Raw genomic sequence first — 57671 nt, 5'->3', positions numbered from 1 at the left:
TATACTGATGTATACGGAATTAGCCAAGTCAAAGGGACATATGATAATTATTTCTTATTCTCCATGTTAGCTTGTACACTAAAAACATATAAAAGTTCTCTACCGGAATTACAACCCATTATCAAAAATATAAAAGAAGATGATAATCCAGTCATTTGTTTATTAAAGTTCAATTAGAATTAAATAAAGGTTGTATATGATATATATATTATTATTTCCACTTCTATTATTAAATCTAAAACAATGAAAAAAGTATTTATAACAGGAATAAACATACTATTAGCCGTTTTTCTTATGGCTTGCGCTTCATCGGATAGTAAACGTCTGGAGCAAGCACTCTTGTTTGCCGGGGATAACCGGGGCGAACTGGAAAAGGTATTAAGCCATTATGAGAATAATCCGGAAAAACTGGAAGCTGCCCGTTTCCTGATCCGTAATATGCCCCGATGGTACGGATATGAAGGATGGCAACTGGATTCTATCAAACCGGTATTGATACAAAAAGATAAAGGAGAAGCCGTTCCTAAAGAGGTGATAGTAAAATGGCAACGGGTTTCTTTCTATTCACTGCCGAAAGTATATGACGCCAAAGTGATCACGGCTGATTACCTGATCGAGAATATCGACCTAGCCTTCGATGTATGGAAAAGGTATCCATGGAACCGGAATCTGGGATTCGATGATTTTTGCGAACTGATCCTTCCTTACCGGATCGGAGACGAACCGTTGTCATCCTGGCGGAAGCTGTACCATGATTATTATACGGCCATACTCGACTCGGCTTATCAGGGGAATGATGTGATTGAAGCCTGTAAAGCCGTCGATAAAGATCTGAAAAGAGTTTATTACCGTTGGAATACGGATTTTAGCATACCTCATCAAAGTGCGGACTTCCTGTTCTATCATCGTGTCGGTTTCTGTAGGGAGGCTTGCGATGTCACACTTTATGCCATGCGTGCCTGCGGTATTCCTGTCGCCAGTGAATATTTTGTTTATTCTCCTGAATACCAACATCCTCACTTCTGGACAGTGCTACGCGATACGACCGGAAAGTTCATCCAGTTCGGTTTCAATGAGTTTGAAGCATCCCGCATAAATCCGGGTACCGACGGTAGAAAAAGAGGGAAAGTCTACCGCTACTGCTTCGGAGCACAGGATGAACTGTTTTCCGGAATTACAAAAGATAATAAAGTGCCGGCCTTATTCAGGGATCGCTTTATCAAAGATGTGACAGCCAATTATTTCGGTGAGAATAAAGTATCCGTCTCCGTGCAGTCTGCATACGAAGATTATATCTATCTGGGCGTTTTCAGTCCGGGCGGATGGATTCCGGTCGATATCGCACACAACAACAAGGGAAATGTGACTTTCCGGAATCTGGAACCTGATGTTATTTACCAGCCTTTGATCTCGGACGGGCAAAACCACCGGGCGGCAGGTTTTCCGTTTATTTATAAGAATGAAACAGTTCATTTGCTAAAGCCGGATACGACTTCCATGAAAAAAGTTGTACTGAAAAGAAAAATGTCGCTTATGCCAACTATTGCCGAATTTCTTTATCGGGCCATTATCGGATCGAAAATAGAAGTGAGCACAGAGCTTTCTTTTACCCGACCGGATCTGGTATATCAGTTCAATGATACATTGAATTATAATTATTACGAACTGACTCCACCGGATATTAACAAGAAATACAGATACATAAAATATATCGCTCCATCAGGAAAACAAATGGAACTTAGTGAGCTTTCTGTTTTCAAAGATTCCTTATGCAAAGAACAGATTCCATAAAACGAATGAATGATATAGAACCTGTACGGGCATTGGATCATATAACAGACGGAGACATACTCAGCTATTTTCAGGCAAGAGATACTTCTTGTTTTATCACATATGATCTGGGAAAAATGACAACGATTGGAAAAGTCGTTTTCTCACCACGAAATGATGACAATTATGTCTGGCCGGGAGATGAATACGAGCTCTTCTATCAGGACGGAGTAAACGGGTGGAAATCGCTCGGGTTCAAACGGCTACCGGCTGGGAACTGAAATATCGTGCCCCGGACAATGCGTTGTTATGGCTGCGCGACCGGACCAAAGGACGGGAGGAACAGGTGTTTATTTATAAAGAGGGGAAACAGTATTTTACGGTTGATTTATGAAATACAGACAATATATAAGTTACTCACTGCTAGCCATCAGCGGAGTTTTTCTGCTGTGCACCGTTTTTGCCACAGACACAGGGTTGGCTAACGGGCTGGTCACAGGGAAAGTTCTTTGGTTTCATCTGGCGATGTTGTTGTTGGCAACATGTAGTCTCGTGGCAGCTATTCTGACGAAACCGGTAAAACCGTTTGTCTTTTCGGTCGCAGACGGATTGGTGTTGGTTTTGGCGGTTATCGTTGCACTTACTTATAACCGGCAACTGGATCCCGAACCGGAGAAAATGCTGTTTGGCGGGCAATTAGTCGTATTGTGGTTTCTGCTGCGGTTCCTATTGACCGGATGGCCGCAGTTACAGCTATTTTTCCTGGCGGTGGTTGTTGCGACCGGAGGGATTGAAGCCGTGTCAGGAATGCGGCAGTTACATGGATTCGAGGGATCTAACCATTCCTTGTTCAAGCTGACCGGGGATTTTTATAATCCGGGACCTTATTCGGGGTATCTCGCAATCGTTTTGCCGGTTTGCCTGTGGATGATTTTGGAATGGGGGAAGGAGAAGAGAGCGCACAGCCGTGCGTCTCTACGGTATTTGGGATGGATCGGTTTGCTGGCGATCATCGTCGTGCTTCCTGCCGGAATGAGCCGGACGGCATGGATAGCGGCTGCCGTCTCATGCGGATGGGTGTATTGGGTGCAACGGATCGGATGGGAAAAGACTAAAAGATACATGAATGGAAACCGGACCTTAACTATCGTATCTTCTATTTTGATCCTGATCTCCATAGCCGGTGCATTGGCGGGTATTTATCTGCTAAAAGCGGATTCTGCCAATGGCCGGCTACTTTTATGGAAAGTGACGGGGCAAGCTATCAGGGAACAGCCCTGGGCAGGAACCGGGACGGGTAGTTTTCCGGCTGCTTATGCAGAAGCACAGGCGGAGTATTTTACTTCGGGAAAGGCTTCGGAGACAGAGATGATGGTTGCCGGATGTCCTGAATACGGATTTAATGAATTCTTACAAATTGGTTTGGAACAGGGGCTGGTGGGTTTAATGGTTTTTGTATTGTTGTTAAGCTATTCTTTGTTCCGGGGGTAAAAAACAGACAGGCGGGAGCGGCCGGAGAGATATTGGCGCTGATAGTGTTCAGCCTGGCATCGTATCCGTTGCAGTTGCCGGAGTTCTGGGTGGTGTTGGTGGTGTTGATGGGGGTGGCTAATAGTAATACTCCGGTTGACGCTGACACACCCCCTACCCCCTCTCGAGAGGGGAGGAAGATACTTTCTGTCGCTATGATAGGGGTGCTGGCTATATGTTGCGGGTGGATTTTCCGGCAGCAGAAAGGGTATTATGAAGGATATAAAAAATGGAATACGTTGAAGATGTTGTATAATAGTAAGGCTTATGAGGCGGCAGGTGAAGGATATGAGGAACTGGTGCCGTTGATGGGACATAAACCGGAGTTCCTGTTCGAGGCTGCACAATGTTTAAATAGGGCTGAACGATATGCAGAAGCGAATAAGCTATTATATCGGGCTATGAAGTTAAGCGGTGATCCGATGATACGTTACATAGCGGCAAAAAATGAGCAGTCGATGGGAAACTATCAAAAAGCGGAAAATTTATTGCTGCATGCGATCGATATGTTACCGGAACGGATCTATCCGTATTACCTGCTTACCAAACTTTACTCGGAACCTACTTTCTTTCAGGAAGATAAGTTTATCAAAGCGGCTGACGCCGTACTGAAAAAAGAACCGAAAGTAGAGAGTACGGCTATCCGGGAAATGAGAACAGAAGTTAAAAACATGCTCAACAACATACGATCAGATCGTAATTAATTTATTTATATGCCATTTACGATAACATCGTAATAATATTTTTGTATATTTGGAAATTAAAATTTGAATCATAGCTTATATGAATATGAAATACTACAATTTGCTGGCAATACTGCTCCTCTCCGGGATGATAGCCTGTTCCGGTGACAAAAAAGACAGCAGTGAAGGAGAAGAAACTGTTGAAACGGTTTTACCGGACGAAACCAACGAGGTGACCGTGATGACACTAAAGGCTACCGACTTCAACCATGAACTGGTGAGTAACGGCAAATTGTCGGCACGCCGCCATGTCGACCTGCGGTTTCAGTCGGCCGAACCGATCGCTACGATTCATGTAAAGAACGGCGACCGGGTAAGCAAAGGACAAAAGCTGGCTGAATTGTCGACCTTCCGGCTGAAAAACAAAACGGCCACTTCCAAAGATGCCCTGGAACGGGCGAAACTGGAACTGCAAGACGTGCTGATCGGCCAGGGATATGCGCTGGCAGACTCGGCCAAAGTTCCTCCCGCCACCATGCAGCTTGTCCGGGTAAAGAGCGGTTACGACCAAGCGCTTATCCAATACCAGTTGGCAGAATATGAAGAACGGAATGCCGTACTGACGGCTCCTTTCGACGGTATCGTTGCCAATCTGTTTGCCAAACAATATAATACAGCTTCTACCTCCGATATATTCTGCACGGTCATCGATCCGGGTAGCTTGGAAGCAGCGTTCACCGTTCTGGAGAGCGAACTGCCTCTGATCAAGAACGGCGACCGGGTGGAGGTCACTCCTTTTGCCCTGAACGACACGAAAGCCGAAGGACGCATCACCGAAATAAACCCGCTGGTCGACGAAAACGGCATGGTGCAGGTGAAAGCGGCGGTAACGGACAGAGGGAAGTTATTCGAGGGAATGAACGTCCGTGTCAGCATCCACCGTTCGCTGGGCAAACAGCTGGTCGTACCAAAAAGCGCCGTCGTTCTCCGGTCCGGAAAGCAAGTGGTGTTCAAACTCGACAGCACCCGAACCAAAGCGAGCTGGGTATATGTACATACCGGTCTGGAAAATGCAGACAGCTACACGATTACAAGTTCGGAAGGGGACGGCCTGAAAGAGGATGATTTCGTCATTACCAGCGGTAATATCAATCTGGCACACGAGGCACCGGTAACGATAATTGAAAATTAAAACTTTGTTATGGTCAAATTCCTACTACAACGTCCTATCGCGGTACTGATGGCCTTTACAGCCTGTTTTATCGTGGGGTTGGTGACTTACTTTACCATCCCGGTATCGTTGTTGCCCGATATTGCGATACCGGAGATCACCATACAGGTGTCCGGACAGAATACGTCGGCCCGCGAACTGGAGAATACGGTAGTCAAACCGATCCGGCAACAGCTGATGCAGGTGGCTGCCCTGCGCGATATACACAGTGAGACACGCGACGGTGCCGGCATCATCCGACTGAGTTTCGACTTCGGGACTAACACGGACCTGGCATTCATCGAGGTGAACGAAAAGATAGACGCTGCCATGAACTACCTGCCGCGCGAAATAGAACGTCCGCGGGTGATCAAGGCGAGCGCAACGGACATACCGGTCTTTTGCCTGAACCTGACGCTGAAAACAGGTGACAGCGAGGCTGCTTTCCTGGACCTTTGCCAGTTTGCCGAATCGGTTATCAAACGGCGTATCGAGCAGTTGCCGGAAGTGGCGATGGTGGATATCACGGGGATGATGAAACGGCAGTTGCAGATCGTGCCGGACATGAAAACACTGGAAATGGCCGGTATCACGCTGGATGACCTGGAATCGGCCCTGAATTCGAACAACATCGAGCCGGGAAGCATGACCGTACGGGACGGATATTATGAATACAACATCAAATTCTCAACTTTACTGCGCACACCGGAAGACGTACAAAATATCTATCTCCATAAAAATGAACGTATCTTCCAGCTGAAAGACCTGGCGAAGGTGGCGGTGGTACCGGAAAAGGAGACAGGCGCCTCACTTTCAAACGGGAAACGGGCGGTTACGCTGGCTGTGATCAAGCAGGCGGACGAGAATATGGATAATATGAAGGAGGCGTTGCAGGAAGTTACTGCGTATTTCGCAACGGTTTATCCGGATATAGAGTTCAGTGTCAGCCGGAACCAAACGGAGTTGCTGGATTATACGATTTCAAACCTGAAACAGAACCTGTCGCTCGGCTTTATATTTATATGTATAGTGGCTATCCTGTTTTTGGGGGATATCAAGAGCCCGGCAGTGATCGGCCTGAGTATGGTGGTCAGTCTGATTATCAGTTTCCTTTTCTTCTATATGTTCAAGATGTCGCTGAACATCATTTCCCTTTCCGGATTGATCCTGGCATTGGGTATGATGATCGACAGTTCGATCATTGTGACGGAGAATATCATGCAGTACCGGTCGAAAGGGTATACGCTGGAAGAGGCTTGCAACAAGGGGACCAGCGAAGTGATCACCCCGATGCTGAGTTCCACACTGACGACAATCGCCGTATTTGTGCCGCTGGTATTCATGAGCGGTATTGCAGGGGCTATATTCTACGACCAGGCTTTCGCGGTGACGGTCGGGCTGATGGTCTCCTATTTTACGGGTATCATGCTGCTTCCGGTACTCTACAAGCTGGTTTACAGCATTCCCGATATCAAACATACGGGATTCAATCTCCGGATCAACAATCTGATCAAAGAACATACGCTGGATCGTTTCTACGATGCAGGCATCGATTTCGTGTTCCGTCATAAAAATTCGAATATCATATTTATCTTCGTTACATTGCCGTTATGCGCCCTGCTGTTTTATGAAGTACCTAAAAGCAGGATGCCTGAGATCGACCAGAACGAACTGATCGCCCATATCGAGTGGAACGAAAACATCCATATCGACGAAAACCGGGAACGGGTGGACAAACTGTTTGCCCAGATCGCAGGCGATCTACAGGAATATACCTCCTATGTCGGTCAACAACAATTCCTGTTGAACCGCGACCGGGAGCTGTCTTCTTCGGAAGCCGAATTATATTTCAAGACAGAAAAATCATCTGCCATCTCTCCCTTGCAGGCAAAGATCACGCAATGGTTGGATACTAATTATCCGCAGGCTGTATTCTCCTTCTCTCCGCCGATCACGGTGTTCGAAAAGTTATTCGTAACGGGAGAAGCTGACGTGGTCGCAGAATTTTATGCCCGCAACAAAGCGAAAGCTCCGGAGGCTCAGGCATTGCACAAATTGGAATCGCAGATGAGAGCGTCTACCGGTATCGCACCGGTGGGAGTCGCCTTCGATAACCAGCTGAATATATCGGTCGACAGGCAGAAGCTGCTGCTTTATAATGTAAATTACAATGAAGTGTACCGCCTGCTGAAAACTGCTTTCAAAGAAAATGAAGTGGCGACCCTCCGTTCCTACCAGCAATATCTGCCGATTGCCCTGGCTGGCGACGGTAAGACGGTGAACGAAGTCTTACAGCAGACACTGGTCCGGACGCAGGCCGACAAAGAGGGAAAAAGCCAGTACATCCCGTTGCAGTCACTGGTTAAGGTGACGCAAGGAGAAGACCTGAAAACGGTTACGGCCGGTAAGAATGGCGAATATATCCCGTTCAGCTTCTATGATGTCAAGAAGGCGGAACCGTTGATGGAAGAGGTGAAGAAGATGGGCGAACAGAACTGGGAAATCGATTTCTCAGGTAGTTTCTTCTCCAACAAACAGATGTTGAATGAGTTGGTGGTGATCCTGCTGATCTCTATCCTGCTGATGTATTTCATCCTGGCAGCCCAGTTCGAGAGTTTCCTGCAACCGCTGATCGTACTGATCGAGATTCCGATCGACGTGGCAGCATCACTGCTGGTACTCTGGATTTGCGGACATACGATGAACCTGATGAGTGCCATCGGTATCGTGGTGACCTGCGGTATCATTATAAACGACTCCATCCTGAAACTGGATGCGATCAATGAATTACGTAAGGAAGGTGTTCCGTTGATGGAAGCGATCCACGAAGCCGGCCGCCGCCGTCTGCGCCCGATCATCATGACTTCGCTGACCACCATCTTCGGTATGGTCCCGTTGCTGTTCTCATTCGACATGGGTAGCGAGTTGCAAAAACCCCTTTCCATCGCCATGATCTCAGCCATGTTCATCGGTACAGCCGTCAGCCTGTTCATCATCCCGCTGGTCTACTGGTTCATCTACCGCAAACACGACCCGAATGCAGTGATCCCTGAAAAACAAACTGAAGTTTAACGAATTATATATAATGCCGTTATGAAGATATGTAAAATATTATTATCGTTCCTGTTATTTACCTCAGTCTATCTGAATGCCCAGCCGCTTACGCTGTCGCTGGAGCGGACGATTGCATTGGCGGGGGATAGTTCGCTGGAGGCATTCAGGACAAAGAATATGTTTTTGGCCGGATACTGGCAATACAGGACATTCAAGGCGGGACGTTTACCAAGCCTGACACTGAACCTGACTCCGGCACAGTATTACCGCGATATCACGCGACGATATGATTCCGAGAATGATATCGATGTTTACAGAAAACAGCAATCTTATTACGCAGAGGGCGGCCTCGCCATCAAACAGAATTTCGACTTGTTAGGAGGTACTTTCTATCTGGATTCGGATTTAGGGTATATGCGTAATTTCGGAGATAATGCTTATAACCAGTTTACGACCGTGCCGATCCGAATCGGTTATAACCAAAGTCTGTTAGGATATAACCCCTTCCGGTGGGAACGGAAAATCGAGCCGCTCAAATATGAGAAAGCGAAAAAGGAATTACTGTACAATATTGAAAATATCAGTGAGCAGGCTACCTCCTACTTCTTTGCTCTGGCCATGGCACAGGCGGAATATGATCTGGCTAAAGAAAATGTAGCGTCAACCGATACCTTATACCAGACAGGACAGGAGCGACATAAGATTGCATCGATCAACAAAGCAGAGCTGCTGACATTGAAACTGGATGCCGTCAACGCACGCAATACATTACAAAACGCAGAAATATCTCTGAAAAGAGCGATGTTCAGTCTCGCCTCTTTCCTCAACTTCGACAAAAACACGGAAATACGACTAAACCTGCCGGGGCGTCCGAAAGATATGCAGATTTCTGTTGACGAAGCTTTGACACTTGCCCGCGAAAACAACCCGAAGTTCCTTGACACCAAACAACAGGTACTTGAAGCCGAACAGCAAGTGGATAAGACAAAAAAAGAGGCCATGTTCAATGCCTCCATCAACGCCAGCATAGGATTCAACCAGGTTGCGACCAAACTGAGTGACGCATACCGTGACCCGCTGCAACAAGATATGGTATCCGTTTCCGTATCTATCCCTCTCGTCGATTGGGGTGTACGGAAAGGGAAACATAACATTGCCAAGAATAATCTGAATGTGACACAGATTTCCGCCCGCCAGGAGGAACTGACGGTAGAGGAAGACGTGATCATGACTGTCGGTGACTTCAATATCCAGCAAAACCTGATCTCAAGCGCAGAAGAGGCGCTCGACCTGGCTGTTATGGCTTACAGTGAGACAAAACAACGGTTTATGATCGGGAAGGCGGACATCAACAGCCTGACCTTATCGCTGAACCGCCAGCAGGAGGCACAGCGCAACTATATCTCCGCCCTGCAAAATTACTGGCTGAGTTATTTCAAAATACGGAAACTGACGCTGCATGATTTCGAAACCGGCATATCACTGGCACGGGAATTTGATTTTACGCACGGACTATAAGTAACAGATTCAATGAGCACATCTCCCAAGATATCATCCTTTACGATCATCGTCACCTTCCTTTGTGTGGCGCTGACAGGACTGGCTTTCATCCCTCTCCTGCCGATCAAGCTGTCTCCCTCGCGCACATTGCCCCGGCTGACCGTCAGCTATAATATGCCCGGCAACTCGGCACGTGTAATCGAGATGGAGGTCACTTCGCGGCTGGAATCGATGCTGGCACGTATCAAGGGGATCAAGGAGATCAACTCCACTTCCGGAAACGGCTGGGGATATGTGACACTGGAACTTGACAAACATACCAATATCGATGCCGCCCGTTTCGAGGCATCCACGATCGTACGCCAGACATGGCCCAGCCTGCCCGACGGATTAAGCTATCCGATACTGGAGATGAGCCGACCGGATGACAAGGAATCCGGCCCGTTCATGACCTATACGCTGAATGCGGCAGCTACTCCGATCTTTATCCAACGGTTTGCGGAGGACCAGATCAAGCCACGCCTCGCCGGTATCCCGGGTATTTACCGGATCGATGTACGCGGGGCCACGCCGATGGAATGGCGGCTGGAGTATGACAGCCGGCAACTCGTGTCGCTCGGTATTACCACCAATGACATACAGAATGCGATCGCCCAATACTATAACAAAGAATTCCTGGGAACCGGAAATGTCAATACGAACGAACAGGAGGAATGGATTCGTCTCGCCCTGATACCGGAAGATGTACGGGATGGTTTCGAGGCTTCCCACATAACCGTTACCAGTAAAGAAGGGAAGCTGATACGCCTGGACCAGTTACTGAAAGTCACCCGCCAGGAAGAGGCTCCCCAAAGCTATTACCGTATCAACGGACTGAACTCGATCTATCTTTCCATCCGTGCGGAAGAGACAGCCAACCAGCTGGAACTCGCCAAACAGGTGAAAGAGGAGATGGAGCATATCCGCCGGTTATTACCGCAGGGATATGAGGTACATACCAGTTATGACGCGACCGAGTTTATCCAGAATGAACTGGATAAGATATATGTACGTACGGGACTTACGATCCTGATCCTTTTATTGTTCGTCCTGCTGATCACCCGGAATGTGCGCTATCTGTTCCTGATCGTGGTCAGCCTGAGCGTAAACCTGTGTATTGCCGTTATCTTTTTCTATCTGGCAAAACTGGAAATGCAGCTTTACTCGCTGGCGGGAGTTACCATATCGTTAAGCCTGGTGATCGACAATACAATCGTGATGACCGATCATATACGCAACCGCCATAACCGCAAAGCCTTCCTTTCCATCCTGACGGCAACGCTGACGACTATCGGGGCGCTGGTGATCATATTCTTCCTCGATGAAAAAATACGGTTGAACCTACAGGATTTTGCAGCTGTCGTAATCATCAACCTGGCTGTGTCGCTGGCGATCGCCCTGTTCTTCGTTCCTGCCCTGATAGAGAAACTAGGACTGGGACAAAAGAAAAGCGCTGCTCGGAAAGCGCAGCTCTCCCTGAAACCAAAAACCTCCTGGTTTCCGCGGATCAGAAGGTGGGGGAACAGATTTTTAAAACGGTTCCCGGTCTATTTCAACAGATATTACCATGCACAGATCAGCTTCCTTTGCCGATGGAAAAAGACGGCATGTTTCCTGTTAGTACTGGCTTTCGGATTGCCGGTCTTCCTGCTCCCCGAAAAAATAGAAATGGATGATAAGGACAAGGTATATACGGCTACAGACTCGCTGCTCATTGAAAAATATAACAAGATTGTCTCAAGCGAGACCTATAAGGAGAAAGTCAAGCCGATAGTGGACAAAGCGCTGGGAGGAACCTTGCGCCTGTTTGTGCAGAAAGTGTATGAAGGCAGTTATTTTACCCGCAACGACGAAACGGTCCTGTCGGTCACCGCCTCACTTCCCAACGGGACTACACTGGAACAGATGAATCAGTTGATGGGACGCATGGAAGCTTACCTCAGCACATTCAAGGACATACGCCAGTTCCAGACGAACATTTACAGTGCGCGGCAGGCGGGCATACGCATTTATTTCACCAAAGCGGCAGAGCGAAGCGGGTTCCCTTATACGCTGAAAAGCAAGATTATCAGCAAGGCGCTGGAACTGGGCGGCGGCAGCTGGGGTGTGTACGGGCTCCAGGACCAGGGCTTCAGCAACGACGTACGGGAAGGAGCAGGTTCGTTCCGTATTGAAATGTTCGGCTATAACTATGACGAATTATATGAATGGGCGGAACAGCTAAAAGCAAGACTGCTTACCTACCGCCGTATCAAGGAAGTACTGATCAACTCCGAATTCTCCTGGTGGAAAGACGATTATCAGGAATTCTATTTCAACCTGGACAAGGCACGGATGGCACAGGAAAATATCCTGCCGATCGAACTGTTCGCCTCCATCAACCCGGTATTCGGGAAAGATATCTACAGCGGTACGATCGTTGTCGACAATGAAACGGAAAAGCTGAAACTAAGTTCGCGCCAGTCAAAAGATTATGATGTCTGGAGCATGCAATACGTCCCCCAGAGCATTAAGGGCAAACCTTATAAACTGTCGGAACTGGCCACCGTCGAAAAAGGACAGATGCCGCAGAAAGTAGCCAAGGTAAACCAGCAATACCGCCTGTGCCTTCAATATGAATATATCGGCGCATCCAATCAGGGGAGCAAGATACAAGAACGTGAACTGAAAGGATTCAACGCGTCGTTACCGATGGGATACACTGCCAAATCGGATAGTAATTACTGGAGTTGGAACACCAAAGACAATAAGCAGTATCTGTTATTGCTGCTGATCATTGCCATTATTTTCTTTACGACCAGTATTCTGTTCAATTCGCTGAAACAACCGCTGGCTGTTATCTTTGTCATCCCTATCTCCTATATCGGGGTGTTCCTGACATTCTACTGGTTCAAGCTGAATTTCGACCAGGGAGGATTTGCGTCGTTTGTCCTGTTATGCGGTATCACGGTAAATGCAAGTATCTATATATTAAACGAATATAACCAACTTCGTGAAGCCAGGCCCAAAATGCCTGCCTGGCGCCTTTACCTGAAAGCATGGAATGCCAAGATCACACCGATCTTCCTGACCGTGATCTCTACCATACTCGGATTTATTCCGTTCATGTTAGGTCCCGATAAAGAAGCGTTCTGGTTTCCGCTGGCAGCCGGGACCATCGGCGGATTGACCATGTCGATCCTCGGTATCTTCATATACCTGCCTATTTTTACTTTGAAGAAATAATCATCTTGTTAATACTTAACCGCCAATAACTGTTTTTCTTTCCTAATTTTGTGATATTCTTGGACGATTTGTTAATTATCCAAACCCTTCTTACGTCTTAAATGTTTTATCCAGGAGCAGAAAAGTTGCAGAAGTTGAAAGTCCGATATCACCCTAAAAATAATTTAAAGATGAAAGTTTTATTTAAGTATCTACGACTATTATCCCTCTCTACGAGCGGAGCGTTACTTTTGTGCATTGTATTTGCTGCAAACCCCGAAATTGCTGAAGGAACCATCACAGGTAAAGTATTCTGGTTTCATTTCTCTATTTTATTACTTGCATTCAGTGTATTGTTTATGGAAGCCACAGTGAAAAAAAAGCAATTTTACCTTCTCATTACCCGACGGACTTTTATTACTTTTTGCCGGTCTGGCCCTGCTGACTTACAACTATGAGTTGGACCCGGAACCTGAAAGACTTCTTTTCGCCGGACAAATTACGACCTTATGGTTTATGCTGCGAGCCACGCTGCAAGCCCACCCGGAACTCAGGCTTTTCTTCCTGTCCATTATTATATGTACAGGTATCTTTGAAGCGGCCTGGGGAATGGGGCAACTGTACGGGGGACCATCGACAAACCATCCGCTGCTCAAAGGTGACGGACTTATTTTCAGCTCCGGTCCTTTCTCAGGATACCTGGCAATCGTACTTCCCGTATGCCTGAACCTGGCTTTACGGTTCCGCGATTGCGACAAACTCGCCTGGTGGGAAACAAGGACGATGCTATTCTACCTGTCGGCATTCACGATCATACTCATCCTGATAGGGCTTCCCGGCGGGAAAAGCCATTCGGCGTGGCTGGCAGCCGGAATCTCATGCTGCTGGGTCTTCTATCTCCGGAAATCAGGGTGGCAGTTATTGAAGAAAAGGGTTATAAAGCATAATAAGACAGTGATTGTCAGCTGTATTGTCTTATTTATCGTTATTTCCGGACTTCCGACATTGGGCAGTGTTTTCAGTACCGAGAAATCCGCCAACCGGATGCTGATGTGGAACGTAACGACCCAGGCCATACTGAACAAGCCTGTCACCGGCACCGGTCTGGGAGGTTTCCCCGTATCATTCGCCCAGACACAAGCCGACTATCTCGCGTCGACGAAAGCCTCCGATACGGAACGGATGGCTGCGACCTGTCCCCCTTTCGCCTTCAACGATTATTTGCAGATAGGACTCGAATTCGGTATCGCCGGACTGCTTCTTTTCGCGTTATGGATCGCTTTCTGCCTCTATTACGGGCTGAAAAACAAACAGGTCGGGGCAACGGGAGGTATCCTTTCGTTACTTTTCTTCTCCATGTATTCCTATCCGTTGCAACTACCGTCATTCTGGGTTCTGCTTATCTTCTTCTCGGCAATGTGTGTCACCCGGACGGAAAAACAACAGAAACCGTCCGTGAAAAGTTTCCCTTACATCGGAACATTCGCTGCATTGGTCGCCTGTATCCTGTTTTTCGGACAGCGGAGTTATTACGAGCCGTACAAAGAATGGAAGACTTTGCGGATCCTGGTAGAAAAGGAGGAACAGAAGGTTGCCGCACAAGGATATATGAGCCTGTACCCGCGCCTCTCCCACCGGACCGAGTTCCTGCTGGAAGGCGCCCGGTGCTTGCAACAATCCGGACAGTATTCGAATGCCATCATCTGGAGTTACCGGGCCATCCGGCTGACTGCCAATCCGGAGTTCTATTATATCCTTGCGGAAAGCCATCAGCAACTCGGACTTTACAGGCAGGCAGAGAAATATCTGTTGCAATGCCTCTACATTCTCCCGGAACAGATAGACACCTATTACCTGCTGACAAAATTATATGCGGAAACAAACTACTACCACCCGGACAAGCTCAGGCTAGCCGCCCATTCCGTGTTGACCAAACAGCCGGACACCTGCTTCAGGCCCGTCAGGCAGATGAAAGAGGAAGTCTATCAACTTCTTTTACAACAAATGGCAAACAGTAAATAGAACAATCCCTCTATTTTTATTGCACAATTAAATTATATCCCCTATCTTTGCCGAAATTTTGGAAGGAAGAGTTTCATGACGAATAAGATACATAAATGTAATCCGATGTTTATTTCCGGTTCAACGCCGGATATCGAAGCTCATTTCTTTAATTTACGGGATAATAATTTCTTTATATAAGATGCGTTGGTTATTTTTACTAACGCATTTTTTTTGTGTCCCGCAAGTGGCGATTTGATGAGATATAACATTCTATAAAATATTAATAAACAAAACAACCCAATTACTATGTCGAAGATTGGAATCAAAAAGGTGATTGTTCTGGGCTCGGGTGCCCTGAAGATCGGACAGGCCGGAGAGTTTGACTATTCCGGTTCACAAGCATTGAAGGCACTGAAAGAAGAAGGTATCAGTACCGTTTTGCTGAATCCGAACATTGCAACTATACAAACATCGGAAGGGGTAGCAGACAAGGTGTACTTCCTGCCTATCACTCCGTATTTTGTTGAAGAAGTAATCAAAAAAGAACAACCGGACGGAATCCTGCTGGCTTTTGGTGGCCAGACTGCCCTGAACTGCGGTACTCAGTTATACACCAGCGGCACACTTGCCAAATATGGCGTAAAGGTACTGGGAACTTCTGTTGAAGCTATCATGTACACAGAAGACCGCGACCTGTTTGTAAAGAAACTGAATGAAATCGACGTAAAAACTCCGATCAGCCAGGCCGTTGAAACGATGGAAGATGCAGTGAAAGCTGCTTACAAGATCGGTTTCCCGGTAATGATCCGTTCTGCCTATGCACTGGGCGGTATGGGTAGTGGTATCTGCAAGGATGAAGCAGAACTGCGTACACTGGCAGAAAGCGCTTTCGCTTATTCTTCACAGATCCTGGTGGAAGAATCGTTGAAAGGCTGGAAAGAAATTGAATTCGAAGTAATCCGCGATAAAAACGACCATTGCTTCACGGTTGTAAGCATGGAAAACGTCGACCCGCTGGGTGTACATACCGGTGAAAGTATTGTGGTTGCTCCAACCTGCTCACTGACCGACAAGGAACTGGATCTGCTGAAAGAACTGTCTACCAAGACAATCCGCCACCTGGGTATCGTAGGCGAATGTAACATCCAGTACGCATTCAACTCGGATACTTTCGACTATCGTGTGATCGAAGTGAACGCTCGTCTGAGCCGTTCTTCCGCACTGGCATCCAAAGCAAGCGGCTATCCTCTGGCTTTCGTTGCCGCTAAACTGGCATTGGGTTATGGTTTGGATGAAATCGGTGAAATGGGTACTCCGAACTCGGCATACAAAGCTCCGGAAGTAGATTATATGATCGTTAAAATCCCGCGTTGGGACTTGACTAAGTTCGTTGGCGTAAGCCGCCTGATCGGTTCAAGCATGAAGTCTGTCGGCGAAATCATGTCGATCGGTAAGAGCTTCGAAGAGATCATGCAGAAAGGTCTGCGTATGATCGGACAGGGCATGCACGGTTTCGTAGGAAACAACGACCTGGAATTCGACAACCTGGACGACGCCTTGGCTAACCCGACCGACCTGCGTATCTTCGCCGTAGCAAAAGCGCTGGAAGAAGGGTATACCGTAGAGCGCATCCACGAACTGTCAAAGATCACTCCGTGGTTCCTGAACGGTTTGAAAAATATCGTAGACTATGCGAAAGTATTGTCTCAATACAATAAGATCGAAGATCTGCCCGAAGAAGTGATGAAGGAAGCTAAACGCTTAGGTTTCTCTGACTTCCAGATCGCCCGTTACGTTGAGAATCCGGAAGGAAACATGGAAAAAGAAAACATCCGTGTACGTAACCTGCGTAAGAAAATGGGCGTTCTGCCAAGCGTAAAACGTATCAACACGATCGCTTCCGAACATCCGGAACTGACGAACTACCTGTACATGACATACGATGGCAGCGAACATGATATTCCTTACTACAAGAACGACAAGAGCGTAGTTATCCTGGGTTCAGGTGCTTACCGTATCGGTTCTTCCGTAGAGTTCGACTGGTGTTCGGTCAATGCAGCCCAGACAGCCCGTAAGTTGGGTTACAAGTCGATCATGATCAACTATAACCCGGAAACGGTTTCTACCGACTACGATATGTGCGACCGTCTGTACTTCGACGAACTTTCTTTCGAACGTGTACTCGATGTGATGGACCTGGAAATGCCGAAGGGTGTAATCGTATCCGTGGGAGGTCAGATTCCGAACAACCTGGCAATGAAGCTGTATCGCCAGAATGTTCCGGTGCTGGGTACTTCTCCGCTGTCGATCGACCGCGCTGAAAACCGTCACAAATTCTCCGCGATGCTGGATACACTGGGCATCGACCAGCCACGTTGGGCAGAGTTGACCAGTATGGAAGAGATCGATGGATTTATCGAAAAGGTAGGATTCCCGATCCTGATCCGTCCGTCATATGTACTTTCAGGGGCTGCGATGAACGTTTGCCACAACAAGGAACAGATGATCGAATTCCTGGATCTGGCCGCCAAGGTATCCAAAGAATATCCGGTTGTCGTATCCGAATTCCTGCAAGGAGCGAAAGAAGTTGAATTCGACGCTGTAGCCATGAACGGCGAAGTGGTTGAATATGCAATATCCGAACATATCGAGTTTGCCGGTGTTCACTCAGGTGACGCTACACTGGTATTCCCGGCTCAGAAAATCTATTTCGAAACAGCACGCCGCATCAAGAAGGTGAGTAAGATGATCGCCAAAGAGCTAAACATCAGCGGTCCGTTCAATATCCAGTTCCTGGCTAAGAACAACGACGTGAAGGTAATCGAATGTAATCTGCGTGCATCACGTAGCTTCCCGTTCGTATCCAAAGTGCTGAAACGCAACTTCATCGAAACGGCTACACGCATCATGTTGGATGCTCCTTATACAAAACCGGACAAGAGCGCTTTCGATATCGACTGGATCGGTGTAAAAGCATCTCAGTTCTCATTCGCCCGTCTGCATAAAGCCGACCCTGTACTGGGTGTGGATATGAGCTCGACCGGTGAAGTAGGTTGTATCGGCGACGACTTCAACGAAGCATTGCTGTCTGCCATGATCGCTGTTGGTAACAACATTCCTAAAAAGAATATCCTGGTTTCTTCGGGAGCAGCCAAGAGCAAAGTAGATTTGCTGGAACCCTGCCGCCTGCTGAGCACAAAGGGATACAAGATCTATGGTACTGCCGGAACCGCCAAGTTCCTGAACGAGAATGGAATCGAAGCGACTGCCGTATGCTGGCCGGATGAACAGGGCGACCTGAATATCATGGATATGTTCAGCAACCACGTATTCGAACTGGTTGTAAACATCCCGAAAGACCATAGCAAACGCGAGCTGACCAACGGTTACAAGATCCGCCGTGCTGCGATCGACCATAACATACCATTGATCACCAACGCTCGTCTGGCTAGTGCATTTATCGAAGCATTCTGCACGATGGATGTAAAAGATATCCAGATCAAAGACTGGCAAGATTACAAATAAGCAAATATTTTTATTATATTTGTAACCATAATACGTAGAGACAGGGTATTACCTTGTCTCTACCTGTTTAATTTTAAATCATGCCCATGTACAGACTGCCGTTATTGTTCCTGACATTCATGCTGACATTCCTGGTCGCGCATGCATCGGTAGTCGTCCCTAATTTATTCGTAAAAAACTTCTCGGTAGATGATTATAAAGCCAGTTGTCAGAACTGGGGACTGTCGGTAGCCTCCGACGGCGTGCTCTATGTAGCCAATAATTCCGGACTGCTCACATTTGACGGAAACACCTGGAAGCATTATGAGACACCCGATAAATCGGTTATAAACGGCGTTACATTCCTCAACGACACGATCTATACCATCAGCGAAGGTTCTTTCGGAGGATGGACCCTCGACCATTTAGGAGTTATGCGTTACCATAAACTCTCCACGATACCGGCAGAAGTCAAGTTTAAAGAACCGCCCGCTTCTATCCCGTTCATCCTGCCCGACGAGATACTGCATGCACAACCCTCTGTCTTTACAACTATAAACGACCTGTATTTCATCGGCACCACCAACAACGGATTATATATAACAAGCCCGGAAGGGACTATCCTGCGCCACCTGTCAACCCACGACCAGTCATTACCCGACAATATCGTGCGCGCCATCTGCATCCAGGATGCGCAACAGATATGGCTGGCTTTCGACAATGGCATCTCACAGATCACTTTCGACCCCTCGATCATTTTGCTGGGGAAACGAAGCCAGATAGGAAAACTGAAAAATGCTACGCTCTTCAACGACACATTATATATCCAGACAAATATCGGATATTTCAAAAGGACATTAGACGCCGGAGATCATTTTGAACCGGTCGATATAAAGAAAGAGACATTCCACCTCCTGCCACAGAACAGTGTGTACGACTCGCTCCGTGTCAGCAATGTATTCTACGACACCGAATCATTGGGTGAGTTTGCCCATGCAGAACAGATCTATCCTATCGGCGATAACACCTATTGGCTTTGTGTCAAAAACGAAGCCGGCCTGTTCCATAACGATAACGGGAAAGGGACACTGAAATGCCGCATTCTGCTCAATAACTACAATATGAATATGGTGAGCAGAGACCGGAGGATATATCCTTTGAATGACACGCTTCACCTGATCTCGGCCATGCAGGGAGCCTTGCTGGTCAATATACGCGACCTGATAGAGGGAAGCCTCGGCCCTGCCACGCCCCTGCAAATATCCGAAATAAAGTATATCGACAAACATGGCGTACACAACCTGCCGGTCAATTCGGAAAAGATCACCCTCCCCCATAATTTCCAGGAACTTTCCGTTTATGTAGGAAGTACGATCTTTACCCCGAACCATCAGATCAGTTATATGATAGAAGGTGTTTCTTCAAACTGGTCGCCCTGGCAAAAAGGCGGGGAGATCTCTTTCCTGCAACTTCCGGAAGGCAAATATGTACTCAAGATCCGCAAATATGTAGTAAAAGGGCCGTACCTTGAAATCGCCATTCCGATCACCGTCCGCCCGGCCTGGTACAACACGATATGGGCATGGCTGATCTATATCATCGCTATCGCCGTAATAGGCAAATACACACTCAGCTACCATCTGAAAAACCTGCAACGGGAAGAAAAAAGCAAGCTGGATGCAAAAAGGCAGGCGGAAGAACAGAAAATCCAGCAGATGAAAAGCCGGATGCTGGAAGCCGAGCTGCAAAACAAGAATAACGAACTGACCTTACAGACCTCCGCCCTGGTTAAAAGGAACCAGGCGGTACAGAAACTGCTTGACGAACTGGAGCAGCAGAAAGAGACATTAGGCGACCGGTATCCGAACAAACTGTATACCCGGATGAAAAACCTGATGGAAGAATCGTTGAACGACCAAGCGGACTGGCTGTTGTTTGAGACGCATTTCAACAGTGCCCATCAGAATTTCATTGACCGGTTACGCCAACAATACTCCGACATTACCACCGGCGACTTACGTATCTGTTGCCTGCTCCGCATGAATCTTTCCACCAAAGAAATCGCATCACTGTTAAACGTATCAGTCCGTGCGATAGAATTACGACGGTACCGGTTAAGGAAGCGTCTGTCACTCGACAGCGACACGAATCTCATTGATTTCCTCATGAATTTCTAAAAAGTATTTTCTAGAATCAGTATTTCGCCAAACCATTATTATACAATCAATTACATACCGATGTAGTAGGTATGAGAAAGTCTTGATGTAGTATTTCCTCTCACACAAAACATTTGCGCAAGTAGTGTAGTAGTACTTTTTAATCGTTATGTTTCCAAATGTGCTTCCTTTGCCAGTGCAATTGAATCTTAATTTCTATAGACATGATGAAGCACGATCTGGAAGAACAACTGGAAGAGTTGGAAAGGCAGGGTATCAGTCGCCGCCATTTCCTCAAAATATTAACGGCAGCAGGAGTTATAACTGCTGTAGGTACACAAAAAGCTCACGCATTCTCTAGTAATGCAAAAGGAAAAATCCTGATAATCGGTGGAGGTGCTGCCGGAATTAGTATGGCTGCACGTTTGATGCACTGGTTGGATAGTCCGGACATTACATTGATAGACCCCAGCGACCGACAGTTCTACCAACCCGGCTTTACATTGATTGCCTCCGGTGTTTATAAACCGGACGAAGTATGGAAGAAGCAGGAAGACTGCATTCCCGATGGCGTAAAATGGATTAAAGATTCTGTTGCCGCCGTTGACCCGGTCATGAACCTGGTAACAACGAACAACAATGGAAAAGTCGCTTACGACTTTTTGGTCCTGACACCAGGCATACAGATTAACTGGGAAAAGGTGGAAGGGATTACACACGATACATTAGGAGCAGGAAATGCTCACTGTATATATGATTACGAAGGTGCACAAAAAACCTGGAAAGCGCTTCAGGAATTCGCAAAGACAGGCGGTCGTGGTATCTACACAGATACATACACAAAGCATAAATGTGGCGGAGCACCGAAAAAGATTTGTTTGCTGACAGAAGATTACAGCCGCAAACAAGGCACACGGGACAATTTGAAACTGGATTACTTCACGGCAGCGAAAGAGCTGTACGATATTCCGTTTTACACGCCCCGCCTGCTGGAGATTTACAAGGAACGTAATATTCCCATCAATCTCAACGTTCGCGTGAAAGGTGTCGATACGGCAGCCAAACAGGTACATTTTGAAAAGGTTGAAACAGTCGGAGAAGAGAAAGTATATACTCCATTCGTGGAAGATTACGATTTCCTTCATTTCACTCCGCCTATGTCGGCTCCCGATTTCGTTCGCGAAGCTGGTCTGGGATGGACGGAAGGCAAGCTGGCTGCCGATGCCTGGGTGATGGTTGATAAAGCGACACTGGTTCACAAAACTTATCCGAACATCGTCTCCCTGGGAGATGTTGCCGGGATACCAACCAGTAAAACATCTGCGGCAGTACGCATGCAGGTACCGATCGCTGCCAAAAACCTGATCTCGTTGATGGAAGGCAAAGAACCTGTTGAAAAATACAACGGATATGCTGCCTGCCCGATCGTAACAGACTATGGACACGTACTATTGTGCGAGTTCGACTATGATAAAAAGCCGCTTCACTCGTTCCCGTTCAGCATGCTGGACACATCGAAGGAACAATGGGCGGCCTGGTTACTGAAAGTTTACATGTTGAAACCGATGTATTTCTACGGAATGCTGAACGGTTACGCATAACGGACCAAAATAACAACTCCCTATAATTCAAATGCCAAACTACAGAAAATCCCCGGGTCAGACTCCTGATGCCGGGGATTTTGTTTTACTATTCACTCCCCTCCCTCCGACTAAAAGGAAGACTACCACTTATTAAGTCGAAACTCCTTACTCACTAGAACGAAAGTCCTTACTCACTACTACCAGGGTGTACAGGGTAGTCTATCACCCTGTACACCCTGGCTAGCTATCCTGTACACCATAATCAACTACGGTGTACACCCTGAAAACACTAAGTCGTAACCTTTGAATTAGTTAGTCCATAGGTTAGTCTTAATAATTAGTAGGATTACTCCATCTTCCGATAATACCGAGGCGTATAACCTGGCAATAACTCCGGATGGAATACCCATACAAGGTCTTTCAGGAGGTAATCGGGATGTATCGGAAATTCCTCATAATAGGGTACTATTCCCGTATTACAGGTATAAATCCGGCGGTTCTTAAAGGCATCAAAGTTTTCATAGGGCGTATACTCGGTACGAAGGTCTTTGTAGGTCATGTCGTTTGCCTGATTATATTTGATCAGCCACATATCGGCATGGATCGCCTTGTCGAGTACGGTTTCAAAAGCCAAAGGGGTACTGCCCGCTCCGGGAAGGTCTTTGAAGATATAATCTGCTCCGGCATCTTTATACAGATGGGCAATATAGCTATCGCCTGCCGGCATATACCAGGAAGAACCGAATTTCTTTTCAGAAATGACGGTCGGACGGTTAGTGACTGTCTTTGCCAGCTCTTTCAGTTCCAGATAACGGTCTTCCGTTTCCCGGAAGATTGAATCTGCCATTGCTTCCTTACCGAATAACAAGCCATAGAAACGTATCCATTCAGTCCGCCCCAACGGCAACGACTCCATGTAATCGGCGGCCTCAATGATAGGAATACCCAGTTTCTCGGCAGGTCCGTATCCTGCATTCTGAAAAGGAGAAGCTATAATGATCTCTGCCCCTATATCTATAATCTTTTCGATATTCGGCGCCGTCGCCTCTCCCAGGTCGGCAATCTTTCCGGCACGCAAACCTTCCTGAATGGAAGGCGTATCCATATACCGGGGTTCACATACGCCGATCACCTTATCCGCTTCATTCAGCTGGTCGATAATAGCCGCATGAACGGAGGTATAAACCACGATATTCTTCACCGGTGTCCGCACAACCGTCCCCTTAGGCAAATCACCGGGCATTGACGTACTGCGGTCCACCAACAGATAACGTTGCAGGATACGGGTACTATCCCAAGGGTCGCGGACTTCTACCGATGTATAATCAGTGAAGTGCTGTATGGTGAAACCACGGGCATAGCGGATGGAGTCGGAAGATACAACTTCTTTAATAACAGTATTCTGTTTTCCGTTACATCCTGATAACAGAAAACAGAATACAATAAAATATGAAAATATAACTTCATCTATTATTGATTCGTAACAAATGCAAATGTAGAAGGCGACATACCGACTTCTACTGTCTTTTTCAATGTACCTTCTTTGTCAAAAATAAAGATATCATCATTCTGGAAATAACTTGATATTCCATAATAAACATCTCCGCTCACCGGATCAACGCCAATGGCAGAAGGATCTGAAGTAAATACAGAAAAGTCTTTAATGAAAGTCGGATTAATTACTTTGTCGGTCTTCAAATCAAAAGTAAAAGCAGCTTTACCATCCGGGTTGTAGTAGTTAGCCACATAGCAATAAGCCGTATCGTTCTTCACATACATTTTTGTTACATTCACTCCGTCAACAGCCTCAGCTTTATCATCTTTCGTATCAACACGATACAGCATATCAGCACCGACCTTGTAATCGCCATAACAAACAGCATAAATATCTCCTTCCGAATCAGAGAATACATGATTCGGATTCAAGCCGACGGTAACATCACCAATCTTTTTGAAGGATGCAATATCCACCACAGACAATTTATCCGAAGTTGACGGCCAGTTCATCCCATCAGTATCAGCTGTGTAAATTTTTCCATTTGCGATAGCAATACCATCAGGGTTTGGACCAACAGCTGTATATCCTTCAATCGCCAATGAAGCAGTGTCAATCTTTGCTACAAAACCATCAAAAGTAGTCATGTATACCTTACCTTCATGTGAAGCCATCATACGAGGAGCACGGGGGGCACCTTCGCTATCAACAGGTTTTAAGGTTGTTATTACCTTAGATGTTGCTGCATCAAGAACCTCCAGTGTACTTGAGCGATAAACAGAAATATACAATTTAGAGCCGTATAAGAGCATACTCTGTCCCATATTACCCAAAGCACGCCCATTTACATCTGCAAAGATATCAGCAGTCATTTCTCCACTTTCCATGTCGAGCATAGACAGGGTTGCATTATTCTGACCATCCATGCCACCATTCAGGATATACACCTTAGATGTTTCAGTCGGAACGGCTGGAATTTCCGGTTCCGGTATTGAATCATCATCATCACAACTTGTAAACGTAACGCCCAATACTATTGTCAGCATTGAAGCAAACCAATAAAACTTTTTCATTTTAAATTATATATAATTAATATGTAATGGAAACTGCACATCTGAACGATCGACCCGGCATTGGATAATATCTCACAATATCATATTGTTTATCTGCAATATTCAGAATATCAGCCTGTAAACGCAAAATACAACGTTTCAAACGAAAATTACGATTCAGTGAAACATTCTGTTCTACATAAGACTCAATCTCATTTTCTTTGATATTCTGACGATTCATATACCTAACACCCGAAGCCGTTAACGAATAACTGATATTTACCCATGGGTTTAGGAAACTCGCCGAATACGAGCCGGAATGCCTTGGGGTATAGGGTATCTGATCTTTGTAGCTCTTGTCTTTTTCATTCGTTATATCAATCGCTTTCTGGAAAGAATACGAGCCGTCTAACAACAACTCATAAGTATCTTTTAAAGTAATCCCTGCATGCACATTCACATCCAAACCTTTAATGTCCACTTCTCCCAGATTCATCATCTTCCAAATAAACATTGTAGGAATAGCAACAATCTTATCTTTTACTCGATTATAATAGGCATCAGTCGTTATACTAAAAGAATTGAAAAGCCAGAAACGGTCACGCCAGGTAACACCTAAATTATATTGACGAGCTTTTTCCGGCTTCAGATTGGTATTACCTATCCGAGAATAATAAAGATCATTAAATGTTGGTAACCGAAAAGCATCTTTATAGGAAAAGCGTACCCGCAAATTCGCATCAGGCAATACCCTCCACGAAAGACTTGCTGTCGGTGACAGATGTTTTCTATTTGCCGGTTTCTCCCCTAACTCAACGCGTTCATCAATATAAGTAGCCAACAAAGACAATATACTAGTTAAACGGCGATCTTCGTATTTTGCAGATAAGGCAGTTAACGAAGAAAGCCGCGAAGGAAACTGGCAGTCCTTGAAATTATTATTCAGGTCATTCCAATAAATATCCTGAGCCAAAGAGAAAGAGATATTTTGTATGGGAACATATAAAAGAGATCCTGTTAAATACGTTTCTCGCTGATAATAAGAACTTACCTGTATTCTTCCTTCATACTTATTATTCACATCTTCATACCGGTTATAATACCAGTTATACCGAAGGCTACTTTGCAGAGAAAAACGATCATTTAATTTGTTTTCATAATGTCCTTGTGCAAAGAAGTTACGGTCCCATAAGCGCTCGCCAGTATAATCGTTATAAAGATTGACAGATCCCGGTAAACCACGTTCCGAATCGAAATAATATGCTTTAAGAGATAAATCTCCGTATCTTCCCAAACCTCCGTACAGGTTTAACTCTACGCGCCCTATATTAACATCTGTGTTTTTCCTTTTCTCGCGGGTCACTATGTTTCCATTCACTAATGTAAACTCATATTGCCCGTCTGCACGTTGCCAATCCCCATCAATAACTGCACTCCAACGTTTCCCTAACTTCTGTTCATATCTCAAATAAGGATTAAACAACCCGAATGAGCCGGTTTTAATCTTGGCAGCAATGTGAAATATATCTTTCCCTTCAAATTCCGGCTTACGTGTCTTCATAACCAAAGAACTGGAAGATGCAAACATTCTGGCAGTACGAAAAATATCATCATTCTGGATAATCGACAACTCTATTTGGTCCAAATTTTCTAAAGAGAAGCGACTTATGTCTACTTGTCCACTTTGACAATCACTTACGGCTACGCATCGTAACTGACCCCGGTATGTTGTGCTCCCAGGCTACGGACTGAAACCGTCTTCAGCCCTCCTATCCCACCGTAATCTTTCACGGTAGCGCCGGAGAAACGTTTGACAGCCTCCGATAAATCCTGTATCCCAAGCCGTTCGATACCCGAACGGTCCATCACTTGTAAAGGTGTAGCCTCGCGGGTTGTGGAAGGACGCGCCTTTTCCACGACCTCAACACCTTTCAGCTGGTGATAAACAGTCGTATCGATCTGCTGTGCGTGCAGGACAGGCACGCACAGAAATATGCCTGCCAGGCATATAAATACTATAATAAATAATGTACGCATATATCAAGTTCCATCAACACCTTACCCGAGGCATTATATAATAGAATAATGGCAGGTTTTCTGACTTGTTCTCCCATGATCGGCCGCCTTCCCAAGGATCCTAAAATCCTCAGTGGCAACAAGATTTGCCGGGGTTACAGAACTTACAGCTACGGGTACAGTTCCGGATTTGCACCGGATTCCCTATTACTAACGGCCGGCGGAAGCCAGACCGTTACACCATAATCCGGTGGCAAAAGTACAAATAATATCAATTACTATACCTGATAATTTAAAATACTACTTCTGGTAATATAATTTAACAGATCATACCACCATCCCCCAAACCATTCCGCACACAAAATGCCAACCCTTATTCTTCAAAAAACAGCGTAATTTTTCCTCAAATTGTTCCATATCGCAAAACAATTGGTTCATTTCGGAATGACTACAAAATTAGTTTAAAGTTTAACTAAATGCAAAAAAGCCAAAAAAGTAATATGTTCGGGTTTCCGACAGGTTGTTTTCGTAATATTGCACGGTTGAAAAAATATATTGACGAGGTTTAAAAAGAATTGTATGGGAGAAACAAAAGGTTATGTTTCGCAGGTTATCGGTCCAGTCGTGGATATTCACTTCGATAATGAAAAAGAAGAGAAAATAGTGCTACCCCGCATTCATGACGCCATGGAGATAACCCGTCCTAATGGGAAAATACTGATCGTGGAAGTTCAGCAGCACATTGGGGAAAACACAGTCCGTACAGTCGCTATGGATACGACAGACGGACTGCAACGAGGAATGGAAGCCGTATCATGCGGTTCGCCCATTACCATGCCGGTTGGCGATCAGGTAAAGGGGCGTTTGATGAACGTGACAGGCGATCCGATCGACGGGATGAAAATGCTGGATAAAAAAGGAGCTCTCCCTATCCATCGTGAACCGCCGAAGTTTGAAGATCTGACAACCAGCAAAGAGGTGCTCTACACCGGTATCAAGGTGATCGACCTGCTGGAACCCTATTCCAAAGGAGGTAAAATCGGGTTGTTCGGTGGCGCCGGAGTCGGAAAGACGGTTCTTATCATGGAACTGATCAATAACATTGCCAAAAAGAATAACGGTTTTTCTGTTTTCGCCGGCGTGGGTGAACGTACCCGTGAAGGTAACGACCTGCTGCGCGAAATGATACAGTCGAATGTAATCCGTTACGGTAAAGAATTTAAGGAAAGTATGGAAGCCGGTCACTGGGACCTGTCGAAGATAGATCACGAAGAACTGGCTAAATCGCAGGCGACACTGGTGTTCGGACAGATGAACGAACCGCCGGGAGCACGTTCGTCAGTCGCCCTCTCGGGACTGACCATCGCCGAATCGTTCCGCGACCTGGCTCCAGAAGGCGAGACTCGCGATATACTGTTCTTTATAGATAATATCTTCCGCTTCACGCAGGCCGGTTCCGAAGTATCCGCCCTGTTGGGACGTATGCCGTCGGCAGTAGGTTATCAGCCGACACTGGCTACCGAAATGGGAGCCATGCAGGAACGTATCACCTCTACGAAAAAAGGTTCCATTACCTCCGTACAGGCTGTTTACGTACCGGCAGACGACTTGACCGACCCGGCACCGGCAACGACCTTTACGCACCTGGATGCTACCACCGTGCTGAGCCGTAAGATTACCGAACTGGGTATCTATCCGGCAGTCGACCCGCTGGAATCGACATCCCGTATCCTCGACCCGCTGGTCGTAGGCAAGGAACATTACGAAACGGCACAGCGTGTGAAACAGATACTCCAGCGTAACAAGGAGTTGCAGGATATTATCTCCATCCTGGGTATGGAGGAACTTTCGGACGAGGACCGCCAGACAGTTAACCGCGCCCGCCGTGTACAACGTTTCCTGTCGCAGCCTTTCGCCGTGGCGGAACAATTCACCGGCGTACCGGGCGTAATGGTCTCTATCGAAGACACCATCCGCGGATTCAATATGATCATGGACGGTGAAACCGACGATATCCCTGAACAGGCCTTCCTGAATGTAGGAACGATTGAAGATGTGATTGAAAAAGGAAAGAAACTGGCAGAACAAGCAAATTAAAAACGTATGGAACTGGAAATCATATCCCCTAGTGGCGTTTTATTCAAAGGAGAGACAAATTATGTATCCTTTCCGGGTACGGCAGGTTCGTTCGACGTCCTGCCCCATCACGCTCCGATGATCGCTGCCCTGGAAGAAGGCGTTATCCGGTACCAGACAAATGAAAAGAAAGAACAAGAAATAAAAATACAGAGCGGATTCGTCGAGATAAAAGGCGATATCCTGTCCGTATGCATCGAATAAAAAAATACGATCATGAGCGGTAGATTAAGAATGAAGCTAATGGGCTTGACTACCTTTATTAATGTAGTTATCGGCGTCTCCCTGGGAGGCTTGTTATACACCATCTGGCCTTCGCATTATTATGAGTGGTATCCATCGATACCGATGTTTTACTGGTTAAGCAGTATGTTAATGATCTATTTTCTGGATCATGTCAAACGGAAACACGGAGACGTCACGGTTGTTACTTATATGGTAGTCCGCCTTTGCAAATTCACGCTCGCACTGGTTTTCCTGTGGCTTTATGCCGCTTTGGTCGGACAGAACCTGAAAGCCTTCGGCTTCACGATGATGTTGTTCTATTTCATTTATCTTGTACTGGAAACATATACATTGTATCTGTTTGAGAAAAAGAGAATGATTAGTGAGAAAAAAGAAAAAGATGAACAGAATAAAAAATAACGGCCTGTTTTGGTTTACTTTCTTGTTACTGGTTTGCATCAGCTTTCCGGTAAGCGCCTCCACAGATGCGAAACAAGGTGAGGTAGATGTGCAGGATATCGTATTCTCACACATCAAGGATGCCTATACCTGGCACATCACGGAGTGGAACGGGAAAGAGATTTCCATACCACTGCCCGTCTTGCTGAAAAGCGAAGAACGCGGATGGGACTTGTTCCTCTCCTCACACCTGCATCATGGTAATGTGCATCATAACTATTACATCGCCAATGAGGGGAAACATGCCGGAAAGGTGGTAGAGAAAAACAGCAGAGGCGAAGAAGTAAAACCCTGGGACTTGTCGCTTACGAAAAACGTATGTGGCCTGCTTCTCAGTTGCGGTTTACTGCTTTTCATCGTGCTGCGTACCGCCCGCTGGTATAAAAAGCATCCGTATGAAGCCCCCGGAGGATTTACCGGATTGATGGAGATGGCGGTCATGTTCATACATGACGGCGTAGTGAAGGAAGGAATCGGCAAAGAATATAAGCCTTTCTCTTCTTATCTGCTGACGGTCTTTTTCTTCATCCTGATAAACAACCTGATCGGTATTATTCCGATTTTCCCGGGAGGAGCCAATATCACCGGTAATATCACAATTACCGCCGTGCTCGCTTTATGTACGTTCCTGGCAGTGAACCTGTTTGCTACCAAGGAATACTGGAAGGAGATATTCTGGCCCAACGCCCCTATCTTCCTGAAGTTACCGTTGCCGATCATGCCCTTCGTGGAATTTTTCGGCATACTCACCAAGCCGTTCGCCCTGATGATCCGTCTGTTTGCCAATATCATGGCCGGACATACAATCATTCTGGCGTTGACTTGCCTGATATTCATCACCGCCTCGATGGGAACAGCCATAAACGGTACGATGACAATCGTATCCGTATTGTTCACCGTGTTTATGAACTGCCTCGAACTGTTGGTGGCATGCCTTCAGGCCTATATATTCACCCTGTTGTCGGCCAACTATATCGGATTGGCCAAAGTACGGGAATGAACAAACATATTTATTAATAATAAGATTACTAATTTTAAAGATTGAGAGTTATGTTATCAGCAATTTTATTACAAGCAGCAGCCGGTGCAGGCATCGCTAAACTTGGAGCAACAGTAGGAGCAGGATTAGCTGCTATCGGTGCAGGTATAGGTATCGGATTGATCGGTAAAGGTGCCGTCGAAGGTATCAGCCGCCAACCGTCGGCAGCCGGTGACATCCGTACGTCCATGCTTATCATGGGTGCATTGGTAGAAGGTGTTGCCCTGTTTGCGATCGTAGTATGTTTCTTAGGATTGTTCCAATAAATAAAAGTAAACTATGTCATTGCTCACACCAGACGCAGGGCTTTTATTCTGGATGATCCTTTCTTTCGGAATCGTCTTTGTTATTCTTTCCAAATATGGTTTCCCGGTAATCATCAAAGCCGTGGAACAACGGAAAGAATACATCGATCATTCCCTCGAATCGGCCCGCCAGGCAAACGAACAACTTGCCGGCATCCAGGCCGAAAGCGAAAAGATTCTTGCCCAGGCAAGAGAGCAGCAGAATGAGATTCTGAAACAAGCCCTGGCCGAAAAAGAACAGATTATCAGCGCAGCCCGGCAAAAGGCATCCGCTGAGGCACATCTGCAACTGGAGGAAGCGACACGCCGGATAGGTGAAGAAAAGGACAAAGCCATCCGCGAAGTCCGCACCGAAATCGCCGACCTGTCAGTCGCCATTGCAGAGAAAGTGATGAAAGAGAAAATCAGCCGCACCGATGAACAGGAAAAGATCATCAACGGGCTGCTCGACAATGTTTCGTTTAGTAAATCATAAGATATGGACGTAGGTACAATCTCTTCCCGGTATGTCAAAGCACTCTTTTCGTTGGCAAAAGACAAGCGGCAGGAGGACCGGGTATATGATGACATGAAGATGCTGACCATCAGTTTCGAGCAAGAGCCGGGACTGAAAGCGGTGCTCGACAACCCTATCTTTCCCCTGGAGGAGAAAGTAAAGTTGCTGACTACCGCCGCCGGCCTGGAAGTATGCGAGTTGTTCACCCGTTTTATCCGCCTGGTACTTCAGCACAAGAGAGAGAGCTTGTTACCGCTAATGGCATATATTTATATCCATATGTACCGGAAAGACAAGAAGATCACCCGTGTGTTGTTCAAGACACCGGCTCCGGTAGATGAAGCGACACAGGAACATTTAAAGAAACGGCTGAAGGAAGAGACCGGCAACACCATCGAATTCATGGGAGTGATCAAGCCGGAACTGATCGGTGGCTTCGTGCTCCGTATCGGTAATACCCGGATAGATGCCAGCTACGCCCAGCAACTGCGGGAAATCAGAAATCAGCTAATCGAAAAAAATTAAAAAAGAAAAACGTATGACAGACCAGATAAAAGTAAGTGAAGTTTCCGCCATTTTACGCGAACAACTGGAAGGTATCAACACCACGATCCATCTGGAAGAGGTGGGCACTGTGCTTCAGGTCAGTGACGGTGTAGCACGTATCTACGGGCTGGACAATGCCGAAGCCAACGAATTGTTGCAATTCGACAACGGAATGGAAGCCATTGTGATGAACCTGGAAGAAGATAACGTAGGTGCCGTATTGCTCGGGCCGACCGACCAGGTAAAAGAGGGCGACACGGTGAAACGTACACGTCGCATCGCTTCCATCAACGTAAGCGAGAACATGATCGGTCGTGTAATCGACCCGCTGGGCAACCCGATCGACGGCAAAGGCGAGATTGTCGGAAAGAAATGCCAGATGCCGCTGGAACGAAAAGCTCCGGGTGTCATTTTCCGCCAACCGGTAAACGAACCGTTACAGACAGGTATCAAAGCGGTGGATGCCATGATCCCTATCGGACGCGGGCAACGTGAATTGATTATCGGTGACCGTCAGACTGGTAAAACCTCGATCGCCATCGACACGATCATCAATCAACGCAGTAATTATGAAGCCGGCAATCCGGTTTACTGTATCTATGTGGCGATCGGACAGAAAGGTTCTACAGTCGCTTCTCTGGTAAACACCTTACAGGAAAAAGGGGCGATGGATTACACGATCGTAGTCAGTGCCACTGCTTCCGACCCGGCTGCCATGCAATATTTCGCTCCTTTTGCCGGAGCTGCCATCGGTGAATATTTCCGCGACAGCGGACGTCATGCGTTAGTTGTCTATGATGACTTGTCGAAACAGGCAGTCGCTTATCGCGAGGTATCCCTGATCCTTCGCCGTCCTTCGGGCCGCGAGGCGTATCCGGGTGATATTTTCTACCTGCATTCACGCCTGTTGGAACGTGCAGCGAAAATCATCAACCAACAGGAAGTAGCCAGCCAGATGAACGACCTGCCCGACAGCATGAAAGATAAGGTAAAAGGTGGCGGTTCGCTCACTGCCCTGCCGATTATCGAGACGCAGGCGGGTGACGTGTCGGCTTATATCCCGACCAACGTAATTTCCATCACCGACGGACAGATATTTCTGGAAACAGACCTGTTCAACCAGGGAAACCGTCCAGCTATCAACGTGGGTATTTCCGTATCCCGGGTGGGTGGTAACGCACAGTTGAAAGCGATGAAGAAGGTGGCCGGTACGCTGAAAATCGACCAGGCACAGTTCCGCGAACTGGAATCGTTCACGAAATTCGGCGGCGATATGGATGCGGTAACCGCCTTCACCATCGACAAAGGACAGAAAAATACACAACTATTGATACAACCCCAGTATAACCCGATGCCTGTAGAACAGCAGATCGCTATCCTGTATTGCGGCACCAAAGGTTTACTGAAAGAGGTTCCGCTGGATAAGGTACACGATTTTGAAAATGCGTTCTTACAGACTCTGATCACCAATCATCAGAAAGACGTACTCGATATATTAAAATCGGGTGTGATAAATGATGAAGTCAGCCGTATCCTGGAAGAAACAGCCCACCAGGTCAGCGGGGCATATAAAGCAGGTTGATAACAGAAATTAGACTATGGCATCACTGAAAGAGATAAAAATCCGTCTTGCGTCGATCAGAAACACGCAGAAGATCACCTCCGCCATGAGGATGGTGTCTTCTGCCAAACTGCATCATACGCAGACGATTGTCGAACATATGCTCGAATACGAGAGTAAGCTGAGCGCCATATTAAGGGGCACACTGTCGGCTGAAAGCGATATGAGTTCGCCCTACGCAGCTGTTCGTGAGGTGAAACAGGTGGCTATCGTCGCTTTTTCCTCCAACAGCGGGTTGTGTGGCGCTTTCAATGCGAACATATGGAAAGAGTTAACAGCCCGTCTCCACCAGTATGAGGCGGACGGTATAACCGTGCGCATTTATCCGATTGGTAAAAAGGTGGCGGACGAACTGCATAAAGCTGGTTATCAAACCGATGACAGCTTCCTTACGATCGGCGACAAACCGGCCTACGAGGATGCCTCGCGACTGGCAACTGCCTTGATGGAGTTGTATATCTCCGCCCAGGTCGACCGGGTGGAACTACTCTACCATCATTTCAAGAATATGGCGGAACAGGTACTGACCGAAAAGGTTTTCCTCCCGGTTTCCTTACCGGAAGCAGACTCGGAAAGTGCTTCGAGCAACTATATTCTGGAGCCGTCTGCCGAACAGTTGCTTGCCTTACTGCTCCCCAAAGTGCTCCATCTGAACATCTACACGACCTTGCTCGACACTGTCACTTCCGAGCATGCCGCCCGCATGCTTGCCATGCAGACAGCCAACGACAACGCCAACGACCTGATCCAGGAACTGACGTTGCAATACAACAAAAACCGCCAGCAGGCCATCACCAATGAATTGCTGGATATTATGGGAGGAAGCGGGCAATAATCTTTTACATCATCAGTAATCAATAAAAAATCGAAGCCCCGGCGAATCACTTCGGCGGGGCTCCTGGCTTTAAAATTATTATTGAACAATTTCTAACAACCAAATCTAATACTTAATAGAAGAATAATATCATTAATTGGGCAGTTAGTACACGTAAAAACATTGTCAACGGATAAACTGTAGCATAACCTACTGCCGGAGCATCATTTCCCGCCGTTGCATTCGCATAAGCCAAAGCGGGAGGATCCGTCGTACTGCCGGCCAGCAATCCCATCAACGTATAGTAATTCAGTTTAAAAAAATGCCTGCCAATCAATCCGATGACTAATAAAGGCAGCATTGTTATAATAAAACCGTAACCAATCCAGACAAATCCGCCTTTATTCACGATAGTATCCACAAAACCATCCCCGGCACTCAGCCCGACACAGGCCAGGAACATGGTTATACCAATCTCCCGGAGCATCAGATTGGCACTCTGGGTAGTATAAGTAACCAGTTTATAACGGTATCCGAAACGGCTGATCAGGATAGCGACAACCAACGGACCACCTGCCAAACCCAGCTTGATAGGTTGAGGAATCCCTGGGAAACTAATTGGAATACTTCCCAGAATAATACCTAAAGCGATACCGATAAATATTGGAATCAGGTTCGGTTCATTCAGACGTTTCATCGAATTACCCAATATCATACTCACCTTATCGACAGCCAGTTCACTACCAACTACGGTTACACGGTCGCCAACCTGCAATTGCAAACCTTGTGTTGCTACCAGTTCCACTCCGGCACGATTCACACGTGTGACATTGATACCATGCAAACGGCGTAACTGCAAATCCCCCAGTTTAGTGCCCGTCAGTTCCGGCTTTGTCACCAAAATGCGGCGGCTGACAAAAGCACTTTCGGCGGGAATCCATTGTTTACGGTCCATCTCTATCTCTTGACCGATAAAGGTTTTTATAGTTTCCGCATCATGTTCTGTCGTGATCACGAATATTTTATCATCTTCTTCCAAAATCGTACTGCCGGTAACAATGTCCACTTTATTGGTCTTGTTACGCCAAATACGGGATATGACAAATTCCCTATGCTCCAACAGGGCGGCAAGCTCCATTATCTTCCTGCCAAAAAGAGCCGGATTCTTCACTATCAGCGATATAGGTGTAGCCTCACTATTATGCACATTATTCTCTTCTTCCAGCTTTTTCGTCTCCTGGTCAAAACTTATATGAAAAATATACCGGACAAACAACATGGAAAGGATGATACCGACGACTCCCAGCGGATAAGCAACGGCATATCCCAATGCAATCGTATCATCGGAAGCCCCCGTCATATCACTAAATGCCTGTTGAGCAGCCCCCAGTCCCGGTGTATTTGTCACTGCACCCGATAAAATACCGACCATCGTCGGAATAGGGATTCCTGTCACAAAATGTATCACCAAGGCCATCATAACCCCGAGAAAGACAATTCCGCAAGCCAGACCATTCAAAGTCATCCCCCCTTTCTTAAAAGAAGAGAAAAAACCGGGTCCGACCTGCATGCCGACTGAATAAACAAATAGGATCAATCCAAACTCTTTAAAGAAATGAATGACAGACGGATTGATTGTAAACCCAAAATGTCCCAGTAGAATGCCGACAAACAATACCAGGGTTATCCCCAGAGAAATCCCAAATACTTTGATTTTCCCAAGTTGGATCCCTATGGCAATAACCAGAGACAGTAAAAGGATGGAATGTCCGATACCTTCTCCCCATAATAATTCATGAATCCATTCCATAGTCAATCACTTTTGAGGCACAGCAAAACTCCACGCCACAACGCGAACAAAGCTTCTCCATGATTTTCATACAATTTAGAATTAATATTCTTTTCGAACCATTTCCCTAACCCACGAGGAAAAACAGCCTTTAACGAACGGCAGGTCTTCTGACTGACTCCCATCCTGAAGCCTTCCCGACACATGTCAGTGGCATAAGTTGTTTTCAGGATGTTATTAGAGCTTCACAGCAGCGGGACTGTCCGGGATTTACACCCGATTCCCTTTTAATCCGTATCATCCGAACAGACAACACGAAACCAATTCGGAGGCAAAGCTACAAAATAAAAGACAAAATCAATATGATAAATACAAGTTTTTTAAACTTTTACGTTCCTGTTTATTTATAAAACTATGACATAAGCAGAAATCCCTGCCAGCCTCACGGTCGACAGGGATTTACCATTCATAATTCTAACAACAAAATCAAATCGTTACAATGGCATATTGCCATGTTTTTTCGGCGGATTGCTCTGGCTTTTGTTCTTTGCCATCTCCAACGCCTGTATCAGCTTGAAACGAGTCTGCCGCGGCATGATAATCTCGTCGATAAATCCTTGCTCAGCGGCCCGGTAGGGATTAGAGAAGTTTTCCGCATACTCTTTCATAGCCCGCTCTTTCTCTTCTCCGGTTGCTTTTCTATATAAGATATTAACAGCCCCTTCTGCTCCCATAACGGCAATCTCCGCCATTGGGTAAGCCAGATTAACATCGGCACCGGTCGGTTTGCTCGACATAACGATATAAGCACCGCCATAGGCTTTCCGGGTAATCAACGTGATTTTAGGTACGGTCGCTTCCGCATAAGCATAGACGATCTTCGCGCCGTGGCGGATAATACCGTCGTGCTCCTGGGTACATCCCGGAAGAAAACCGGGTACATCTTCAAAAGTAACCAGCGGAATATTGAAACAATCGCAAAAACGGATGAAACGAGCCGCCTTATCCGAAGCATCGATATCCAGCACACCTGCCAGGAATGCCGGCTGGTTGGCAACGATACCGACCGTACGTCCGCCTAAACGGGCAAAACCGACTACGATGTTTTTTGCAAAATGCGGCATTACCTCAAAGAAATAGTGATTATCCACCACCGGTTCAATAATATCCTTTATATCATAAGGAATATTCGGATCATCCGGAATCACCTCCTGCAACGATTCTTCTTCACGGCGGATATCATCCGTACAAGGAACAAGTGGGGCATCTTCCATATTATTGGCCGGAAGAAAACCGAGTAATTCGCGGATACTCATTAATGTTTCTTCTTCCGTATCACACATAAAATGAGTAACACCGCTCTTGGTACTATGTGTATAAGCACCGCCCAATTCTTCTTTTCCTACTTCTTCATGGGTAACCGCCTTGACCACGTCCGGACCGGTGATAAACATATGGCTTTTTTCTTTCACCATAAAAATAAAATCGGTCAACGCAGGCGAATAGCAGGCTCCTCCGGCACAAGGTCCGAGGATCGCAGAAATCTGCGGAACCACTCCCGAGGCCATCGTATTCTGATAGAAAATGGAGCATATCCGGCCAGACTGCTGACCCCTTCCTGAATACGGGCACCACCCGAATCATTCAGGGCAATTACCGGCGCTCCGTTTTTCAATGCCAGTTGTTGCACCTTGACGATCTTCGCGGCATTCGTTCCGCTCAATGTTCCTCCGTAAGCGGTAAAGTCATAAGCATAGACAAACACTTGGCGTCCGTCTATCTTGCCATACCCCGAAACGATCCCGTCACCCGCTATTTTGTTCTTTTCCATACCGAAATTGGTACAACGGTGAATGACAAACTTATCCAGTTCGACAAATGTACCCTTATCCAGTAACATGTCAATACGTTCACGGGCAGTCATACGTCCGGCTTCATGCTGTTTCTCTATACGTGCCATACCGCCTCCCAACGAAGCAGCCTTATCCAGTTCTTCAAACGTTTTATATAAATGTTCTTTTCCCATTTTAATCCTCTTTGTCTGTTATTATATCCAAAGTCAGAAGGACCTGGTTGCTCGTCACCGAATCCCCTTCCTTTACCTGCACATCGCGTACCGTGCAGGCCGAACTTACCTTATAATTACTCTGCATCTTCATTGCTTCGATCACTACGACAATATCGCCAGGTTCGAGACGGTCGCCTTTCTGAACAGCAACCTTCACCACCTTGCCGGGCATCGGAGAAATAATCTTATTGTCCTGCCGCTCTTCGCTATTCCTGCGCATACGCAAATATTTCACCTGCGTATCAACAATATCCACACCATAAGAGAGGAAATGGGTATTCACCGTATAGTTTTTACCACTTTCTCCGCGGATCAGTTCTGCATTATACGAAACACCGTTGTGCAAAATAGAACAGGCGCCATTTTCGGCCATTACGACATCGACTTCATAAGGGATACCGTCAATAGTCAACCGGACTTTGTTTCCATCTTTACTGACCAACGAAACATCCGCAACTCTTTTTCCAATATGTATTTCCATAAATAATAATTATTCAATAGTGCTAATGTGCCGATTATTAAATACGCAGGACTCCTTTTTGTAATCCGAATTCACGCCAGCGGCTGATCGGACGATTGTCGGAAGCCTGACCGGATCTGTTTTCCTCCAGATTGACCAGATAATCTATATAGGCAGCGATCATAGCTATATTTTCAGTCTCTGTTCCACCCTCTTCTACGGGATGTTGCAATTGTCCGGCATTTTTTTCAATAAAAGAAGTATCATACTTTCCCTGCACAAAGTCGGATGTATCCATAATCCGACGTAAGTAACCGATATTCGTTTTCAACCCGGTAATCTTATACTCATGCAATACCCGCCGCATGCGTTCGATCGCATATTGGCGCGTTGTCGCCCAAACGATCAGTTTTCCGATCATCGGGTCGTAATAAACCGGTATTTCATATCCTTCATACACATAACTGTCTACACGGACACCGATGCCGTTCGGCTCTGTCAATTGTTTAATGACACCGGGAGAAGGCATAAAACCGGCTTCTGTATCTTCTGCACAGATACGGCATTCAATGGCATGTCCGCGCTGGACGATCTCCTCCTGGCGGATATGGAGCGTTTCGTTGTTAGCCACCCGGATCTGTTCTTTTACCAGATCGACGCCTAAAACTTCCTCGGTAATCGGATGCTCCACTTGGAGACGCGTATTCATTTCCAGAAAATAAAAATTCCGATGTTTGTCCACCAAAAACTCAATGGTACCAGCACCTGAATAGTTGACAGCTTTTGCCGCAGCAACAGCCTTTTCACCCATATTTTTTCTTAACTCGGGAGTGATGAACGGAGATGGACTTTCCTCCACGATTTTCTGATTACGGCGTTGAACGGAACATTCACGTTCACAAAGATGGATTACATTCCCGTGATTGTCACCCAATACCTGAAATTCGATATGATGAGGTTCCTCCACGAATTTCTCCAGATAAACTGTGTCGTCACCAAAAGACGATAACGATTCCGAGCGGGCAGAATGATAAGCCTCCACCACATCTTCTTCTTTATAGATCAGTCGCATCCCTTTTCCTCCGCCTCCCATAGAGGCTTTCAGCATAACGGGGAAACCGATTTCCTTACATATCCGAACGGCTTCGGCAGCATCCTGCAACGGTTGTTGCGTTCCCGGAACAACCGGTACACCGGCCTCGATCATCCGCTTACGGGCTGATATCTTATCGCCCATCGCCTCCATCGTCTCAGCAGCCGGGCCAATAAAAATAATATTTTCCTCTTTACATCTGCGGGCAAAAGCCGCATTTTCCGAAAGGAAACCATAACCGGGATGAATGGCATCGGCTTTATGAATTTTCGCCGCTTGGATAATCTTTTCTATATCCAGATAACTATCTTTTGATGCGGCAGGCCCTATCAGGCAGGCCTCATCAGCATAAAGTACATGCCGTGCCGCCCGGTCGGCTTCCGAAAAAACAGCCACAGACTGTATTCCCATCTCCCGGCAGGAACGCATCACACGTACGGCGATCTCGCCACGGTTTGCAATTAATATCTTCCGTATCATATCAATGCTTTAAATGTTTATAACGGGGATTCACCTCACAGGCATAGAAATATTTCTTGATCTCATTCAAACAGGAGTTGCACAAACATCCCGGATAATGGACCTTCACATAAGCAAGCTGGAGTTCATCCAATTTCACAGGCACACAATGACAGGCGGATATATCATCTACCCGACAAACAAAAGAGCCCCCACAACGCGGACAATCTTTCTCCATAAATCTGATAAATTTAGAATAAACAATCATTTCGAACCCGTATCCTAACCCACGAGGATATGAGCCTTTAACGAACGGCAGGTCTTCTGACTGACTCCCATCCTGAAGCCTTCCCGACACATGTCAGTGGCATAAGTTATTTTCAGGATGTTATTAGAGCTTCACAGCAGCGGGACTGTCCGGGATTTACACCCGATTCCCTTTTAATCTGTATTTCCAGAATCAAAAATACAGAACCATTTCGGTGCAAAACTACAAAAATAAAAGACAAAACAATGATATAAAATAAGTTTTTTATACTTTTGCGCCCCGGTTTAGGTTTATCGCCCGTTTTTCCGCCAGCAAAAAGAAACATTCCGGAATAGAATCCGGTTCATATATAAAAAGTACGACATGAGTAGAAATGAATCTTTGCTACCCGTAGCCAAATTCATCGCAGAGTACTCCGCCCATATGATGGGATGCGGGGTACACACATCCCGGGTAGTCCGGAGTTCCAAACGAATAGGAGAAGCATATGGCGCTGATGTTAAAATCAGCATTTTTCAGAAAAATATTATTCTGACGATCTCCGACAATGATACGAAAGAAACATACAGCGAGGTGATCGATATCCCCGCTCTTCCGATAAGTTTCGAGAAGAACGCCAAACTGAGCGCTCTGAGTTGGGAAACGTATGACAAACATTTGCCGTTGGAAGAATTAAAAGATAAATATGAGGAGATTATCGCCAGCCCGCATATCGATCCGCTTTTCGTTCTGATACTGGTAGCTTTGCCAATGCCTCTTTCTGCCGCCTGTTCGGGGGAGACATTACCTCGATGGGGATTGTCTTTTCTGCGACTATCACCGGTTTTTTCCTGAAACAACAGATGCAGATCCGGAAATTCAATCATTACATAATTTTCGTGGTATCGGCCTTTATTGCATCGCTTTGTGCCTCTACAGCGTTGATATTCGACACGACCTCGGACATTGCACTGGCAACGAGCGTCCTGTTCCTGATACCGGGCGTACCGCTGATCAATGGGGTTATCGACATTGTCGAAGGGTATATACTGACCGGTTTTGCCCGGCTGGTCAATGCGCTGATGCTGATTATCTGTATCGCGATCGGGCTTTCTTTCACATTAATGATGGTAAAAAACAATTTGATATGATAGTATTGGATATTCTTTTAGACGGACTTTTTGCAGCCATTGCAGGTATTGGTTTCGGTGCGATTTCCGACCCACCTATGCGAGCGTTTCCTTACATTGCCTTGCTGGCTGCCGTAGGCCATGCCTGCCGATTCTGCCTGATGACTTTCTTCGGGGTGGATATCGCTACCGCCTCCCTGTTCGGGGCATTGGTGATCGGATTCGGAAGTTTGTGGCTGGGAGGCAGGATTTACTGCCCGATGACAGTGCTTTATATCCCGGCTTTATTGCCGATGATCCCAGCAAATTTGCCTACAACATGGTTTTCTCGCTGATCATGTTCCTCCAGACGATGGACGAACCGGTACAGAAAGCGAAATATATTGAAATGTTCATGTCGAACGGTTTCGTTACCTTCACCGCGATCTTCATGCTGACGGTCGGTGCGACACTGCCGATCTTCCTCCTGCCGGGTAAGGCTTTTTCATTAACACGACGCAAATAAAATCATCAGCATACGAATAACTCTATGGAAATTTTCTGGAAAACGATAGGACTCTACAATGCAGCAACCTGGGAATGGCAACTGGGAATTATCCTGATCGGGATAATATTGACCGTCCTGCTGACCCGCAACCCTCAGCCGTGGGTAAAGAACGGAATGAAAATCTATCTGATTGCCGTCTATCTGTGGATATCGGTCATCTACTACTACATCTACTGTGCCGAGCGCAGCTACAACGAAGTGATGGCCTTATTCTGGGCGATCATGGCGATACTATGGGGATGGGATGCCTTGTCAGGATACACTACTTTCGAACGTACCCGCAAATATGACTGGTTGGCGTACTTCCTGTTTGCCATGCCGTTTATCTATCCGCTGATATCGATGGTACGGGGACTGACTTTCCCGGAAATGACTTCGCCGGTCATGCCTTGTTCGGTCGTTGTTTTCACCATCGGACTCCTGTTGTTCTTCTCTAAGAATATCAACATGTTCATAGTCCTGTTTCTGACACACTGGTCGCTGATCGGCTTGTCGAAAACATATTACTTCAATATCCCGGAAGATTTCCTGCTGGCCAGTGCTTCCGTCCCGGCGTTATATCTTTTCTTCAAAGAATATTTCGCCAACAACCTGCACACCGGCTCGAAGCCGAATGCGAAATATGTAAACTTATTACTTATCCTGGTCTGCGTTGCCATTGGGATATTACTGACGACAACCATGTTTATCGAATTACTGAAAGACAAATAGCAATCCGAATAAGCAATTATAGATATTTCGTACCATCAACAGACAGGGCGATCGACCGGAATCGCCCCTGTTTTTTCTGTTTTTTTGCACAAACAATTGATACATTTCACATTATACCCCATTATCACCAAACAGCCTTTTTTGGGAAAACTTTTTATCATCAAAACCTTCAAAGTTTTCCATTTTTACAAATATCATATCTGATTTACAAGAGTTTGACATAATTTAACCCGTTAAAAGTTTTCCAAAAAGAAAACCATATAATAATTGAGCATACCTTTGCAGAAGAATAAAAAGTAATACACCAATACAATTATCATGATTCAGACAGTTATCAAAAGGGATGGACGTATCGTCGGATTTAATGAGGAAAAAATAGTAACGGCGATCCGTAAAGCGATGCTGCATACGGAAAATGGAGAAGATTTGCAGTTGATCCGCCAGATCACGGATCATATTTCATTCAAAGGAGAACCGCAAATGACAGTCGAAGCGATTCAGGACGCTGTCGAACTGGAACTAATGAACAGTAGCCGCAAGGATGTGGCTCAGAAATACATTGCCTACCGCAATCAGCGCAGTGTTGCCCGTAAAGCAAAAACCCGCGATATGTTCCTGGAAATCATCAATATCAAGTCGAACGACATTACCCGCGAAAATGCAAATATGAACGCAGATACCCCCGCAGGTATGATGATGAAATTTTCCAGTGAGACGACCAAACCGTTCGTTGACGATTACCTGTTGAGCGAAGAGGTAAAAGAGGCGGTTGCCAACAATTACCTGCATATTCATGATAAAGATTATTACCCGACCAAGAGCCTGACTTGCGTACAGCATCCGCTGGACCGCATCCTTAAATATGGATTCTCGGCCGGACACGGTGAATCGCGCCCCGCCAAACGTATCGAAACGGCAAGTATCCTGGGATGTATCTCTTTAGAAACTGCACAAAATGAGATGCATGGCGGACAGGCGATCCCGGCTTTCGATTTTTACCTGGCACCTTATGTGCGTAACAGCTATATCGAAGAAGTCAAAAATCTGGAAGATCTGAATGGCGTAGACTATTCACACCTTTATAATAAAGAAATAGACGATTATGTAACCCGTCCGCTGGATGGCCTGACCGGAGACAAACGACTCGTACAGCATGCTATCAATAAAACCGTCAGCCGCGTTCATCAGTCCATGGAGGCTTTCATCCACAACATGAACACGATCCATTCACGCGGTGGTAACCAGGTGGTATTCAGCTCCATCAACTATGGAACGGATACGTCCGCCGAAGGCCGCTGCATTATCCGTGAATTGCTGAAAAGCACATACCGGGGTGTCGGCAACGGCGAAACTGCCATTTTCCCGATTCAGATATGGAAAAAGAAACGGGGCGTAAGTTATCTGCCGGAAGACCGGAACTATGACCTGTATGAACTGGCCTGCAAAGTGACAGCCCGCCGCTTCTTCCCGAACTTCCTGAACCTGGATGCCACATTCAATCAGCATGAAGACTGGAGAGCCGACGATCCCGAACGTTACAAATACGAAGTGGCAACCATGGGATGCCGTACCCGCGTATTCGAAAACCGTTTCGGACCGAAAACATCTATCGGACGCGGCAACCTGTCGTTCTCGACGATCAACATCGTACGTCTGGCAATCGAATGCATGGACATTGAAAATAAGGAAGAGCGGATTGCCCGTTTCTTCGCAAAGCTGGATGAAATGCTGGAAACCACGGCCCTTCAACTTCATGAACGTATGGAATTTCAGAAAACGGCTTATGCCAAACAGTTCCCACTGCTGATGTCCTCTTTATGGCTGGGCAGCGAGAAACTGAAACCGACCGATACAATTGCCCCGGTCATCAACCAGGGCACACTAGGAATCGGATTCATCGGACTGGCAGAATGCCTGGTTGCCCTGACCGGCAAACATCACGGCGAAGATGCAGCCTCACAGGAACTGGGATTACGGATCGTGACTTATATGCGCGACCGTGTAAACCAGTTCTCGGAACGTTATCAGCATAATTACAGTGTACTGGCAACTCCGGCAGAAGGACTTTCCGGTAAGTTTACCGCTAGAGACCGCAAAAAATTCGGACCGTTACCCGGTATTACCGACCGAGATTATTACACGAATTCCAACCATGTCCCGGTATATTACAAATGTAGCGCCCGCCATAAAGCAGAAGTAGAAGCCCCTTACCACGCACTGACAGGCGGCGGCCATATCTTTTATGTGGAAATAGACGGCGACGCCACCCACAACCCGGAAGTGATCATGAAGGTGGTCGACATGATGGATAAATACAATATCGGCTACGGCTCGGTAAACCATAACCGCAACCGCTGTCTGGATTGTGGCTACGAAAACGCAGCCAACCATCTGGACGAATGCCCCAAATGCGGCAGCAAACATCTGGACAAACTACAACGCATCACCGGCTATCTGGTAGGTACAACCGATCGCTGGAACAATGCCAAGTTAGCGGAGTTGAATGACAGAATTATTCATAATTAGAAAAATACGATGTTATCGATTATTGATATTATAGAAGATACGACTGTAGACGGTCCGGGATTCCGGACCGCTATCTACGCTGCCGGCTGCCCAAACCAGTGTCCGGGTTGCCATAACCCTGAATCGTGGGATATCAATAAGGGCCGACCTGTTCCTACTGAAGAGATACTGGAAAAGGTCCTCGCAGACGATTTTGCAGATGTAACTTTCAGCGGGGGCGACCCGATGTTTCAGCCGGAAGAATTCACCAAGCTGGCACGAGCCATCAAAGAAAAAAGCCAGAAAAACATCTGGTGTTACACCGGATATACATTTGAGAAACTGCTGGAAAACCCGAAACAGGCCGCACTGCTTCAATATGTAGACGTTCTGGTAGACGGCAAATTCAAACAAGCCCTCCATGACGAAAGCCTCCTGTTCCGAGGCAGCAGTAACCAGCGATTGATCGATGTCAAAAAATCACTGAAAGAAAATAAAGTCGTTTTCTATAATTATAACCCGTTTATATAAAAAGCAAAACGACAAAAGAATAAGACATATACAAACATTATGACAGATAACAACCTTAAATGAGAACAGACTTATTTTTCATTTAGTCATTCCAGAAAGGCTCACTACACATTTATTAACACATAGACTATCCAATAGCTACTTTTTATCTCGTTTTAAACGAAGTTCGAATTTGTTTAAAACAAAATTTAATTCGTTTAAAACGAGATAAAATTTTGTTTTAGTAGAAATTGCGCCTTTTTTAGACTAAAAATTTGTTAATTAAGACATCCGCAATACAACTATCAGTACTATTAAAAGAGAAAATTACATGTTTTTAGGCAGTTTTCATTTCCAGAACAACCAAAAATCAGCATCTGCAGCGAATAGCAATATATCAACATAACAACAGAAAACATAACAGATCAGCTATAGTTCATAAACAATATGCAACATTCTGCTAAAGTTATCACAATAATCAAGACACAACGAGCAAAAGAAACCTCACGAGAGGCTCATAAAAACAAACCAACATTCCCGCCACCCGTACAAACCATCCACCCCACACATAAATATCATTTTGATAATCAATTAATTTCCCTGTGACTTTTCTGACAGAAAGATTTTTTAATGAATAAATATTATTTGTATTCAAAAATACTTTACTACTTTTGCAGCGGATTAAGGTGAATCACAATGCATTCTGCAAGTGATGAGAGGGAATCCGGTGAAAGTCCGGAACAATGCCCGTTGCTGTAATCCCGTTCCGGTGACTGCCGGAAATGCTTGCAACTCCATGCCACTGACGAAAGTCGGGAAGCTTTGCAAAGCCGGGAAAGTCAGAAAACCTGCCTGATCAATTGTATTCGTGCTTTCGGGATAAAAAGCAGGGATTAACAAGGCGGAATTTCAAAACAAATTCTTCCAACTTATTTGCTTACTTATATGAGACTGAAAGGTATTGCTATGTCTTTACTTTCGGTGTGTGTGCTGACACCTGCAACAACATTTGCAGAAACACTGGCTACTGATACACCGGATAAAGAACAGGTACAAACCGGCATTTGTGTGTTGACCGGCAAAATCATTGACTCCGAAACAGGAGAAGGTATACCTATGGCTACAATCAATGTTCCCGGAACATTGATTGGCACCGCCTGTGACGCAGACGGTCGTTTCCGGCTGGAACTAATCGAAGGCAAAAGTTATAATTTATTGGTCCGTTCCACCGGATACATGGAACAACGCATCAAAATCGATGCCAACGGAGCCGCCAAACAGATGAATATCCAAATGAATGCAGGGATATTCGACCTAAACGAGGTGGTCGTTACCGGGACGCGCACAGAAAAACTCATCAAAAACTCTCCCGTACTGACCAAACTGATCCCGGCCTCACAACTACAACGCAATGATTTTGAAAACATCATGGACGCGTTGGAGTTTACAATTCCCGGATTACAGTTCAATAGTGACCCGCGCGGCGACAATATTCGCATCCAGGGACTTGAGAACAAATATATACTCATACTGGTAGATGGCGAGCGCCTGTCCAATACACCCGGTGGTCCGATTGATTTCGAGCGGCTGAGTACATCCAATATCAAACAGATAGAAGTTGTAAAAGGCGCAGCCTCAGCATTGTATGGTTCCAGTGCAATCGGTATGATCATTAATATCATCACGAAAACACCCGAACGTCCAGCAGAAGGATGGGCCAAAGTACGCTATTCACGCTACAATGAGCTTCTGATGGATGCAGCCTTTGGTACCAAATACAAGAATTTTACATCGCAGACATTATTCAACCGGAACTCGACAGACGGGTATGACCTGACTCCCGATTCACCGGGAAACTATACCCAGAACCCGTCGGCCAATATGACAATATCCGAAAAACTGGGATGGGAATATAATCACACGAAGATAAACGCATCGGCCGATTTCTTCCTTAATGAAGAAAAAAATCCGAAATTAAGCGATGAAGTAACCCATTACAAGAGTTTTAACAAAACATTCCGTGCCGGTATAGAGCAGCAATTGGGAGAAAAAAATCTGTTGAAAGGGGTTTACTATGGAGACTTTTACATCCGTCGTACAGTTTTTGAAAAGCTGGATTCAATTGGTAAAAATGCCACATCCAATGTACAGACTCTGCGTCTGACGGATATTTATACCCCACTCGATAATCTGCAGGGAATAGGCGGCATTGAGTTCAATTGGAATAAAGATTATAATGTCAAACAATACGGTGAAAATCTGAAAACCCGCAAGGTAAACGATATCAACGGATTTGTACAACTGGACTGGAAAGTTATCCCGGAACTCGATATTATCGGTGGTTTCCGTTATACGCATCATTCTGTTTTCGGAGATGCCTATACACCGAAAGTCAACGTCATGTACTCACCCGGAAATCTCCGTTTACGTGCCGGTTACAGCAAAGGATTCAAGGCTCCGGATGCAACTGAATTATTTTCTGATTTTCAGATGGGATCGGTATCCCACAATATAGGAAACCCGGATTTAAAAGCCGAACATTCCAATTATTATTCTTTTTCTGCCGAATACACATTCAATAAATTGAATATAAGCGGAGAAATTTATCAAAATGATATTAAAGACAAGATACAGTCGTATAACGTTATTGTCGATCTGCCCGGTGGAGGCCAGGAAGCACAACTGCGATACAGAAATGTAGATAACGCCCGTATCCGGGGTGCCGAAATCTCCCTCACTTATAAACCGTTCCAATGGGTAAATCTGCAAGGGACTTATGACTTTACAGATGCTCAGGATAAAGCGACCGGATTGCAATTGACAGGAAACACTAAACATGCACTCAACTGTAATGCCATGTTTATGTTCGATTTGTTCAAACGGGAAACGACGGTTTCTGTTGCCGGAAGATGGACTTCAAAGAAAATCAATTTCCGCGAAAAGACTATAACAGATCCCGAAACCGGAGAAACCACCCAGCAAATGGTTGACAGTCCGCAGGATGCCTACAGTTTGTGGAAACTGACCGTACAATACAGTATCTGGAAACACAAATATATGAACTTGCTGTTAACGGCTGGCGTACAAAATATTTTCAATTACACCGATCCTGTCAACTTTACAACTTACGATTCGGGACGTCGTGTTTTCGGCTCCGTTATTTTCAAATTCTAATATGCGATTATGAACATTATAAATTTTAATCATTTTATGAAAACGAGTAATTTTAAATTTTCAGTATCCGGTCTAAAACAGATCATGGTACTTGTTACATTGTGTTTGCTTTCTTCCGGATTCATTGCTTGTAGTGACGATGAGAAAGAGGAACCGGAAGTTCCGGCAGAGGCTAAATCTTTCACGGTTCATGCAACCAGTACCAATCCTGATGATTGGTGTTATTTTTCTTTTGAAAAAGGAGACAGTGTAGTAATAGACAAAGCAAATGCTGCTAAAGACCAAACCTGGGATATCGCATTCCAACGTTTTTATGTACGCACCAACAGCGGTACTTCCGGCAACGGACAAGGAGGAGCATTGGACACAAAACAAACAACATTCGATGCTGTAACTACAGTTCCGACAAGCGGTTTCATTGCTGACTCAAAAGAAAAAATGATGTTGATTATGAGCAAATTTGAGGAACACTCACTCAACACGGCTTTTCAGGCACCCGGGTATGAAGAATATTATTCATGGACCTGGTATAATTACATGATAAACACTTGGTTTCCAAATAATAATGTATTTATTATTAGAACAGCAGATGGAAAACATTATGCCAAATTAATATTTAAACAATACAAAGACGATAAAGGTGTTTCAGGTCACCCCACTTTTGAATACATATATCCGTTTAAATAGTAATTAGTTAATCAACGCAAAGGAAGGGAGATACATCAGACACACATCACACTCTTTCCACTCTCCCTTCCCTTTGCCAATTTTTATATAAGTATGTCTGTTATTCAATTCCTCTGTCAACACAAATCCGCAGGATGGAAAGCCGGGCTGGCACTTTTGCTGGTACTCGGCTTATATGCTTTTTATAGCCTGTTGTTATCACCCACCAAGATTGCGTTGGTGAACTTCCCCTCCTATCAAGTATCCAACATCGCGATGGCCAACGACAGCCGCTTGATAAAAGTGAAAGAAGTCAAGGCCGAAGATGCGTCATCGCTCAAAAGCTACGATGCCATCCTCCTTTTCGGACCGGGGTTGCGCCTGACGGAAGAACAGACAGAAAATATCGAGATCGCCGGAAAGAAAGGAACTGCCGTATACACCTTTGTCTTCTCCTCCGGCTCCATCAACAACCACCATGTAGACAGTTTACAAGAACAGCAACTAGATATTTATTATAACAACCGAAGCCGCAAGAACTACCGGAACATGCTATATTATATCCGCAGCACGTTCGACAGCCGAAAACTTTTCCAGACAAAAGCCGGGGAACCGTTATTGATTCCTTCCGACATTTTTTTCCACCTGGAAGAGGGTGTGTTCTTCCGGACAGCCGACGAACTGACCAACCACCTTCGCGAAAAGAAACTATATAAAGAGAATGCCCCGCGTATCGCCTTCGTTTCAGGTATGACCTCACCGCTGGAAGGCAACCGGAGTTATATCGACAGTCTGATCACCCGACTGACGGATGCAGGTTTCAATGTCTATCCGATTGCCTCTGCTGCCCGACGCCAGGAACTGATGGAAAGTGTACATCCGGATGCCGTCGTTTACCTGCCGATGGGACGGCTGGGCGGTGACAAGACTGTAGAGTGGCTGACAGAAAACAATATCCCGCTCTTCTGTCCGCTTTCCATCATGCTGAGTCGCGACGAATGGCTGAGCGATGACAAGAACAAAGGCGTAACCGGCGGTTATCTGACTGCACGCATCGTTCTTCCCGAAATAGACGGAGGCATCGATCCGCTCGTTATCTCTACACAGAACCAGCATCCAAACGGCTATTTTATGTTTGATGCGGAGAGTGAACGCCTGGATAACTTTACACAAAATGTAAAAAACTACCTGCAACTGCGCAATAAACCCAATAAAGAGAAACGCCTGGCAATCTGTTATTTCAAAGCAGCCGGACAAGCATCACTCGTAGCCGCCGGGCTGGAAGTAGCTCCCTCTCTTTACGAATTGCTGAAACGGCTGAAACAGGAAGGTTACCAGGTAGACGGACTGCCCGACACCTTCGACAGTTTCAACCAATTGCTAAAGAAACAGGGAGCCGTATTGGGAGCTTATGCCAAAGGGGCACAGGACGATTTCATGAAAAACGGGAATCCGTTATGGGTTAGTAAAAGTACATATGAACAGTGGGCTAGCCAGACGCTCGTCCCCGAAAAATATAAGGAGGTTGTCGACAAATATGGCGAAGCGCCGGGCGATTACCTGAGTACAACACGGGACGGAGAACCTTCGCTGGCTATCGCACGCCTGCAATTCGGAAATGTCGTATTATTTCCTCAACCACATGCTGCCGAAGGGGATGACGAGTTCCAAATCGTACATGGAGCAAGCGTAGCACCGCCACATGCTTATCTGGCTCCTTATCTTTGGGTGCAAAATGAATTTAAAGCAGATGCCCTGATCCATTTCGGGACACACGGTAGTTTGGAGTTCACCCCAGGCAAACAGGCAGGATTATCCAATAGGGACTGGCCGGATTGCCTGATAGGCAGCCTGCCTCATTTCTACTATTACAGTATTGCCAATGTAGGTGAAGCGATCATCGCCAAACGGCGTACGCATGCCGTCATGCTATCGCATCTTACGCCTCCGTTCATGGGAAGTCGTACACGGGGACGTTTCTCCGGCTTGTTCAGCGACATCGATGCCTGGTATCAGGCACCGGAGAGCAAACAGCAGGAGATTGGTCTGAAAATAAAAGCCTCCGTATTAAAACTGGGATTACAAAGGGACTTACAACTCGACAGCATCGCCAATAAGCCCTACACGGCAGAAGAGATAGAACGTATCGAAAACTTCGCCGAAGAAATTGCCAATGAGAAGATGACCGGGCGACTTTATACACTCGGACAGACTTACACCCCGGAAGATATCGAATCGACCGTGATAGCCATGTCGGCTGACCCGTTGGCATACAGCCTGGCACGCTTGGATGCTCTGAACGGAAAGATCACCCGCAAACAACTGGAAAACAACACCTATATTTCCCGTCGCTACCTCACCCCGGTCAAAAGTAAGCTGAAACAGCTGCTCGCTTCGCCGGTACAAAATCCGGAACGGCTGATGCAGGATTTTGCCTCACTGAGCCGCGCCGACCTGATGAAGGCACGTGCTACTGATATGGCCGTCAATCCCCGCCAGTTATCCATGAGTGAAATGATGGCAATGGCCGCCGGCGACGAGAATGACAATTCCGGTAAAAGCGACGAAAGCGGAGGCATGAAAATGCCGGCTGGCATTCCTAAAGTAGGTAAAATGCCGGACTGGGTAAAAAAACGAATCGAAGCCCGTAAACAGGCAAAAAAAGAAGGAAAAAAAGCCGTTCTGCCGGAAGTACCGCAGGAAGAGAAAGACTTTTCTTTCGCCGTTCTGGAAATCGAACGTACACTGAAAAACGTACTCAGTTACAAACAATTACTCGAATCATCCCCGGAATCGGAACTACAAGGTTTCTTGCATGCCCTGAACGGAGGCTATATCGCCCCCAGTCCCGGTGGTGATGTGGTTCTCTCGCCCAACACCCTGCCAACCGGACGGAACATGTACTCCATCAATGCCGAAGCAACACCCGGCACACGTGCCTGGGACAACGGAAAAGCATTGGCTGAAGCTACTTTGCACACTTATTTCAAGAAACACGAAGACTGGCCTCGAAAGGTCAGCTATACTTTCTGGGCCGGCGAATTTATCGAGACCGAGGCGCCACCCTGGCACAAGCCTCTATATGCTGGGAGTAGAGCCGGTACGTGACGGCATGGGGCGTGTTACCGATATCCGCCTGATTCCTTCTGAGGAATTAAAACGTCCGCGTATCGACATTGTCGTCCAGACTTCCGGACAACTCCGCGACCTGGCCGCCTCCCGTCTGGCAATGTTGAGTAAGGCGGTAGCCATGGCCGCTAAATCGGAAGGGGACCAATATGGCAACTATGTAGCTGAAGGCACCGTCGAATCGGAAAAACGACTGGTTGAAAAAGGCATATCCCCCAAAGAGGCCCGCGAACTGTCGACGATGCGCATATTCGGTGCCGTAAACGGCGGCTACGGAACCGGTATCACCGGACTCGTAGAAAAAGGGGATGCTTGGGAAAAAGAGTCGCAGATTGCAGACACTTATCTGAACAATATGGGAGCCATTTACGGTGATCCTGATAAATGGGGAGAAGTCGTCAAAGACCTGTTCGAAGTTGCCCTGCAAAACACCGATGTTGTGATGCAACCACGTCAGAGCAACACCTGGGGGGCTTTAAGCCTGGACCATATGTATGAATTTATGGGAGGATTGAATCTCTCCGTACGTAATGTCACCGGCAAAGACCCGGAGGCTTATCTGTCCGATTACCGCAACCGCCATAATATCCGCCTGCAAAACCTGCAGGAAGCAATCGGAGTAGAAAGTCGTACAACCCTGCTTAACCCGGAATACATCAAAGAAAAGATGAAAGGCGGAGCGACAACGGCTGAGAATTTCTCCAAGACATTCCGTAACACCTATGGCTGGAATGTAATGAAACCTTCCACCATCGACAATGAATTGTGGGATGACCTGTATAAAATGTATGTCCTCGACGAGCAGCAACTGGGAATACATAACTTCTTCCGGAAAGAAAGTCCAGCCGCCCTCGAAGAAATGACTGCCGTCATGCTCGAAACCGCCCGCAAAGGATACTGGAAAGCGACAAACGAACAATTGCAGCAAATAGCCGAACTGCATACGAACCTGGTCAACGAATTCAAACCGGCCTGCACAGGATTTGTCTGCGACAATGACAAACTGAAAGAGTTTATCGCCTCCCATACCTCCACAGAACAAGCCCGCACATATCAGCGGAATATCACTGCAATAAAAGAGGCTTTAGTAGAAACCGGACAACAAGTCGTTCTGAAAAAAGACCAACTGACACAACAGCCTCAAACGGAAAGCCAGACATTGGATGGTATATTAATCGGCGTTACGGTTATGGCCTTATTCGTCATGTTGGTTTTTATCCTGAAACGGAGAAAAAAGTAACGGATGGAGTATGTTATAGGCATATTACTCGGATTCATCACCCTGAATTTCCTGTTGAAAATAGGTTTCTATGAATCGTTCTACGGGATACTCGCTGCCGGTCTGGGGTGCAGCCTTTTTGTCCTGGCAATCTGGCCCTGGGCTACGGAACAGTCAAAAACACAGATAGCCGACTTTCTGGCCTCTCCGGAACGAATGCAGGATGCGGCTGTTATGATAACACTGGAATCAACGGTTATGATTGCTTTCTGTTTCGATTGTTTCGCCGGTTTACGGCAGCATGATACGTTTTTCAAACGTAACCTGACCCGTCTGCTTACCTATTATCCGGGAATACTTATCTCTGTGGTACTGGCCTATACACTCACCCAGACAATCTTTGCTTTTCCGGGAACAGACTTCCGCACTGTGGCGTGGTGCTTTGCTACAGTCACAGGGGTAGGCGTGATTGGTTGCGGTTGGTTCCTGAAAAAATTTCTGGGCGACAACAGCCTGCGATTGGAATTGCTATTTATTACGAACCTTTTTATCATTCTGCTGGGAATTATCGCCACCTAGAATGGAAATTAATAAAAAACACACGGATATGACATCTATCTCAAATGCTTTATTCTGGATATCGAATGGATTGCTGGTGCCTGTAGTGGTACTGTTACTACTATTTTTCATTCGTGCCATCCTAATGGCCGGAGGTTTTTTCGGAGAATTCTGGCAGAAAACACGTTTGCAGCAGCAAATAAACAATATGCTTGAAGAAATGACACCCGGCAATGCAGAAGAACTTTGCCGTCAATTGCCCGAAAACAAAAACATTCCGTTGCTGCGTTGCCTGCAAAAGCTCTACAGCCACAAGGAAAATAGCCCTTACTGCGAACGCCTGCTAGCCAATTACGAAGTAGAAGCGGAAAAAGAGCTGGGACGCTCGCGTAGCTTTATCAAATTAGGCCCTATGCTGGGACTTATGGGGACACTGATTCCGATGGGACCGGCGCTGGTCGGACTTTCTACCGGCGATATTGCATCTATGGCTTACAATATGCAGGTCGCGTTTGCCACCACCGTAGTCGGCATGGTTATTGCCGCAATCGGTGTAGTTACCCTGCAAATAAAACAGCGATGGTATGCACGTGATATGAACGATTTGGAATATATCTATAAAAACCTGCATCATGGCACAGCGAAATAGGTTACTTCATTCGGACGGAGATTCCGACCCGATGGGCGTGGTTGCCAATCTTTTCGATGTAGCATGGTATTTGCCGTAGCCCTGATGGTAGCGCTTGTCACCCGTTTCAATATGACGGAACTTTTCTCCAAAGAAGACTTTTCATTAGTTAAGAATCCGGGGAAAGAAAACATGGAGATAATCACTAAGAAGGGAGAATCCATCCAACGGTATACCCCTTCCGAAAACCAGGAATCGGAAGGGAAGAAAGGCCGCAAAGTCGGCATCGCTTACGAACTGGAAAACGGGGAGATTATTTATGTCCCGGAATAATGTTCTTTCTAGTCTTTTGCATATTGCCGTTTGAATGCCAACGGTGAAATATCCCGGTGCTTTTTGAAGAACTTTCCGAACGAAGACTGGTCGGAAAAGTTCAGCATATCTGCAACCTGTTGGATTGTAAGGTCCGGATTACGTAACAAAATCTCGGATTCACGTATCAGCGCCTCGCTAATCCATTGGTTGACTGTTTTTCCACTAAAACTTTTCATAATGCGTGAAAGATATTCGGGAGTAATACATAATTCGCCGGCATAGAAAGAGACGGAATGTTCCGTACGGCAATGTTTGTTCAGCAACTGGATGAACAGGAACAACAGCAAATCGCGGCTGGGAGGATTCGGACTGACATTTCCGCGGTTAGCCTGATAAACGATATTATTCATTTCCAGCAGAAAACCGCGAAGTTCATTCATGATAATATCCCGTTGCCAGGCATGTTCCGTACGTTCGATATTCCGTTCGATACGGTGCAGGCACTTTTCCAGCAAGACGCCTTCTTCCTCATTCAGTTTCTGTATCGGGCGGCTATGCCGGGAAGCGATATAGGCAGCGGGCATACGGCGGCTGTTCAGCATAATCTCCGAAAACAGGTTTCGCTCGATAATCAGGTGGTATCCCCTGAAATCAGGAGAAATACGGAAGTCCTTTACCGAATGCATATCCATAATATCCAACAGCAGGTTATCCGACAAATGATAGGTAAAATCATCTATCGTAATATCAATCTCTCCCTGCCGGACCAGAAAAATAGAAAATGCATCCAACCGGATGGAAGCCCCTTCCTTGAATCCCGGATTCTTATGGTCGCCGCCACTAAATTCTACAATAATCAATTTATCTTGATAGGACTTGGAATTCATACCAAAAGAAAGCAAGTCCTCAATAGTTAACTGCAAAACGGATTGTTCCATGAATAATTTTCTATGAACGGCAAAGATAAGAAATATATCTGAAAGCAATCCCGACCATTTTGCTGACGTCAGCAAAATGATAAATCCTACTTCTAGCATTGAAAAACAGGGGAATATAAAATAAAAATATATCACGAATCCTATTTTTATCAGATACTAATTCTTATATTTGCAGAAATCATAATAAAAACTGTAACTATGAAAACAGAAGAAATCAAAGAGTTATTCACGCGATTCGAAAGTATTGTCTGTGATTATAACGGAGTCGAATGTTGGAGTGCACGAGAATTGCAAAAATTACTAGGTTACACTAAATGGGAGAAATTCATAAATGTAATTGACAAAGCAGAAGAAGCGTGTAAAAATGCAGGAGAAATTATAGAGTATCATTTTCCCCACGTGGGAAATGATAAATCTAGGAAAAGGCGCTGAAAGAGAGATAGATAACATCCTCCTTACGCGCTATGCCTGCTATTTGATCGCCCAAAACGGAGATCCCCGAAAACCCGAAATCGCTTTTGCCCAAAACTATTTTGCCGTTCAAACTCGCCATGCAGAGCTTGTAGAACAGCGCTTATTAGACTTCGAACGCATCAACGCCCGCACCAAATTAGCAGAAACAGAGAAGTTACTTTCCGGTGTTTTATACGAAAGAGGTATCGACAGTAAAGGCTTTGCCACAATACGCTCAAAGGGAGACAAAGCTCTGTTCCGCATCGATACTAAACTGTTAAAACGCAAGTTAGGTGTACCGGACAGTCGCCCACTTGCCGATTTCCTGCCAACAATCAGCATAAAAGCAAAGGACTTTGCCGCGGAAATGACATCTGTGAATGTACAGCAAAAAGATTTGTACGGACAAACCCCTATCGAAAACGAACACGTAGATAATAATCTGGCAGTAAGAGATATGCTGATTAACAGAGGTATCTTTCCCGAACAGTTCCCAGCCGGAGAAGATATAAAAAAGGTAGAAAAGCGCCTGAAAGGAGACGCCAAGAAGCTAAACGACTCCAAGAAGAAAAAAAATAACACAGTAAAGAGTATGTTATAACGAAACCATTTTGCTGACGTCAGCAAAATG

General features: G+C 46.0%; 39 protein-coding genes, 6 pseudogenes and 4 riboswitches (1 of these 49 running past the window's edge). Of the genes and pseudogenes, 35 read left to right on the top strand and 10 right to left on the bottom strand.

Translation table 11 applies throughout. The features are described 5' to 3' along the window. From DXA15_RS09525 to DXA15_RS09475, 13 genes and pseudogenes are all read left to right on the top strand, one after another. Positions 1-177: the 3' end of a 6-bladed beta-propeller gene (locus tag DXA15_RS09525; RefSeq protein ID WP_128133888.1), read on the top strand. Its footprint begins 939 nt before the window's first position; 177 of the gene's 1116 nt are visible here — the last part of the coding sequence; its start codon lies beyond the left edge, outside the window; the stop codon is at positions 175-177. A 66-nt stretch (positions 178-243) separates the two neighbouring features. Continuing rightward, positions 244-2164: pseudogene (locus tag DXA15_RS09520) on the top strand (discoidin domain-containing protein). After that, positions 2161-3261, top strand: a complete 1101-nt coding sequence (locus DXA15_RS26200; RefSeq protein WP_233567063.1) for an O-antigen ligase — start codon at positions 2161-2163, stop codon at positions 3259-3261. The pseudogene DXA15_RS09520 and the gene DXA15_RS26200 overlap by 4 nt, the downstream one beginning before the upstream one ends. A gap of 32 nt (positions 3262-3293) precedes the next feature. Continuing rightward, positions 3294-4004, top strand: a complete 711-nt coding sequence (locus tag DXA15_RS26195) for a CDC27 family protein (RefSeq protein WP_233567062.1) — start codon at positions 3294-3296, stop codon at positions 4002-4004. A gap of 85 nt (positions 4005-4089) precedes the next feature. Further along, a complete protein-coding gene (locus DXA15_RS09510) occupies positions 4090-5175 on the top strand; it encodes an efflux RND transporter periplasmic adaptor subunit (RefSeq protein WP_044246119.1) in 1086 nt (361 codons plus the stop codon). 9 nt (positions 5176-5184) lie between these two features. After that, positions 5185-8265, top strand: a complete 3081-nt coding sequence (locus tag DXA15_RS09505; protein WP_128133887.1) for an efflux RND transporter permease subunit — start codon at positions 5185-5187, stop codon at positions 8263-8265. A 21-nt stretch (positions 8266-8286) separates the two neighbouring features. After that, positions 8287-9765, top strand: coding sequence for a TolC family protein (locus tag DXA15_RS09500; RefSeq protein ID WP_128133886.1), 1479 nt, complete (start codon positions 8287-8289; stop codon positions 9763-9765). Positions 9766-9777: 12 nt separating this feature from the next. After that, entirely contained in the window at positions 9778-13011 is a 3234-nt protein-coding gene (locus tag DXA15_RS09495) for an efflux RND transporter permease subunit (RefSeq protein WP_128133885.1), read from the top strand. A gap of 170 nt (positions 13012-13181) precedes the next feature. Continuing rightward, complete coding sequence (locus tag DXA15_RS26190) at positions 13182-13448, top strand: hypothetical protein (protein ID WP_233567061.1); 267 nt, start codon at positions 13182-13184, stop codon at positions 13446-13448. Positions 13449-13506: 58 nt separating this feature from the next. Continuing rightward, positions 13507-15012 (top strand): O-antigen ligase family protein, encoded by a 1506-nt coding sequence (locus tag DXA15_RS09490; protein WP_233567059.1) that lies wholly within the window; start codon positions 13507-13509, stop codon positions 15010-15012. A gap of 288 nt (positions 15013-15300) precedes the next feature. Beyond that, positions 15301-18519 (top strand): carbamoyl-phosphate synthase (glutamine-hydrolyzing) large subunit, encoded by a 3219-nt coding sequence (gene carB, locus DXA15_RS09485; protein ID WP_128133884.1) that lies wholly within the window; start codon positions 15301-15303, stop codon positions 18517-18519. A gap of 86 nt (positions 18520-18605) precedes the next feature. Beyond that, entirely contained in the window at positions 18606-20675 is a 2070-nt protein-coding gene (locus DXA15_RS09480; protein WP_128133883.1) for a transcriptional regulator, read from the top strand. 203 nt (positions 20676-20878) lie between these two features. Beyond that, entirely contained in the window at positions 20879-22255 is a 1377-nt protein-coding gene (locus DXA15_RS09475) for an NAD(P)/FAD-dependent oxidoreductase (protein WP_128133882.1), read from the top strand. Between the two features lie 328 nt (positions 22256-22583). Here DXA15_RS09475 and DXA15_RS09470 read toward each other — a convergent pair whose 3' ends face one another. From DXA15_RS09470 to DXA15_RS27935, 4 genes are all read right to left on the bottom strand, one after another. Then, positions 22584-23666, bottom strand: coding sequence for an ABC transporter substrate-binding protein (locus tag DXA15_RS09470; protein ID WP_233567076.1), 1083 nt, complete (start codon positions 23664-23666; stop codon positions 22584-22586). A 41-nt stretch (positions 23667-23707) separates the two neighbouring features. Further along, complete coding sequence (locus DXA15_RS09465) at positions 23708-24805, bottom strand: YncE family protein (protein WP_128133880.1); 1098 nt, start codon at positions 24803-24805, stop codon at positions 23708-23710. A 16-nt stretch (positions 24806-24821) separates the two neighbouring features. After that, positions 24822-26345: a TonB-dependent receptor gene (locus DXA15_RS09460; protein WP_369683055.1), complete on the bottom strand. Its 1524-nt coding sequence runs from the start codon at positions 26343-26345 to the stop codon at positions 24822-24824. Between the two features lie 140 nt (positions 26346-26485). After that, positions 26486-26821: a TonB-dependent receptor gene (locus tag DXA15_RS27935; RefSeq protein ID WP_369683054.1), complete on the bottom strand. Its 336-nt coding sequence runs from the start codon at positions 26819-26821 to the stop codon at positions 26486-26488. Between the two features lie 32 nt (positions 26822-26853). Beyond that, positions 26854-27060, bottom strand: a riboswitch (cobalamin riboswitch). A 319-nt stretch (positions 27061-27379) separates the two neighbouring features. Between DXA15_RS27935 and atpD the strand changes: the two genes are divergently transcribed. The 9 genes from atpD to DXA15_RS09415 are packed head-to-tail and all read left to right on the top strand — an operon-like array spanning position 27380 to position 34462. Further along, complete coding sequence (atpD, locus tag DXA15_RS09455; protein WP_007655645.1) at positions 27380-28897, top strand: F0F1 ATP synthase subunit beta; 1518 nt, start codon at positions 27380-27382, stop codon at positions 28895-28897. A gap of 6 nt (positions 28898-28903) precedes the next feature. After that, positions 28904-29140 (top strand): F0F1 ATP synthase subunit epsilon, encoded by a 237-nt coding sequence (locus DXA15_RS09450; protein ID WP_122328009.1) that lies wholly within the window; start codon positions 28904-28906, stop codon positions 29138-29140. Between the two features lie 12 nt (positions 29141-29152). Continuing rightward, complete coding sequence (locus DXA15_RS09445) at positions 29153-29581, top strand: hypothetical protein (RefSeq protein WP_128133879.1); 429 nt, start codon at positions 29153-29155, stop codon at positions 29579-29581. Beyond that, complete coding sequence (atpB, locus tag DXA15_RS09440) at positions 29562-30620, top strand: F0F1 ATP synthase subunit A (protein ID WP_128133878.1); 1059 nt, start codon at positions 29562-29564, stop codon at positions 30618-30620. Before DXA15_RS09445 ends, atpB begins: the two co-directional genes overlap by 20 nt. 50 nt (positions 30621-30670) lie before the next feature. Further along, a complete protein-coding gene (gene atpE / locus DXA15_RS09435) occupies positions 30671-30925 on the top strand; it encodes an ATP synthase F0 subunit C (RefSeq protein WP_007655657.1) in 255 nt (84 codons plus the stop codon). 13 nt (positions 30926-30938) lie between these two features. Then, complete coding sequence (gene atpF, locus DXA15_RS09430; protein ID WP_007655658.1) at positions 30939-31439, top strand: F0F1 ATP synthase subunit B; 501 nt, start codon at positions 30939-30941, stop codon at positions 31437-31439. A 3-nt stretch (positions 31440-31442) separates the two neighbouring features. Next, positions 31443-31985 (top strand): F0F1 ATP synthase subunit delta, encoded by a 543-nt coding sequence (locus DXA15_RS09425; RefSeq protein WP_128133877.1) that lies wholly within the window; start codon positions 31443-31445, stop codon positions 31983-31985. 13 nt (positions 31986-31998) lie between these two features. Next, entirely contained in the window at positions 31999-33588 is a 1590-nt protein-coding gene (gene atpA / locus DXA15_RS09420) for a F0F1 ATP synthase subunit alpha (protein ID WP_128133876.1), read from the top strand. 16 nt (positions 33589-33604) lie between these two features. Next, entirely contained in the window at positions 33605-34462 is an 858-nt protein-coding gene (locus DXA15_RS09415; protein ID WP_128133875.1) for a F0F1 ATP synthase subunit gamma, read from the top strand. 112 nt (positions 34463-34574) lie between these two features. Here DXA15_RS09415 and DXA15_RS09410 read toward each other — a convergent pair whose 3' ends face one another. From DXA15_RS09410 to DXA15_RS09390, 5 genes and pseudogenes are all read right to left on the bottom strand, one after another. Next, entirely contained in the window at positions 34575-36251 is a 1677-nt protein-coding gene (locus DXA15_RS09410; protein WP_128133874.1) for a putative transporter, read from the bottom strand. 121 nt (positions 36252-36372) lie between these two features. Then, positions 36373-36570: riboswitch (cobalamin riboswitch) on the bottom strand. A 154-nt stretch (positions 36571-36724) separates the two neighbouring features. Continuing rightward, positions 36725-38256, bottom strand: a pseudogene (locus tag DXA15_RS09405) (acyl-CoA carboxylase subunit beta). 1 nt (position 38257) lies between these two features. Continuing rightward, positions 38258-38779 (bottom strand): biotin/lipoyl-containing protein, encoded by a 522-nt coding sequence (locus DXA15_RS09400; RefSeq protein ID WP_128133873.1) that lies wholly within the window; start codon positions 38777-38779, stop codon positions 38258-38260. A 37-nt stretch (positions 38780-38816) separates the two neighbouring features. After that, positions 38817-40331 (bottom strand): acetyl-CoA carboxylase biotin carboxylase subunit, encoded by a 1515-nt coding sequence (gene accC / locus DXA15_RS09395; RefSeq protein WP_128133872.1) that lies wholly within the window; start codon positions 40329-40331, stop codon positions 38817-38819. Position 40332: 1 nt separating this feature from the next. Further along, a complete protein-coding gene (locus DXA15_RS09390) occupies positions 40333-40548 on the bottom strand; it encodes a cysteine-rich CWC family protein (RefSeq protein ID WP_128133871.1) in 216 nt (71 codons plus the stop codon). Positions 40549-40606: 58 nt separating this feature from the next. Continuing rightward, positions 40607-40804, bottom strand: a riboswitch (cobalamin riboswitch). Between the two features lie 137 nt (positions 40805-40941). On the opposite strand from DXA15_RS09390, the pseudogene DXA15_RS09385 reads away from it, so the two are divergent. The 12 genes and pseudogenes from DXA15_RS09385 (at position 40942) to DXA15_RS09335 (ending at position 55667) form a co-directional block, all read left to right on the top strand. Further along, positions 40942-41708, top strand: a pseudogene (locus DXA15_RS09385) (threonine/serine exporter ThrE family protein). Then, positions 41705-42192, top strand: a pseudogene (locus tag DXA15_RS09380) (threonine/serine exporter family protein). Before DXA15_RS09385 ends, DXA15_RS09380 begins: the two co-directional pseudogenes overlap by 4 nt. 24 nt (positions 42193-42216) lie before the next feature. Continuing rightward, a complete protein-coding gene (locus DXA15_RS09375) occupies positions 42217-42945 on the top strand; it encodes a DUF6064 family protein (RefSeq protein WP_128133870.1) in 729 nt (242 codons plus the stop codon). 318 nt (positions 42946-43263) lie between these two features. Continuing rightward, on the top strand, positions 43264-45471 hold the full coding sequence (locus DXA15_RS09370; protein ID WP_007655665.1) for an anaerobic ribonucleoside triphosphate reductase: 2208 nt from the start codon (positions 43264-43266) through the stop codon (positions 45469-45471). A 9-nt stretch (positions 45472-45480) separates the two neighbouring features. Continuing rightward, a complete protein-coding gene (nrdG, locus tag DXA15_RS09365) occupies positions 45481-45981 on the top strand; it encodes an anaerobic ribonucleoside-triphosphate reductase activating protein (RefSeq protein ID WP_128133869.1) in 501 nt (166 codons plus the stop codon). A gap of 646 nt (positions 45982-46627) precedes the next feature. Next, positions 46628-46831: riboswitch (cobalamin riboswitch) on the top strand. A gap of 74 nt (positions 46832-46905) precedes the next feature. Next, positions 46906-49134, top strand: coding sequence for a TonB-dependent receptor (locus DXA15_RS09360; protein ID WP_128133868.1), 2229 nt, complete (start codon positions 46906-46908; stop codon positions 49132-49134). Between the two features lie 36 nt (positions 49135-49170). Further along, positions 49171-49821, top strand: a complete 651-nt coding sequence (locus DXA15_RS09355) for an HmuY family protein (protein ID WP_158579649.1) — start codon at positions 49171-49173, stop codon at positions 49819-49821. A 93-nt stretch (positions 49822-49914) separates the two neighbouring features. Further along, on the top strand, positions 49915-52908 hold the full coding sequence (locus DXA15_RS27575; protein WP_255419940.1) for a cobaltochelatase subunit CobN: 2994 nt from the start codon (positions 49915-49917) through the stop codon (positions 52906-52908). Further along, positions 52883-54169 (top strand): cobaltochelatase subunit CobN, encoded by a 1287-nt coding sequence (locus DXA15_RS27570; protein WP_255419939.1) that lies wholly within the window; start codon positions 52883-52885, stop codon positions 54167-54169. Before DXA15_RS27575 ends, DXA15_RS27570 begins: the two co-directional genes overlap by 26 nt. Before the next feature lie 3 nt (positions 54170-54172). Next, positions 54173-54727 (top strand): hypothetical protein, encoded by a 555-nt coding sequence (locus DXA15_RS09345; RefSeq protein WP_128133866.1) that lies wholly within the window; start codon positions 54173-54175, stop codon positions 54725-54727. Positions 54728-54755: 28 nt separating this feature from the next. Further along, on the top strand, positions 54756-55355 hold the full coding sequence (locus tag DXA15_RS09340; protein ID WP_128133865.1) for a MotA/TolQ/ExbB proton channel family protein: 600 nt from the start codon (positions 54756-54758) through the stop codon (positions 55353-55355). Continuing rightward, a pseudogene (locus DXA15_RS09335) lies at positions 55339-55667 on the top strand (DUF2149 domain-containing protein). The gene DXA15_RS09340 and the pseudogene DXA15_RS09335 overlap by 17 nt, the downstream one beginning before the upstream one ends. Positions 55668-55675: 8 nt before the next feature. On the opposite strand, the gene DXA15_RS09330 reads toward DXA15_RS09335, so the two are convergent. Next, positions 55676-56587: an AraC family transcriptional regulator gene (locus tag DXA15_RS09330; RefSeq protein WP_233567057.1), complete on the bottom strand. Its 912-nt coding sequence runs from the start codon at positions 56585-56587 to the stop codon at positions 55676-55678. A 198-nt stretch (positions 56588-56785) separates the two neighbouring features. Here DXA15_RS09330 and dinD point away from each other — a divergent pair. Continuing rightward, a pseudogene (gene dinD, locus DXA15_RS09325) lies at positions 56786-57641 on the top strand (DNA damage-inducible protein D). The last annotated feature ends 30 nt before the right edge of the window (positions 57642-57671 follow it).

This window comes from Parabacteroides sp. AM58-2XD (assembly GCF_003463685.1).
Classification (GTDB): domain Bacteria; phylum Bacteroidota; class Bacteroidia; order Bacteroidales; family Tannerellaceae; genus Parabacteroides; species Parabacteroides segnis.
This window is presented reverse-complemented; position numbering and strand designations above follow the sequence as displayed.

What these genes read in the sequence shown, in the direction of transcription:
- DXA15_RS26200 (WP_233567063.1), top strand. Translation starts at nt 2,161, where the DNA reads ATGAAATACAGACAATATATAAGTTACTCACTGCTAGCCATCAGCGGA.
- DXA15_RS09510 (WP_044246119.1), top strand. Translation starts at nt 4,090, where the DNA reads ATGAAATACTACAATTTGCTGGCAATACTGCTCCTCTCCGGGATGATA.
- DXA15_RS09505 (WP_128133887.1), top strand. Translation starts at nt 5,185, where the DNA reads ATGGTCAAATTCCTACTACAACGTCCTATCGCGGTACTGATGGCCTTT.
- DXA15_RS09500 (WP_128133886.1), top strand. Translation starts at nt 8,287, where the DNA reads ATGAAGATATGTAAAATATTATTATCGTTCCTGTTATTTACCTCAGTC.
- DXA15_RS09495 (WP_128133885.1), top strand. Translation starts at nt 9,778, where the DNA reads ATGAGCACATCTCCCAAGATATCATCCTTTACGATCATCGTCACCTTC.
- DXA15_RS26190 (WP_233567061.1), top strand. Translation starts at nt 13,182, where the DNA reads ATGAAAGTTTTATTTAAGTATCTACGACTATTATCCCTCTCTACGAGC.
- DXA15_RS09490 (WP_233567059.1), top strand. Translation starts at nt 13,507, where the DNA reads ATGCTGCGAGCCACGCTGCAAGCCCACCCGGAACTCAGGCTTTTCTTC.
- carB (WP_128133884.1), top strand. Translation starts at nt 15,301, where the DNA reads ATGTCGAAGATTGGAATCAAAAAGGTGATTGTTCTGGGCTCGGGTGCC.
- DXA15_RS09480 (WP_128133883.1), top strand. Translation starts at nt 18,606, where the DNA reads ATGTACAGACTGCCGTTATTGTTCCTGACATTCATGCTGACATTCCTG.
- DXA15_RS09475 (WP_128133882.1), top strand. Translation starts at nt 20,879, where the DNA reads ATGATGAAGCACGATCTGGAAGAACAACTGGAAGAGTTGGAAAGGCAG.
- DXA15_RS09465 (WP_128133880.1), bottom strand. Translation starts at nt 24,805, where the DNA reads ATGAAAAAGTTTTATTGGTTTGCTTCAATGCTGACAATAGTATTGGGC.
- DXA15_RS09460 (WP_369683055.1), bottom strand. Translation starts at nt 26,345, where the DNA reads ATGAAGACACGTAAGCCGGAATTTGAAGGGAAAGATATATTTCACATT.
- DXA15_RS27935 (WP_369683054.1), bottom strand. Translation starts at nt 26,821, where the DNA reads ATGCGTACATTATTTATTATAGTATTTATATGCCTGGCAGGCATATTT.
- atpD (WP_007655645.1), top strand. Translation starts at nt 27,380, where the DNA reads ATGGGAGAAACAAAAGGTTATGTTTCGCAGGTTATCGGTCCAGTCGTG.
- DXA15_RS09450 (WP_122328009.1), top strand. Translation starts at nt 28,904, where the DNA reads ATGGAACTGGAAATCATATCCCCTAGTGGCGTTTTATTCAAAGGAGAG.
- DXA15_RS09445 (WP_128133879.1), top strand. Translation starts at nt 29,153, where the DNA reads ATGAGCGGTAGATTAAGAATGAAGCTAATGGGCTTGACTACCTTTATT.
- atpB (WP_128133878.1), top strand. Translation starts at nt 29,562, where the DNA reads ATGAACAGAATAAAAAATAACGGCCTGTTTTGGTTTACTTTCTTGTTA.
- atpE (WP_007655657.1), top strand. Translation starts at nt 30,671, where the DNA reads ATGTTATCAGCAATTTTATTACAAGCAGCAGCCGGTGCAGGCATCGCT.
- atpF (WP_007655658.1), top strand. Translation starts at nt 30,939, where the DNA reads ATGTCATTGCTCACACCAGACGCAGGGCTTTTATTCTGGATGATCCTT.
- DXA15_RS09425 (WP_128133877.1), top strand. Translation starts at nt 31,443, where the DNA reads ATGGACGTAGGTACAATCTCTTCCCGGTATGTCAAAGCACTCTTTTCG.
- atpA (WP_128133876.1), top strand. Translation starts at nt 31,999, where the DNA reads ATGACAGACCAGATAAAAGTAAGTGAAGTTTCCGCCATTTTACGCGAA.
- DXA15_RS09415 (WP_128133875.1), top strand. Translation starts at nt 33,605, where the DNA reads ATGGCATCACTGAAAGAGATAAAAATCCGTCTTGCGTCGATCAGAAAC.
- DXA15_RS09410 (WP_128133874.1), bottom strand. Translation starts at nt 36,251, where the DNA reads ATGGAATGGATTCATGAATTATTATGGGGAGAAGGTATCGGACATTCC.
- DXA15_RS09400 (WP_128133873.1), bottom strand. Translation starts at nt 38,779, where the DNA reads ATGGAAATACATATTGGAAAAAGAGTTGCGGATGTTTCGTTGGTCAGT.
- accC (WP_128133872.1), bottom strand. Translation starts at nt 40,331, where the DNA reads ATGATACGGAAGATATTAATTGCAAACCGTGGCGAGATCGCCGTACGT.
- DXA15_RS09390 (WP_128133871.1), bottom strand. Translation starts at nt 40,548, where the DNA reads ATGGAGAAAGATTGTCCGCGTTGTGGGGGCTCTTTTGTTTGTCGGGTA.
- DXA15_RS09375 (WP_128133870.1), top strand. Translation starts at nt 42,217, where the DNA reads ATGGAAATTTTCTGGAAAACGATAGGACTCTACAATGCAGCAACCTGG.
- DXA15_RS09370 (WP_007655665.1), top strand. Translation starts at nt 43,264, where the DNA reads ATGATTCAGACAGTTATCAAAAGGGATGGACGTATCGTCGGATTTAAT.
- nrdG (WP_128133869.1), top strand. Translation starts at nt 45,481, where the DNA reads ATGTTATCGATTATTGATATTATAGAAGATACGACTGTAGACGGTCCG.
- DXA15_RS09360 (WP_128133868.1), top strand. Translation starts at nt 46,906, where the DNA reads ATGAGACTGAAAGGTATTGCTATGTCTTTACTTTCGGTGTGTGTGCTG.
- DXA15_RS09355 (WP_158579649.1), top strand. Translation starts at nt 49,171, where the DNA reads ATGAAAACGAGTAATTTTAAATTTTCAGTATCCGGTCTAAAACAGATC.
- DXA15_RS27575 (WP_255419940.1), top strand. Translation starts at nt 49,915, where the DNA reads ATGTCTGTTATTCAATTCCTCTGTCAACACAAATCCGCAGGATGGAAA.
- DXA15_RS27570 (WP_255419939.1), top strand. Translation starts at nt 52,883, where the DNA reads ATGCTGGGAGTAGAGCCGGTACGTGACGGCATGGGGCGTGTTACCGAT.
- DXA15_RS09345 (WP_128133866.1), top strand. Translation starts at nt 54,173, where the DNA reads ATGGAGTATGTTATAGGCATATTACTCGGATTCATCACCCTGAATTTC.
- DXA15_RS09340 (WP_128133865.1), top strand. Translation starts at nt 54,756, where the DNA reads ATGACATCTATCTCAAATGCTTTATTCTGGATATCGAATGGATTGCTG.
- DXA15_RS09330 (WP_233567057.1), bottom strand. Translation starts at nt 56,587, where the DNA reads ATGGAACAATCCGTTTTGCAGTTAACTATTGAGGACTTGCTTTCTTTT.